49 protein-coding genes (2 of these 49 cut by a window edge) are annotated in these 57,671 nt (G+C 34.1%); 30 read left to right on the forward strand and 19 right to left on the reverse strand.

The annotated features are described in order from the left end of the window. On the forward strand, positions 1 to 134 hold the 3' end of the coding sequence (locus FA046_RS08710) for a JAB domain-containing protein (protein WP_136825991.1). 352 nt of this gene lie to the left of the window's left edge; only the last 134 of its 486 coding nucleotides appear in the window; the start codon falls outside the window, past its left edge; its stop codon occupies positions 132 to 134. A 113-nt stretch (positions 135 to 247) separates the two neighbouring features. On the opposite strand, the gene FA046_RS17495 is transcribed toward FA046_RS08710, so the two are convergent. The 6 genes from FA046_RS17495 to FA046_RS08740 form a co-directional block, all read right to left on the reverse strand. Next, the gene (locus FA046_RS17495; protein WP_225870900.1) at positions 248 to 544 is read right to left on the reverse strand and encodes a DUF6122 family protein; all 297 of its coding nucleotides are present in this window, start codon (positions 542 to 544) and stop codon (positions 248 to 250) included. Between the two features lie 203 nt (positions 545 to 747). Then, positions 748 to 3,480 carry a multicopper oxidase domain-containing protein gene (locus FA046_RS08720; protein WP_136825992.1) on the reverse strand — a complete coding sequence of 911 codons (2,733 nt, stop codon included), beginning with the start codon at positions 3,478 to 3,480 and terminating at the stop codon, positions 748 to 750. Between the two features lie 4 nt (positions 3,481 to 3,484). Further along, positions 3,485 to 3,949 (reverse strand): heme-binding domain-containing protein, encoded by a 465-nt coding sequence (locus tag FA046_RS08725; protein ID WP_136825993.1) that lies wholly within the window; start codon positions 3,947 to 3,949, stop codon positions 3,485 to 3,487. A 7-nt stretch (positions 3,950 to 3,956) separates the two neighbouring features. Continuing rightward, on the reverse strand, positions 3,957 to 4,517 hold the full coding sequence (locus tag FA046_RS08730; protein WP_136825994.1) for a DUF3347 domain-containing protein: 561 nt from the start codon (positions 4,515 to 4,517) through the stop codon (positions 3,957 to 3,959). Positions 4,518 to 4,678: 161 nt separating this feature from the next. Then, positions 4,679 to 5,164, reverse strand: a complete 486-nt coding sequence (locus FA046_RS08735) for a DUF3347 domain-containing protein (protein WP_225870901.1) — start codon at positions 5,162 to 5,164, stop codon at positions 4,679 to 4,681. Positions 5,165 to 5,239: 75 nt separating this feature from the next. After that, positions 5,240 to 5,653: a hypothetical protein gene (locus tag FA046_RS08740; RefSeq protein ID WP_136825995.1), complete on the reverse strand. Its 414-nt coding sequence runs from the start codon at positions 5,651 to 5,653 to the stop codon at positions 5,240 to 5,242. A 493-nt stretch (positions 5,654 to 6,146) separates the two neighbouring features. Between FA046_RS08740 and FA046_RS08745 the strand changes: the two genes are divergently transcribed. Continuing rightward, the gene (locus tag FA046_RS08745) at positions 6,147 to 6,695 is read left to right on the forward strand and encodes a hypothetical protein (protein ID WP_169303338.1); all 549 of its coding nucleotides are present in this window, start codon (positions 6,147 to 6,149) and stop codon (positions 6,693 to 6,695) included. 267 nt (positions 6,696 to 6,962) lie between these two features. On the opposite strand, the gene FA046_RS08750 is transcribed toward FA046_RS08745, so the two are convergent. The 5 genes from FA046_RS08750 to FA046_RS08770 form a co-directional block, all read right to left on the reverse strand. Continuing rightward, positions 6,963 to 7,499: a hypothetical protein gene (locus tag FA046_RS08750; RefSeq protein ID WP_136825997.1), complete on the reverse strand. Its 537-nt coding sequence runs from the start codon at positions 7,497 to 7,499 to the stop codon at positions 6,963 to 6,965. A gap of 80 nt (positions 7,500 to 7,579) precedes the next feature. Then, positions 7,580 to 7,819 (reverse strand): four-helix bundle copper-binding protein, encoded by a 240-nt coding sequence (locus tag FA046_RS08755; protein WP_225870902.1) that lies wholly within the window; start codon positions 7,817 to 7,819, stop codon positions 7,580 to 7,582. A 208-nt stretch (positions 7,820 to 8,027) separates the two neighbouring features. After that, positions 8,028 to 8,591, reverse strand: coding sequence for a helix-turn-helix domain-containing protein (locus tag FA046_RS08760; protein WP_136825999.1), 564 nt, complete (start codon positions 8,589 to 8,591; stop codon positions 8,028 to 8,030). Positions 8,592 to 8,763: 172 nt separating this feature from the next. Continuing rightward, the gene (locus tag FA046_RS08765) at positions 8,764 to 8,976 is read right to left on the reverse strand and encodes a heavy-metal-associated domain-containing protein (protein WP_136826000.1); all 213 of its coding nucleotides are present in this window, start codon (positions 8,974 to 8,976) and stop codon (positions 8,764 to 8,766) included. 21 nt (positions 8,977 to 8,997) lie between these two features. Further along, a complete protein-coding gene (locus tag FA046_RS08770; RefSeq protein WP_136826001.1) occupies positions 8,998 to 11,232 on the reverse strand; it encodes a heavy metal translocating P-type ATPase in 2,235 nt (744 codons plus the stop codon). Positions 11,233 to 11,648: 416 nt separating this feature from the next. Between FA046_RS08770 and FA046_RS08775 the strand changes: the two genes are divergently transcribed. The 15 genes from FA046_RS08775 (at position 11,649) to FA046_RS08845 (ending at position 34,416) form a co-directional block, all read left to right on the forward strand. Next, complete coding sequence (locus FA046_RS08775) at positions 11,649 to 12,089, forward strand: DUF305 domain-containing protein (RefSeq protein ID WP_136826002.1); 441 nt, start codon at positions 11,649 to 11,651, stop codon at positions 12,087 to 12,089. Positions 12,090 to 12,367: 278 nt separating this feature from the next. After that, positions 12,368 to 14,404 (forward strand): copper-translocating P-type ATPase, encoded by a 2,037-nt coding sequence (locus FA046_RS08780; RefSeq protein ID WP_136826003.1) that lies wholly within the window; start codon positions 12,368 to 12,370, stop codon positions 14,402 to 14,404. 452 nt (positions 14,405 to 14,856) lie between these two features. Then, positions 14,857 to 15,921 (forward strand): LacI family DNA-binding transcriptional regulator, encoded by a 1,065-nt coding sequence (locus FA046_RS08785; protein WP_136826004.1) that lies wholly within the window; start codon positions 14,857 to 14,859, stop codon positions 15,919 to 15,921. Between the two features lie 331 nt (positions 15,922 to 16,252). Beyond that, the gene (locus tag FA046_RS08790) at positions 16,253 to 19,354 is read left to right on the forward strand and encodes a SusC/RagA family TonB-linked outer membrane protein (protein ID WP_136826005.1); all 3,102 of its coding nucleotides are present in this window, start codon (positions 16,253 to 16,255) and stop codon (positions 19,352 to 19,354) included. A gap of 5 nt (positions 19,355 to 19,359) precedes the next feature. Beyond that, positions 19,360 to 20,787, forward strand: a complete 1,428-nt coding sequence (locus FA046_RS08795) for a RagB/SusD family nutrient uptake outer membrane protein (RefSeq protein WP_136826006.1) — start codon at positions 19,360 to 19,362, stop codon at positions 20,785 to 20,787. 16 nt (positions 20,788 to 20,803) lie between these two features. Next, a complete protein-coding gene (locus tag FA046_RS08800) occupies positions 20,804 to 22,291 on the forward strand; it encodes a CBM96 family carbohydrate-binding protein (protein WP_169303339.1) in 1,488 nt (495 codons plus the stop codon). Between the two features lie 3 nt (positions 22,292 to 22,294). Further along, positions 22,295 to 23,857: a right-handed parallel beta-helix repeat-containing protein gene (locus FA046_RS08805; RefSeq protein ID WP_136826008.1), complete on the forward strand. Its 1,563-nt coding sequence runs from the start codon at positions 22,295 to 22,297 to the stop codon at positions 23,855 to 23,857. A gap of 44 nt (positions 23,858 to 23,901) precedes the next feature. Continuing rightward, complete coding sequence (locus FA046_RS08810; RefSeq protein WP_136826009.1) at positions 23,902 to 24,816, forward strand: hypothetical protein; 915 nt, start codon at positions 23,902 to 23,904, stop codon at positions 24,814 to 24,816. A gap of 18 nt (positions 24,817 to 24,834) precedes the next feature. After that, entirely contained in the window at positions 24,835 to 26,274 is a 1,440-nt protein-coding gene (locus FA046_RS08815) for a T9SS type A sorting domain-containing protein (RefSeq protein WP_136826010.1), read from the forward strand. A gap of 34 nt (positions 26,275 to 26,308) precedes the next feature. Beyond that, positions 26,309 to 27,862 (forward strand): beta-N-acetylhexosaminidase, encoded by a 1,554-nt coding sequence (locus FA046_RS08820; protein ID WP_136826011.1) that lies wholly within the window; start codon positions 26,309 to 26,311, stop codon positions 27,860 to 27,862. A gap of 1 nt (position 27,863) precedes the next feature. Then, a complete protein-coding gene (locus tag FA046_RS08825; RefSeq protein ID WP_136826012.1) occupies positions 27,864 to 30,422 on the forward strand; it encodes a family 20 glycosylhydrolase in 2,559 nt (852 codons plus the stop codon). A 17-nt stretch (positions 30,423 to 30,439) separates the two neighbouring features. Then, on the forward strand, positions 30,440 to 31,768 hold the full coding sequence (locus FA046_RS08830; RefSeq protein ID WP_136826013.1) for a sugar MFS transporter: 1,329 nt from the start codon (positions 30,440 to 30,442) through the stop codon (positions 31,766 to 31,768). Positions 31,769 to 31,778: 10 nt separating this feature from the next. Beyond that, the gene (nagA, locus tag FA046_RS08835) at positions 31,779 to 32,987 is read left to right on the forward strand and encodes an N-acetylglucosamine-6-phosphate deacetylase (RefSeq protein ID WP_136826014.1); all 1,209 of its coding nucleotides are present in this window, start codon (positions 31,779 to 31,781) and stop codon (positions 32,985 to 32,987) included. Positions 32,988 to 32,996: 9 nt separating this feature from the next. Continuing rightward, positions 32,997 to 33,773 carry a 6-phosphogluconolactonase gene (locus FA046_RS08840; RefSeq protein ID WP_136826015.1) on the forward strand — a complete coding sequence of 259 codons (777 nt, stop codon included), beginning with the start codon at positions 32,997 to 32,999 and terminating at the stop codon, positions 33,771 to 33,773. Position 33,774: 1 nt separating this feature from the next. Then, positions 33,775 to 34,416 (forward strand): carbohydrate-binding family 9-like protein, encoded by a 642-nt coding sequence (locus tag FA046_RS08845; RefSeq protein ID WP_136826016.1) that lies wholly within the window; start codon positions 33,775 to 33,777, stop codon positions 34,414 to 34,416. A gap of 110 nt (positions 34,417 to 34,526) precedes the next feature. Here the strand turns inward: FA046_RS08845 and FA046_RS08850 are convergent, their stop codons facing one another. Continuing rightward, positions 34,527 to 35,378 carry an N-acetylglucosamine kinase gene (locus FA046_RS08850; RefSeq protein ID WP_136826017.1) on the reverse strand — a complete coding sequence of 284 codons (852 nt, stop codon included), beginning with the start codon at positions 35,376 to 35,378 and terminating at the stop codon, positions 34,527 to 34,529. A 412-nt stretch (positions 35,379 to 35,790) separates the two neighbouring features. Here FA046_RS08850 and FA046_RS08855 point away from each other — a divergent pair, with 412 nt between their 5' ends. The 3 genes from FA046_RS08855 (at position 35,791) to FA046_RS08865 (ending at position 40,488) form a co-directional block, all read left to right on the forward strand. Continuing rightward, complete coding sequence (locus FA046_RS08855; RefSeq protein ID WP_136826018.1) at positions 35,791 to 36,981, forward strand: ROK family protein; 1,191 nt, start codon at positions 35,791 to 35,793, stop codon at positions 36,979 to 36,981. A gap of 283 nt (positions 36,982 to 37,264) precedes the next feature. Then, positions 37,265 to 39,184 (forward strand): glucosamine-6-phosphate deaminase, encoded by a 1,920-nt coding sequence (gene nagB / locus FA046_RS08860; protein ID WP_136826019.1) that lies wholly within the window; start codon positions 37,265 to 37,267, stop codon positions 39,182 to 39,184. Between the two features lie 29 nt (positions 39,185 to 39,213). Continuing rightward, positions 39,214 to 40,488 carry a sugar MFS transporter gene (locus tag FA046_RS08865; protein ID WP_136826020.1) on the forward strand — a complete coding sequence of 425 codons (1,275 nt, stop codon included), beginning with the start codon at positions 39,214 to 39,216 and terminating at the stop codon, positions 40,486 to 40,488. Between the two features lie 43 nt (positions 40,489 to 40,531). Here FA046_RS08865 and FA046_RS08870 read toward each other — a convergent pair whose 3' ends face one another. Beyond that, positions 40,532 to 41,257 (reverse strand): IclR family transcriptional regulator domain-containing protein, encoded by a 726-nt coding sequence (locus FA046_RS08870; RefSeq protein ID WP_136826021.1) that lies wholly within the window; start codon positions 41,255 to 41,257, stop codon positions 40,532 to 40,534. 130 nt (positions 41,258 to 41,387) lie between these two features. Between FA046_RS08870 and fucP the strand changes: the two genes are divergently transcribed. From fucP to FA046_RS08915, 9 genes are all read left to right on the forward strand, one after another. After that, positions 41,388 to 42,638 carry an L-fucose:H+ symporter permease gene (fucP, locus tag FA046_RS08875; RefSeq protein WP_136826022.1) on the forward strand — a complete coding sequence of 417 codons (1,251 nt, stop codon included), beginning with the start codon at positions 41,388 to 41,390 and terminating at the stop codon, positions 42,636 to 42,638. Between the two features lie 4 nt (positions 42,639 to 42,642). Beyond that, positions 42,643 to 42,981, forward strand: coding sequence for an L-rhamnose mutarotase (locus FA046_RS08880; RefSeq protein WP_136826023.1), 339 nt, complete (start codon positions 42,643 to 42,645; stop codon positions 42,979 to 42,981). Then, entirely contained in the window at positions 42,981 to 43,214 is a 234-nt protein-coding gene (locus FA046_RS08885) for a UxaA family hydrolase (RefSeq protein ID WP_136826024.1), read from the forward strand. The genes FA046_RS08880 and FA046_RS08885 overlap by 1 nt, the downstream gene beginning before the upstream one ends. Beyond that, positions 43,207 to 43,968: an SDR family NAD(P)-dependent oxidoreductase gene (locus tag FA046_RS08890; RefSeq protein WP_136826025.1), complete on the forward strand. Its 762-nt coding sequence runs from the start codon at positions 43,207 to 43,209 to the stop codon at positions 43,966 to 43,968. Before FA046_RS08885 ends, FA046_RS08890 begins: the two co-directional genes overlap by 8 nt. Before the next feature lie 17 nt (positions 43,969 to 43,985). After that, the gene (locus FA046_RS08895; RefSeq protein ID WP_136826026.1) at positions 43,986 to 44,840 is read left to right on the forward strand and encodes a fumarylacetoacetate hydrolase family protein; all 855 of its coding nucleotides are present in this window, start codon (positions 43,986 to 43,988) and stop codon (positions 44,838 to 44,840) included. Then, a complete protein-coding gene (locus FA046_RS08900; RefSeq protein WP_136826027.1) occupies positions 44,837 to 45,664 on the forward strand; it encodes an amidohydrolase family protein in 828 nt (275 codons plus the stop codon). The genes FA046_RS08895 and FA046_RS08900 overlap by 4 nt, the downstream gene beginning before the upstream one ends. A gap of 6 nt (positions 45,665 to 45,670) precedes the next feature. Beyond that, complete coding sequence (locus FA046_RS08905; RefSeq protein WP_136826028.1) at positions 45,671 to 46,462, forward strand: L-fucose dehydrogenase; 792 nt, start codon at positions 45,671 to 45,673, stop codon at positions 46,460 to 46,462. Positions 46,463 to 46,472: 10 nt separating this feature from the next. Further along, positions 46,473 to 47,489 (forward strand): zinc-binding alcohol dehydrogenase family protein, encoded by a 1,017-nt coding sequence (locus FA046_RS08910; RefSeq protein ID WP_136826029.1) that lies wholly within the window; start codon positions 46,473 to 46,475, stop codon positions 47,487 to 47,489. Positions 47,490 to 47,753: 264 nt separating this feature from the next. Beyond that, positions 47,754 to 49,913 (forward strand): S9 family peptidase, encoded by a 2,160-nt coding sequence (locus FA046_RS08915; protein ID WP_136826030.1) that lies wholly within the window; start codon positions 47,754 to 47,756, stop codon positions 49,911 to 49,913. A 210-nt stretch (positions 49,914 to 50,123) separates the two neighbouring features. Here the strand turns inward: FA046_RS08915 and FA046_RS08920 are convergent, their stop codons facing one another. From FA046_RS08920 to FA046_RS08945, 6 genes are all read right to left on the reverse strand, one after another. Next, on the reverse strand, positions 50,124 to 50,489 hold the full coding sequence (locus tag FA046_RS08920) for a hypothetical protein (protein ID WP_136826031.1): 366 nt from the start codon (positions 50,487 to 50,489) through the stop codon (positions 50,124 to 50,126). Positions 50,490 to 50,603: 114 nt separating this feature from the next. Next, positions 50,604 to 51,542 (reverse strand): GIY-YIG nuclease family protein, encoded by a 939-nt coding sequence (locus tag FA046_RS08925; protein ID WP_136826032.1) that lies wholly within the window; start codon positions 51,540 to 51,542, stop codon positions 50,604 to 50,606. A gap of 180 nt (positions 51,543 to 51,722) precedes the next feature. Beyond that, positions 51,723 to 52,142, reverse strand: coding sequence for a hypothetical protein (locus FA046_RS08930; RefSeq protein WP_136826033.1), 420 nt, complete (start codon positions 52,140 to 52,142; stop codon positions 51,723 to 51,725). 347 nt (positions 52,143 to 52,489) lie between these two features. Continuing rightward, the gene (locus tag FA046_RS08935; RefSeq protein WP_136826034.1) at positions 52,490 to 54,454 is read right to left on the reverse strand and encodes an AAA family ATPase; all 1,965 of its coding nucleotides are present in this window, start codon (positions 54,452 to 54,454) and stop codon (positions 52,490 to 52,492) included. 214 nt (positions 54,455 to 54,668) lie between these two features. Next, a complete protein-coding gene (xylA, locus tag FA046_RS08940; RefSeq protein WP_136826035.1) occupies positions 54,669 to 55,991 on the reverse strand; it encodes a xylose isomerase in 1,323 nt (440 codons plus the stop codon). 32 nt (positions 55,992 to 56,023) lie between these two features. Continuing rightward, complete coding sequence (locus tag FA046_RS08945) at positions 56,024 to 57,505, reverse strand: xylulokinase (RefSeq protein WP_136826036.1); 1,482 nt, start codon at positions 57,503 to 57,505, stop codon at positions 56,024 to 56,026. Positions 57,506 to 57,601: 96 nt separating this feature from the next. On the opposite strand from FA046_RS08945, the gene FA046_RS08950 reads away from it, so the two are divergent. Next, positions 57,602 to 57,671, forward strand: the 5' portion of a protein-coding gene (locus tag FA046_RS08950; protein ID WP_136826037.1) for a LacI family DNA-binding transcriptional regulator. The gene runs 977 nt beyond the window's last position; 70 of the gene's 1,047 nt are visible here — the first part of the coding sequence; its start codon is at positions 57,602 to 57,604; the stop codon falls past the right edge of the window.

The following is a 57,671-nucleotide window of genomic DNA, read 5'->3' on the forward strand; positions in this document are numbered from 1 at the left end:
AACCAAGTGATGCCGATAAAAGCATGACTCGAAAAATCAAAGCTGGAGGAGAATTATTAGATATTACAGTTTTAGACCATGTAATTATTACTGCTGAAGGATATTTTTCTTTTGCAGATGAAGGGATTTTATGATCCCTTCATCGTCTTTAAAAAATATATAATACAACCAATCCATAATTTTTATAAACCTTTATATTAGGAGAATACGCTCTACGGGTTACCCGAAATCGACACCTCAATATGATTTAAAAAGTATAGCAATCAATAAAATCGAGCGCCATATGAATAATTAAGCCAATAGCCACAATACGGGCTTTGGGAAAATATAGCAGTATAAAATATATTATTATAGCTATGTAAGAATGTAGAGGATGAAACCCAATGCTACATCTATTAGGGTCATATATTGGGGTGGCAATCAAATGGTCCAAATCCACCATCATCGTCGCTATCATAATAAGCCATGCTTTTGTGGCCATGTGCCGATAAAAAAAGAAAGAAAAAAGGGCTGGTACTATAAAGTGGAGTAATATATGGATCATATTGATCTTCTCAATTTATTTTTCAGGAAATAAAAGGATATAATCTCAAAAGAAAGACATAATAACACTCAAATAATTAGGTGCTATTATGTCTTTGCTCCAATTTCATTCTATTTGTATAACCTCACATGGTTACGAACGCATACCTAACAGAATTAATTTAAATAAGACTTCCTTATTAAATGTTTACTTTTTGAATTTGGCTAATAAGTAAAAGTCAATCCTCCGCCATAACCCATATCACTATCGTAATGGGTAGATAAGGAGAAATACTTAGTCACAATGTACCTCAAACCTCCCATGTATTCCTTGTCTGTGTTTCCCATTAAATTCATTCTTAATCTGCTTGTAAGTGGTATATCTTCCCGCATCAGTTGAAAACGTACTTTGCCTTTACTATCCAACCTTGCTTCTGCGGTAACCATCATAGGTAATATATACTGGAAACCTGCAACAAATGCTTTTCTGTTAGCCTGATTGCTAAGTTGCCCAAAAAGATTTTTTTCTGTTTCATCACGTACGCTGTTATAGTGATAATCAAATCCCACAAATGGGAACAACCACTGCATTTTGCCAATATAACGCCCGAAATAAGTTTCACTTTCATTACCATGGTGGCTTTTTAAACCTAAACGCCACTCGGTAGATAATCTATAACGGGTGTTGGCGAGCATCAACTCTCCATCACTACCATTGCTTTCCAATCCAACTGAGCCCATCAGATGAAACATGCGGTCATCACTGTTTAATTTTCTCTGGGCCAATTTGGGGTTTGGTATTTCTGGATTCGGCGGAGAATTTTCATAGCTGAATACCCTGCCCATTCCGCTCATCATGTGGTAAAGAATGTGGCAATGAAAAAACCAATCGCCACTTTCTGTTGCGGCAAATTCAATGGTGTCTCGTTCCATCGGCATAATATCCAATACGTTTTTCATCGGAGCATTTTCGCCTTCGCTATTTATTACCCTAAAATCATGCCCATGCAAATGCATCGGGTGGCGCATCATACTGTTGTTGTACATAATTATGCGCAGGTTCTCCCCTTTTTTGATCAAAATTTTATCAGATTCTGAAACTGTTTTATTATCCAAAGTCCACACATAACGGTTCATGTTGCCGGTAAGGTCGAATTTTAATTCTTTCCAAGGACCTTCGGGTAAAGTAGTTTTATTGGGGTCACGCAACATGTTATAATTCAACGTTACAATATCTGGACTTTCAGGAGCCATATTCATCCCTGCCATGCTATTGGTGTTTGGCATTTGCATCCCAGACTTACTTTTTTTATGATTCATGTGCATACCAGACATGATTTTACCTTCTCCAGAGTTTTTAATTTCTTCTGCACCAGTTATTTCAGGATACATCACCGTGTTCATATCCATGATCTGGTTCTGCATTTTCATCCCTTCCATCTCTATCATATTTCCCTGCATGTCCATCATCTCGTTCATCATCTTCATCCCTGCAAAATACTTTAGCCGTGGCATTGCCCCCGCAGCCACTTTTTCGCCTGCTCCCAACCATAAAGAAGCGGATTTGGTCCGGTCTTCTGGGGTTACCAAAAACTCGTAACTTTTGTTTTCGGGAATGGTGACCACCACATCATAAGTTTCTGAAACGGCTATAATTAAACGGTCAACTTCTACGGGTTCTACATCATTACCATCTGTAGCTACAACAGTTATTTTACCGCCTGCATATTTTAGCCAAAAATAATCTGATGCGCCTGCATTGGCAATACGCAACCTAACTTTATCACCAGCTTTAAACTGTGGCTGTTCATTTTGGTTTTTTCCGTTAAGCAGGAATGCATCATAATAAACATCACTCACATCCATAGCAGTCATGCGTTTCCATTCGTTGGCCACTTTGGTTTTAAAATGCCCGCCTTTGATGGCTTCAATATAACTTTGTGTTGCCCCTTTTTGGATAGCAAACCAGTCTGTGGCAGCATGAAGGCTACGGTCAACTTCTTTTGGGTTCATATTGGTCCATTCACTAATGATAAGAGGTAGCGTAGGGATATCCCATTCTGCTCTTTTATTCATGATAAATGCACCGTACATTCCAATCTGTTCTTGTAAACCAGAATGGCTATGGTACCAATGGGTGCCATGTTGGATAATGGGAAAGTTATAAATATAGGTTTCTCCGGCTTTAATAGGCATTTGCGTAAGAAAAGGAACCCCATCTTCTTTGTTAGGTAAAAATAGCCCATGCCAGTGTAAAGATGTTTCTTCTTTTAATTTATTGTGTACATAAATCAAAGCGGTATCGCCCTCTGTAAAAGTTAGGGTGGGCATCGGGATTTGTCCATTTACAGCAATAGCCCTTTTCGACTTACCACCGAAGGTTACCGTGGTATCTGCAACATATAAATCATAGCGTACGGTACGTGGAGAAAATTTGCTGGTCTTGTATTTAATACTCCCCAGATTTGCTTTTGCTATTTTTATGTTTTCTGCATTGTTCCCGTCCATTTGCATGCCATCCATATTCATCATGCTTTTTGAATGTTCGGTTTGATCATCCATGGGCATTTTCATATCCCCTGAATGCGCTGGCATTTTAGCATCCGCTTTTTTCATAGGCATTTTCATCTTTTCTTTTGTGTCTGATGCCTTGGACTTTTGCGTTGGCATGTCCATGCCGTCCATTTTCATACCGTCCGTTTTAGGAGCCGGTTTTTTGGTTGGCATTTTTATTTTTTCCTTAGAGGTAGCAGGCTTTACCTTTGTTTTTTCAACTACCAGTTTCATCCCGCATTTTGGGCAATTGCCGGGTTTACTTGCGTGAATTTCTGGATGCATTGGGCAGGTATAGCTTACTTCCTTTTTTTGTGTTTCGGTGGGTTTGGTATTCCCATTTTGCTGTGCAAACGAGACCTGCACCATGCAGATCATCAACATCATTATAATTGTTTTTTTCATTTTTCTAGTTCCTTAATTCCAAACTGTCTTTAATAGTGTTGGCCCAATTTTTTATGCTCATTTTATCTTCTTTAGAAAGGATAGCTTCTTTATGTATCAGCGTGTAAGATGATAGTGGCATAGTACCGTTATTTATACTATTAACTATAGATTTCAACTTACTTTGTTGCCGTCTATTAGAGTAGCTAGCAAACTCATCAAAATTCAGTCCGTTTTTACCTTCCTTGATATGCGATGCCATCCACCAACTTCCAGGTTGGATATTTGCGTACCACGGATAACGAGTATTGTTGCTATGGCAATCATAACACGCAACACTCAATATCATCTGTACCTTTTTTGGCACCGAATATATTTTAGTGATAGAATTTTGATTAACCTGCCCGCTTTGGTTGCGGGCAGGTTGAATAAACTGAATAGCTATTATAATAATAAACAGGACTAATATTATAATCTTAACCCGTTTCATATTTTGTTTAGTTAAGTTCTTCTTTAACAGCACCACAAGTTTCCATCGACATTCCTAAATAAGGATTGTGGATATCCTTGGTTTCGCTTAACCAACTAGCACCTTTATTGTTGTTATACATTGGGCAATTAGAATAATATAGTTTCTCGCCCGCTCCAGTAACTTTTACTAAGTCGTAAACGTCTTTGCTAAGTGTCTCAAAATGCTCACGTTGATGTCCAATATTGCCAGCATTGCTTCCTATATGTTCCGCGTGTTCTCTTGCGTCTGTTTGTATATCAGCAAAAATTTTTGCTTGGTCTGCGGTTAAACTTGATTTATCAAAACCGTCAAAAACTTTTACCAAGCCATTTCCCGCATCTGCTGCTCCTTTGTCATCATCCTTTGCTAAAGCATTCTTCAGATTTAAATAGCCAGTTACAATACCTTTTAAAGGGTTGTCGGCTGTTGCTGCAGTTTCATTCATTGCCATATCCGTAGTTTCAGACGTTGCTTGTTTTGTGCCGTTACTGTTACAGGCTGCAAAGAATATAGTTGATAATGCGATGCTAAAAATTAAAGCTTTCATTTTGTATAATTTAAGATTTGAATTAAAAATTGTTGATTAATTATCTGCAGCATTTTTTTATAAAAAGGATTTTAAAAATCTTTTTTAATACTGCTTTTACATTTGTCATGATATTTTGGATTTCAAAAATCATTAGGGCAACAAATTTCGCCCCGATGATTTTATTTTAAGGTTTCCACTACTTTTCCGCATGTGAGCATGGCGTTACCGTAGTAAGGGTTTTTTACGGATGAACTGCTACTTAACCAGTTTGCCTTTTTCATAGGACAATACATTTGGTAAATGGGTTCAGTTGATAATTGGAAGTTCTTTGCCAAGGCTACCATAGATTCAGAAAGATCAGCGAAATTTGCTCTTTGACTTTTCAGGTCTTTACTTTCTGCTATTTTTCCGGCGTATTTTAAGAGTTCATCTCCGCTATTGCCAACTATTGCTTTTGCTTCGGGAGTATTTAACGCTGTAAGCAGTTCATTTGCTTTTGAGGAAGCAAGGTTTGCGTTGCCGCTTACCAAAGCATCTTTTATATTGTAATACAAAGGAAGTAAGGCAGTTGTCTCGGTCTTATGATTTGCGTGGTCATGTTGTGCAAACGCGGCTTGCGCCAAGGTGGTTGTAAATATAGCAACCATTAAAAATATCTTTTTCATTGTTATTGATTTAAATTGAATAATTATTTTGTCGGGTTAGAAGTTACTAAACCGAAAATAGTTAAAACAAAAAAATCAAATCTGAAAACTTTGGATGGCTATACGAATGTCTGGTATGGGAGGATGGTGTCCTAAGACAAAGAATTTATTTGTAAAAACATTTGAACCAGCATCTAATATATTAAGACTGAAGAGGCCGGTTAAAATAGCAGGAAAAAAAACTGGATTTATTTCTGTGTAGGATGTTTGTGGAGATAATTTATCTGCCTTCGCAAATTTTACGGCTTCATCTTTACAGCAACTATCTGCGTCATTTTCATGATGCTCTACTTCTTTTTCGTGATGATGATTAGAAGATTTTGAAGTTTTATTTTCATGATGGTGTATTTCCTCTTCGTGATGATGACTCGCGGAACTTGCCGTTTTTTCTTGATGATGGCTTGAATTAAACTCCATGTCCATACCCAAAGAACAAGCAAATACCACCATCGTATTCAAAAGAAACACAAATAGCAATAAGCTCGTTTTAATCTGTATGGACAATTGATTTTTCAATGTGCAATCGAAAGTTATTTAAATCAAATATATAACTTCTTTCTTTAATGTTTGTTATATAATTTGAGGAATATGTTGCAAAATTTCGTTGATTATGGATGATCATGATTACAAATTGCGTGTTTTAGGTTAAAAAAGCTTTGAAGGAGATTCATCATTCTACATTTCATAATACTGAAAGGATTGTGCCTAATTCAGTTCATGTCGGTTTTGATTGTCGGTTAAATTAATTCGCATTGTCAAATAAAATAGTTGCAAAAAATCTTTTACTTCATATTATTTAATGATTAAGTTTGATGTTTAAATAAATATGGTCTTAAAACACTTGTTGTCAGCTTGTTTTGTATTTATAACAATTGAATCTTTTGCTCAAAACAAGAACTCAACTGTTAACGAGGCCGTAAAAAAAAGAAAAAACGGATTTGCCATGACCACGGGATTAGCCGTGTTTTCACTTGCTGATGATGGTTTTAGCAGTTATTCTACCAATGCCGCAGGAGAGAATGGTTTGTATTATAGGAGAGATTTCGGCAAGAGTTGGTATTTACAGACTGAACTGAATTTTCAGCGAAAATTTACGGATGTGCCTGTGCAAAACGAGAGTAATAAAATAAGGGTAATGGAACAGTTAGTGCAATTTCCAATTTCTGTTTTTGTAGGAAACCCAACTAAATATAACGCTAGTGCTATAAATTATTCATTTGGAGTAGGTGTATATGTTAGTAAGCCCACTAAACAGGAATACAGGTATGAGGCAGATTTTTCTAACCCAAACTTATACACATCGCAAACAAATTATTACAAAGCCGGATTTTTATTTGACACAACAGTGCTATTTAATGCAACTGAAAAAGCAACGGTAAATATCGGTTTTCGGTCAACATTTGATAGTTTTGACATTAAACCATCTAGCCTTAATAACACTTATTTATTTAGATCTTATCTTATTTATATCGGTTCGGCATTTAGGTGGTAAGGTCTCATACTAAAATATACTATACTATCCCTCTAAATCGACGAACCACTCCTCTGCCTGTTTAATTCCTTCTTTCAAAGCATCCTCTCTAGAAAGACTTTTTTCCGTTAATAATTTGCCTGCAATTTCCAATGCTTTTTCTTTAACGGCTGGTTTTAGATCGCTTAATTTGAGTTTAAATTCATCAAATATTTCTTTTCATCATTCAAATATTTTTACAGCCGAAATTCCCGACTGCGAGTTTAAAAATTATTCTTTCTCGCAAAGTTACGTATAAGGATGTGGCGTTGCTATCTTAACGGCGACTATATAAATAAGCAATGGCAAAATCATGAACTGCAGAACCGGAGAAAGTCCAACATTTACAACAGAGATTATTGGCATACTTTCGGCATAGCTCCAAGTGCCAATTGATAAATGCCTAGTTTCTGCCAGGACTGCACCTATTCCGCCTGCCAGAACCAAAAAAGCAATTCTGCTTGGGTTTAAGTTTTGGATCCAAAGCGCATTTTTATAAATCATACCAAATCCAAAATAAATCAGCAATACCATTATGGCATCAGCTACCGAAGCTAATAAGCAAAAAAGAATGTGGCTCCATATATATACCCCTTCTAAATACAAAGGAATCTGCAAAATCTCCCAGACAGCATTCAGCAGAAATGCAGCTAATATTATGGTAAGCACATAGCGTTTAAAAATCTTTTTTTGAGTAGTCTTTCGCAGTAAAATAACATAAAACAGAATGCTAAGTGATATAGCTATCAAAGGAATCACGACGATTGAAAATGACGAACTCTGCATATACTGGGAGGTTTAAAGTTAGTTGGGGAACAAAAGATGATTGTCTGCAAGGAAAAAGCAGACAATCATCATCAAGCATTTTAAGCAGCTTTTGCTATTTGTTCGCAAGCCTCGGCACATCTGCGACAAGCTTCAGCGCACTCTTTACAATGTTCCATACCCATTTCGGCGTGTTTTTCGCACTCATCCGCACAGGTATTACAAGCATCGGCACAAATTTTACACAGTACTTTACTGTAGTTACTGCCCAAACTCATCAATTCGGCAGCAGAACGACATAAGGCAGCACATTCCATATCTGATTGGATGCACTTAGCCATCATTTTAACATTGTCTTCTTTTAAACATTCTGTTGCACAGTGATTACACGCCATCATACAGGCCAAACAGGCATCAATACATTCTTTGATTTTTTGATTTGTCATAATTTTACTTGTTTAAAATAGTTAAATATTTATTTATGTTATTTGAAATAACCAATTATATGCTCCGACGATAGCAGGTTGCCCTAATAATCGGAGAAAAAAATTATACTTTATCCAAAGGTTTACGTTTATTAACTTCTGTAGCCTTAAATTCTCTCGGAGATTGCCCAGTAACTGCTTTAAACTGATTAGAAAGGTGCGAATTACTACTATAGCCCATTTTCCAAGCAATTTCATTAAGGTTGAGTTCTCCGTATTGAAGCAGTTCTTTTACTTTTTCAATTTTTTGCTGGATAATAAATTTTTCTACGGTAATGCCTTCACTATCCGAAAACAGACGACTCAAATAGCTGTAGTCTTTATGCAATTGCTCGGTAAGCGCCTGGCTAAAGTTGACATGAAGTTCTGGCGATTCTGAATGATGTATAAGTTCTATAATTACATTACGCATACGCTCAATTAGCTTGTCTTTATCCTTTTCAATCAACTCAAATCCGAGTATGTTGAGAGAAGAAGCAATTTCACTTAACTTACTTTCTGAAGGATCAGGAGAAACAACTGCCGTACCCAAAGAAATTTCTGCAACTTGTAAATCCATGTGCTCTAATTGTTGCTTAACAACCAGAATGCAACGATCACAAACCATGTTTTTTATATTTAATAACATTTTATTTTAAGATAATTAGCGTAAAATAAGCAAGGATAAAAACAACCTAATCAATTTTTTATGTCGAAAACGCACCGTTCGCAAGCATAGTCTAATTTATAGGAAAATCGTTTAAACAAAGCAAACATCAAGCCGAATGCCGACCTGATGTTTGCTGGAAAAATGGGTTTAACTATAGCGTTTCTGCCGTATAGCCCGCACCTTTAAGGGTGTCAATAACCTTTTGACCTTCTAGACCAGTCCCACTCTCTACGGTCAATACCTTATCTGGATTTTGGGTGTCAACTTCCCACTTATCCACACCAGAAAGATTATTTAAGTGGGGAGTTACTGCATTGATGCATCCACCGCATTTAATGTTGGTTTTAAATTTTAATGTTTCCATGATTTTTTGTTTTATTGATTGTTAAATTAATTTGTAAAATTTTAATCGAAGACTGTTGCTTACTACAGATACAGAACTTAGCGCCATCGCCGCTCCGGCAATCATCGGGTTCAGTAAAAACCCATTTATCGGATACAAAATTCCCGCTGCAATAGGGATACCGATTAGGTTATAAATAAATGCCCAAAATAGGTTTTGCCTGATGGTACGCACTGTCAGTCGGGATAAGCGTATCGCTTTTGGCACCTGAATCAAATCTGAAGACACCAATGTGATTTTGGCTACATCAATTGCTATATCAGAACCTTTTCCCATCGCAATGGAAACATCAGCCTGTGCCAATGCTTGGCTGTCGTTAATTCCATCTCCAATCATGGCAACAACTTTTCCTTGCTTTTGTAGCTCTTGAACAAAATCAGCCTTGTCGGATGGCAAAACTTCTGCTTTGAACTCCGCAATTCCTACTTGCTTAGCAACCGCAGCTGCAGTTTGCTGATTGTCGCCGGTAAGCATATACACCGCAATGCCTTGGTGTAATAATTCTTGTACCGCTTTTGCAGAACCTTCCTTAATTTGATCTGCGATGGCAACAATGGCGATCATTTGGGTTTTATCTGTAAAATAGATAACCGTTTTAGCCTGTTGCTGTAACGCATTAACTTTGTTTTGTAGATCCTCGGGTACAATAATTTCCAGGTCTTTCAAAATTTTATGACTGCCTGCCCAATAAGTTTGGCCATCAAAAACGGCTTTCACACCTTTGCCAGTCAAACTTTCAAACTCGCTTACTTGTAGCGTAGCATTGCTTTCAGCCTTCAAATGTTTAACAATAGCTTCCGCAAGCGGATGTTCGGATTGCTGTTCCAAGCTGAAAAATATCTTTGTCAGGATTTGCTGGTTATTTTGCGAATCTCCCAACCAGATCAGTTCAGTTACTTCGGGCGTACCTTTAGTCAACGTTCCTGTTTTATCCAGTACCACTGCATTTACTTTATGTCCAGATTCTAATGCTTCCGCGTCTTTAATTAGGATTCCGTTTTCTGCACCTTTGCCAATACCCACCATAATAGCTGTGGGCGTTGCAAGTCCTAAGGCACATGGGCAGGCAATTACCAATACGGTTACCATAGCAAGCAAACCATGCGTAAAGGCATTTTCTCCACCAACCAGCACCCAAGTCAACAGTGTAAGCAAAGCAATAGCCATCACGATAGGAACAAATATCCCAGCAATTTTATCCACCAGTTTTTGTACGGGAGCTTTTGAGCCTTGCGCATCCTGCACCATTTTAATAATCTGTGCAAGCATCGTTTCTCCGCCTACTTTTTCGGCAGTAAAACGGAAGCTTCCTTTTTGATTGATGGTACCTGCAAAAACTTTGTCGCCCTTGTTTTTTGCGACAGCCACAGGCTCTCCGGAAATCATGCTTTCATCCACGTAAGAACTGCCCTGATAAACCTCTCCATCAACCGGGATTTTTTCTCCGGAGCGTACCAATAGCTGGTCGTTGATATGCACATCTGAAATGGGTATTTCTTTTTCGCCAGCTTCAGTAATTACCAGCACCGTTTTAGGTTGCAGGCCAATCAGCTTTTTTATGGCAGAAGAGGTGTTGGATTTTGCCCGCTCTTCCAATAGTTTGCCCAGCATAATAAAAACGATTACCACGGCAGCAGCTTCAAAATAAACATGTGGATGCAAACCACGGCGATGCCAAAACTCAGGGTTTAAGGTATTAAACACACTAAATAAATAGGCAATGCCCGTACTTAAGGCAACCAATGTGTCCATATTAGCCCTGCTGTGGTGGGCTTGCTTAAAAGCACCAATAAAGAAGCTTTTCCCGAATACAAACAAAACGGGTGTGGTTAAAGCCCACATATAATAGTTCCCCCATTTCATATCCATGAAAAACATACCTATGATGACTACTGGTAAAGTTAAAATCGCTGCTGCGATGATTCGCTTTTTGAGCGTCTGGTAATTGCTGCGTTGTGCTTCTTCCTGTTTTTCTTTACCGCTTTCAGCGTCAAGTATCAGATCATAACCGATAGCCTGAAGCGCCTCTTGAAAATCAGATGGCTGGATTTGGTCAGGGTAATAAGAAATTTTAACGGACTGGGTGGCGTAATTTACCGCTGCACTGTCAACTCCACTTTGTGAAGAAATCATACTTTCCACACTGGCTGCACAGGCAGCACAGGTCATCCCTAATACCGGGAGCGAAAGGGTGGCTATATTTTTTTCTTTGTTCATTTTAATCTTTTTGATAAACAAAGATAGTTGAGACGGCTGCCTGCATTCTTACAGGATTTCGATAAAAATATGTATGATTTTGTATATTATTTCCCTAACAAAGGTTTTGTTTTGGCGTAATTATTGTTTTTTTTTATCCAAACGGATATTAGGCTAAGCCATAAAATGGAAATTACATTTCGAGATTTGCACAGCCCATAATCCCATTTCCGATAGCATTCGTTTAGACGGACTTGAAACACCGATAAAGAATACCGTTTAAACACCACTTACATTTTAGGTAAAATTTGGTGTTTCTGGTAACTAGGATGGTGATTACGGTTGGGGAGCGGGTTTAAGAATTATTTATTAAATATATTATCAAACATAAAGTATAAAATCATGGAGAATAATCATTCAAACACAGAAAAAAAGGCATGGGCTACCGAAAATTTGCCTTAACCATGGGTATTTCATTTATAGTGATGTACTTTATCATGTTCATCAACATTGTGGATATCAATCATTTTTATATCAGCCTTAACCGTATTTATATGGCTCTCTTAATGGTAAGCCCAATGGCTATTATTATGCTTTTGATGATGGGTGAAATGTATCCGAATAAGAAGATGAATAAAGCCATTATTATAGGAAGTATAGTGGTTTTCGGAGTAGTGCTTACAGCTTTAAGAACCCAAACGACTGTTGGAGATGAACAGTATATGAAAGCCATGATACCTCACCATTCATCGGCTATAATGACCAGTCAAAACGCCAATATTAAAGACCCAGAAGTAAGGAAATTGGCGGATGATATCATTAAAGCACAAAAGAAAGAAATTGCGGAGATGAAAGCCATACTGGCAAGGATGAAATAAATTGACTTTAGATTAACGGTAAGAACGAAAAAAAAGTTAAAGCAAACTTAATAGACATTAATTATAATAACACATATCACTTTTAAAAGTGATATGTGTTATTATTTTTCATCTAATTTAAATCATCTTTGAAAACAGGATTTTTATTTAATGAAAGTGCTTTTTCCATTGGAATGGATAAAGTGGACGGTGACCAATAATAATGCACTAAAAATATTAAACCTTAAAGATCTTTAATTTTAACACTATAGAAAATAGTATTCATAATCAAATAAACAATGGATCACTCCAATATGGATCACAGTAAAATGGATCATTCCAAAATGGATCATGATGCCATCCCAATGGGAATGGCTGGTCATGATCATCACAAAATGATGATTGCAGACTTTAAAAAACGATTCTGGCTGACTTTGGTTCTTACAGGACCAATCCTGTTGATTTCGCCAATGATACAGGATTTTTTCAATTATAAGTTTTTGCTTCCGGGCAATCCCTACTTTCTTTTTGGTCTATCCAGCATCTTATATTTTTATGGTGGCTGGCCTTTTTTAAAAGGTTTATGGTCTGAAGTTAAAAAAGCTTCGCCGGGGATGATGACCTTAATTGCCATGGCTATTAGTGTCGCCTATTTTTATAGTTCGGCAACGGTTTTCGGTTTGCCCGGAGTAGATTTCTTTTGGGAACTGGCCACGCTGATTGCGATTATGCTTTTAGGTCATTGGATAGAAATGAAAAGTGTGCTGGGCGCTTCAAAAGCGTTGCAACTGTTAGTGAGTATGATGCCTGCGGAAGCACACCGAGTAAAGGGAGAAAGTGTAGAAGATATTAAGTTGGAAGATTTAATGAAAGATGATATCATCTTGGTAAAGCCCGGTGAAAAAGTGCCAGCTGATGGTATCATTACTGAAGGGAGTAGCTACTTAAACGAGTCTATGCTTACGGGCGAATCAAAACCAGTAAAGAAAGAGCTCAATGAAAAAGTAATTGGCGGGTCGATTAACGGTAACGGCGTATTAAGGGTCAAGGTAGAACACACTGGTAAAGACAGTTACCTTAATAAGGTAATCAAAATGGTGGAAGATGCTCAAAAAACCAAATCCAAAATGCAGAATCTTTCAGACCGGGCTGCAAAATGGCTTACGTATGTTGCCTTAGTTGTAGGTTTTGGTACACTAGCTGTCTGGCTGATATTAGGTTTCCCTTTTGTGTATGCTTTAGAACGAATGGTTACGGTTATGGTTATTGCCTGTCCTCACGCCTTAGGCTTGGCTATACCTTTGGTAGTCGCAATCTCTACCGCAGTATCTGCACAAAACGGTTTATTGATACGCAATAGAACTGCGTTTGAAGAGTCACGTAAAATTTCCGTGTTGTTGTTTGATAAAACCGGAACACTTACAAAAGGAGATTTTGGGGTAACACGAATACAATCTGTGGATAAGAGCTATTCTGATCAAGAAATCCTTCGTTTAGCCAGTGCTTTAGAGCAAAGCTCTGAGCACCCTATTGCTGTGGGGATTTTAAAGAAAGTTAAAGATGAAAAAATTACCATACCACAACTTCAAAAATTTAACGCAATTACTGGTAAAGGGGTTGAGGCCAGCGTGGAAGGGAAAGATATAAAAGTGGTAAGCCCAGGATATTTAAGAGACGAGAAAATCAGCATTCCAGAAGATGCTTTTAGTGATGCCGCAGAAACGGTTGTATTTGTTTTAGTTGAGGGAAAGCTTGCCGGATATATTGCCTTGGCAGATGAAATCAGACCTGAATCTGCGGAAGCAATTAAAATATTTAAAAAGAATAATATTAAAGTCTTGATGGCAACTGGCGACAATGAAAAAACCGCAAAGGCTGTTAGCGATAAGCTTGGATTAGATGGATATTTTGCAGAAGTGCTTCCTCACAAAAAAGTGGAGATTGTAAAAGAACTACAAAGCAAAGGAGAGTTTGTTGCGATGACTGGTGACGGCGTTAATGATGCTCCAGCATTGGCGCAGGCTAATGTTGGAATTGCTGTGGGCTCCGGAACAGATGTAGCTGCCGAAACAGCAGATATTATTTTAGTAAATAGCAACCCGCAGGACATTGCAAACCTAATTCTTTTCGGAAAAGCGACCTATCAAAAAATGATTCAGAATTTGATTTGGGCAACTGGCTACAACATAATCGCCATTCCGCTTGCAGCAGGAGCACTTTATTCTTCAGGGTTTGTTTTAGGCCCTGCGATAGGAGCAGTATTCATGAGTTTAAGCACAATTATAGTGGCTATTAATGCACAGTTATTGAAAAGAAAAATTAGTAAAAAAGCATGACATAATTGAATAATTACCGAGTACATTTTTTATGTACAGGTCGCGGTGATCATAATTTTGTAGAAGGTAGATTCAAGTAATAAATAAAGTGATTAAAAGATCATCTCAGCATCTCTTTGGTAATGAATAGTTATTAAATGTATTGTTAAATGGGATCATTAATAGTATCTTTGGAACAACAAATAGGATGAGAACCAAAAGGTTACCCGTATTTGGATTGAAGCTTTAACGAGCTGAAATAAAGATATTTAGAGATAAGGATACAAATCCTGCCATCCCGACTGACAACAGTCAAAATAGTTTAAAAACCCGAAAATCTTAAATATTTTCGGGTTTTTTGTTTTTAGTCTTACCAAGAAATGCTGCCTTTTAGAAATCAAATATGTTTCAAACTGCTTATTGCGTAAAAAAATCTAAAAGAGGATGTAAATTCTTTTTATAACTTTATTTCGATGAAAAAAAATATTGAGACTGAGCTTGTAGGAGTTAAAGAAATAGCCAGAAGGGCAGAGGTGGCTATTGCAACAGTAGATCGTGTTTTAAATAATCGAAAAGGCGTTTCTGCTAAAACGAAAGAAAAAATTCTAGGAATTATTAAAGAATTAGATTACAAGCCAAATATAATGGCTCGTAGACTTGCCTCAAATAAAACATTAAAATTTGCGGTGCTAATACCAAAGGTATCAGAAGAGACAGATTATTGGAAAGCCCCTTTAGAAGGTGTTAAAAATGCTGCAAGTGAAATAAAGGATTATGGGATTATTGTAGATATCTATTTTTTTGATCAAAATAATAAACTTACGTTTAGTACAGAAGCTGTCAAAATTCTAGAAAAGGACTATCAGGGTGTAATTTTAGCTCCAATGTTTGAAGAGGAATCAATCTCATTTATCCAAAAGTGCTACATTAAAAATATTCCGTATGTTTTTATCAATTCTGATATAGATGAACAAAATAGTTTATGTTATATAGGTCCTAATCTATATCAAAGTGGTTATTTAGCAGGGCATCTTATTAGTTATTTGATTAGTGAAAAGCAAAAAATACTTTTAGTAAATATTTCTAAAGAAATAGATCCTCACCATCACTTGCTTAGAAAAGAAGAAGGATTTAGGGCGTATTTTAATGTAAATCATAAGGAGAATGATTTGATAAAAATTGATATAAAGGAAACAGATTATCTTTCTGTTAAGCAAAAAATTGCCGAAGTACTAACTCAAACTTCTATTGATATTATTTTTGTAACTAATTCTAGGGTTTCTTCAGTAGCTAGATATTTAGAAGAAACTGGACAAAGCCATATTAAATTAATTGGCTATGATTTTTTAGAAGAAAATATCAATTATCTAAAAAAAAATGTAATCGACTTTTTGATTTGTCAGAAACCACAAGAACAGGGGTACAAAGGTATTATGGCTCTATATAATTTTCTTGTTAATTCCTCAGCTGTTGACAAGCAAAATTATATGCCAATTGATATTATTACCAAAGAAAATTATAAATTCTATAAAAACTAGAGTTATTTAGTGATAATTTAATGATTTTTATGGTATTTTGTTGTGATTTAAGGTTTTTATATTGGCGTTAGGTCTAGTTTGTTATAACATATTCTTTTCTTTGTAAAAAAAAACATGGTTTATCTGGTTTTTTGATAGATAAATCTAGTTATAATATAAAAACTCAAAAAATATTTGGTTTATAAAAAAAAGATATTTACTTTCGGTTACGTAACCGTTAAAATAGACAGAGAAGTAATCAATTTTGATACTTCGTTTTTTTTGATTTAAAGCGGTTACGTTACCGTTTATGTTTAATAGAATTTAATATTTAAAATAAAACAGATATAATATGATGATTAAAAAGAGACTAATTGTACTGCTTTCTTTAATATTGGTAACAACATTTTCTTTTAACTTGAAGGCTCAAAACGTTTCTTCAGGTATTGTTAATGGAAAAGTTGTGGACGAATTGACAGGTGAGTTGCTTCCTGGTGTGTCTGTTTCTCTTTTGTCAACTGGTAAAGGAGTAATGACAGATAAGGATGGGAAATTTAGAATTCAGATTGAGGGTAAAAATCCTGTATTGGTTTTTAATTATCTAGGGTTTAAAAAAACTTCTGTTAATATTACTGGTCAAACAGATATTGAGGTAAAATTAAGTCAGGATCTTATAAAATTAAGTGAAGTTACTGTAGTTGTGGGTTATGGTACTCAAAAAAAGAGAGAGGTAACTGGAGCTATAGGGTCTGTTTCTGGAGATCAAATGGAAACTCATCCTTTGGGTGATATTAATACAAGTTTACAAGGTAAAATAGCTGGCTTGCAAATTACGTCTAATTCAGGGGAGCCTGGTGCTGGAGCTACCGTTAGAATTAGAGGTGCTTCTTCTGTAAATGGTAGCAGTCAACCATTGTATATAGTAGATGGAGTTCCAATTAACACAGAGATATATTCTGGAGGGAGAGTAAATGATGCGTCTACTTTTAGTCCACTTGCAGATATAAATCCTTCTGATATTGAATCGGTAGAGGTTCTTAAAGATGGAACAGCGTCCATTTATGGGTCTAGGGCTTCCAACGGGGTAATTATTATTACTACAAAAACAGGTAAAAATCTTAAAAAACCAGTTTTGGCATTCTCAGCTAATACGAGTATGACGGAGCTAGGAAGAACAGTTGGTATATTAAATGCGCCACAATGGAGAAGCGCCTATATAGATGCTATTTATAATAGTACGGGTCAAATGACAACAAAAGTGTCAGTAATAGATTCTCTTCATCCCTATTATTCTAAATCAATTGATTGGCATGACATCATGTACAGACAAGCTTTACAGTATAAAGCTGATGTTAATATTAGTGGAGGATCAAAGGATAATACTATAAATTACTATTTAAGTGCCGGGTATAAAAATTTAGATCCAATTATTAGAGAAACCAAATATAAACAAGGTACTGCTACAGCTAAGGTTTATTATACTTTTAATAAAAGCATTTCAGGGAGTTCTGCTTTCAATTTATCAACTACAGATTATACTCGTATTCTTTCTGGACTTAGTGGTCAAAGTGTAGTTTATCAAGCATTAAGTACAATGCCGGTATATAATCCTTATGATCCTTTAACGGGTAATATTATTCCATTATTTGAGGGAAGTAAACCTAATCCTTTAGCAATTGCTCAATTAGCGGCTAATGGGATAAAAAGATCTCGGGTTTTTGGAAATCAAGATTTTAAAATTTGGCTTACTAAAAATTTAAGGTTTACAACAAGTTTTGGTATTGACTATGAGGTAGGTGAGATGACAAATTTCACTCCATTAAGTCTTTTGCCACAAGGACAATTAAGTCGTACATCTTTACAAAACACCAATTCAGGTTCATATATTAACGAGAATTTGTTGACATACAAGCTAACGCTTAATAAAAGCCACAATTTCAACTTTCTTTTAGGGCAATCCTATCAAAAATATAATAACAATGCTATTGAACTTGAAGGAACAGGCTTGGCAGATGCTCAGATTACTACAATAGGGGCTTCTTCTGTACTTTCTTATTACAATCAAAGTATTGCAGAGCACTCATTATTGTCTTTTTTTACCAGAGCAAATTATGATTATAAAGGAAAATACCTGATTTCATTGGTGATGAGGCAAGATGGCTCATCTCGTTTTGGTCCAGATAATAAATATGGCTATTTTCCTTCTGTTTCTGGAGGTTGGAGGTTTACAGAAGAGGAGTGGATTAAAAAATTAAACTTATTTACGGAGGGTAAATTAAGGGGAAGCTTTGGAGTTACAGGAAATCAATCTATTGGTAACTATTCTGCACAAGGAGGATTCAATAGTAACGGAACTTATCTAGGTCAATCAGCTATTATTCTTAATGGAGTTCCTAACGGATCTTTAAAATGGGAAAATACACAGCAAGGTAATATTGGTTTAGATGTTTCATTTTTAAAAGATCGTGTTTTATTTACAGCTGATGCTTATCACAAGAAAACAACTGACCTACTATTTGATGTAACTGTTCCGGAGTCAACAGGTGTTAGCACAGTTCCGGGTAATTTTGGCTCTTTACAAAATAATGGGCTGGAGTTTACTTTAAATACTGTTAATATAGTTGCTCCTTTTAAATGGGTTTCCACTTTTACTCTTGCACTAAACAAGAATAAAATTCTTGAACTCCCAGGAAATCAAGATTATAGACCAAATATATATAATATGGCTAGAGTAGGGCAGCCAGTTGGTGTGTTTTATGGGCTTAAAGCTTTGGGAATATACTCAAGAGATGAAGATAATATATTTATTAAAAATGAAACTACTGGCGAGGTTTTACCTTACAAACAAGGTTCGGCAAATGGAAAGGTTTATAAAGGAGGAGATGTAATATGGGAAGATTTAAACGGAGATGGAATTATTAATGATGATGATTTACAAATAATTGGTAATCCGAATCCTGATTTTATTGGAGGATTTCAGAATGAGGTTACGTACAAAAACTTTAGTTTAAATGCATTATTCACTTATAGCTTTGGTGCAGATGTTTTTAATGAATTAAAAAGAAATTTAGACTCTTCACCAATAGATCAAAACTTTTCAACAGATCAACTTAGAAGATGGAGAAAACAAGGAGACATTACTGATATTCCTATTCTTGTTAAAACAGATCCTATGCTAAATAATGCTGTATCAAGCAGGTTTGTAGAAGACGCATCTTTTATAAGATTGCAAAATATAGCTTTAAATTACAAATTACCTGTAGGCTTAGTATCCCGTCTTAAATTAACTGGAGCTACAATAGGCTTAAGTGCGTCAAATTTATTTACTTGGGGTGCTTACACCGGTTATGATCCAGAAGTAAGTTCTTCTGCCAATTCATTAGCTGCAGGAGTAGATAGGGGGTCATTTCCAAGATCAAAATCATACAACTTTTCATTAAACATTAAACTGTAAATAAAATGAAGTTTAACAGAACCATAAACGGCCTACTTTCATTGCTTTTGGTGTTAGGTTTTAGTGCTTGTAAAAAAGCTTTGGAATTTAATCCTACTACCGAATATTCTAATGCTAATTTTTGGAAAGAGACTTCGCAGGCTACTGCGGCATTAAACGGGGCTTATACATTATTACAATCTGCTTTAGGTCCAGAGGGTGTTTATTACGGAGAAGCTAGAGCTGATAATATTGCTTTAAATCTTATTTCATTAAACACCGAATCTCTAAATCTTTTAACAAATAATGTTAATTCCAGTTTAAGAATATCAAATTGGAATCAATTGTATGCTGTTGTTAATCAAGCTAATTTGGTAATTAAGAATACTAAAATCATGAAAGATAATGGTATTTACAGCAATAAGCTTTCAGAGTATAATCAAGTAACCGGACAAGCTTATGCATTAAGAGCCCTTTGCTATTTTAATATGACACGCTTATGGGGCGATTTACCCTTGGTAACAGAGCCTTTAAAAGATGCAACAGATGATTATTATATCCCAAGATCCGATACTTCCCAAGTTTATATTCAAATCGAGTCTGATTTAGATTCAGCATCAAATCGTTTAGTAGCAACTTATTCTCCATCAATTTATACAAAGGCGCAATTTACATTAGGGGGAGTTAATGCGATTTACACTGATCTTTACATGTGGAGACACCAATATGATAAGGCAATTGTATCCTCGCAAAAAATTATAACCAATACCGCAAATTATAGTTTAACATCTTTGACTGATGCTTCCGTTTTAGACAATACTTCTTATGCTAAAATGTTTACTACGGGAATTTCTTCTGAAAGTATTTTTGAAATAGATTATAATTTTTCTGAAAGAGGTAAGAGATCATTTTACATACAGGTATATGGCGATTTAGGTTTTCAACCTGCATTTCAAGTTAGTGAACAATTAATGACAAAATTTTCTCCTAATGATTTAAGAGCAAAAATTGCATTTGATGATAGGAGGGCAATAAATAAGTTTTTTGAGAAAACAAATTTTAATAGAAGCCAAATGGATGATAAGAATGTAATCATTTACAGACTTTCAGATATTCTACTGCTAAGAGCCGAAGCGTTAAATAAGAAAAAACGTGTTCCTGAAGCTATCGCTATCGTTAACCAGATGAAAGTAAGAGCTGGAGAAGTTGCTTTACTACCTGCCTATTATAATACACTTACAGAAAATCAAATCGAGAATTTAATCTTAGATGAACGCTCAAAAGAGTTATGTTTTGAAGGTAAAAGATGGTTTGATTTAGTAAGAACAGGAAAAGCAATAGAAGTTATGCAACCAATTAATGGTCTTAGTGATCCTCAAAATTATTTGTGGCCTATATATCTGAATGAAATCAGGCTGAATCCTTTATTAAAACAAAATTCATATTATCAATAAATATAAAGCTATGTACATGAAATTAGTTTACAGAAGTATTATTGTTGCAGCATTCCTTTTACTAAATATGAGCTGCGGTAAATTAGAGCTTTTAAAGAATGCGCAATTAGAAGCCGTAAATGCTGGAAAGGATCTAAAGAATATGACTATTTCAGATTTTCTTTCAGTAGATCATTCAAATGATTTAACGAAACTTAGCCTATATGCTGAAGCGATAAAACATGCCGGATTAATGGAGTTTTTTGATCAACCTGGCGATTACACACTATTGTTTTTATCTGATCAGGCTGTAACAATAATGGTAAATAGCCTTGGTTACAAAACAATATCTGATATTCCACCAGTAGTATTAAAAAATATTTTGTCTGATAATATTTTTAAGGGACGTTTACATTCTTTTGATTTAGCTTTAAATGAAACCAAGAAATTTGAGACTATTAATGGGAGTTTTATCTATTTTACAAGAAGCAATACTTCTTCTGATGAATATGTTTTAACCGCTAATAAATCATCAGATTTAAGTTCTCCCTCTGCGATAATAAGAACTCAGAACCTTGAATTTAGTAACGGAATTGCCCATGTTACAGACCAGTTTACATTTTACAAATTAATTGATGCAGTACCTGATGCACCATCTGGTACTGTGGGAGAAAAAACGGACACCTCTTATGTAAGTAAAGATTTATTTATACAAAATGGAACTGCTAATAGGGACAAGAATTTTAATAATACCACAAGTATTGATATGAAAAATTCTAATGGTAAAGACGTTTCTGTCGATAGAATGGGATTATTTCAGTTCCCATTGCAAGTGCCGTCTTTTGGAAATAAAATAGGTTTGGCTAAGCTTAATTTTTACGTTTATTTTACGGGTATAGCGTCTACTTTATCTGTTTATAAAGGAAGCGATGTTGATTTTAATGAAGCCTTAGTTACTTTTACAACCGCTCCGACTTATGATAGGGTAAGTATTGGAAATACTTCTTTAAAAGCTTCGTTTTCAGGTTGGGTTTCTGTAGATGTTACTTCTACGGTAAACCAACTTTATGGAAATAGTAAAAGCTTTATCAACGTTTTAATGAATCATAACACTGATAATTTTGTTAAGATTTATCCAAGAGAGTTTTCATCAGGCAAATACAAATCTTATTTAACCATAACCAGCCCGCCAAAATCTATTCTAACAATTATTAATCTAAATACAGTTAACGCAAATGGCGTAACGGGAATTACTGTTTTAAATGGTAATCAGCTAAAAATGGGGGGAACAGATGATAAAAATATCACTTACAATATCACTAAAATACCTTCTAATGGGTTTTTAGTGAAATATGGAATTCCATTGTCTTTAAATTCAAGTTTCTCACAAACAGATTTAGATAAAGGTGCAATAAAATATTTATATGCTGGAACAGGTACAGCTGATGAGTTAGAATTAGAAGCTAAAGATCAGAATGGTGGTTATTATGCAGGCTCTTTAAAACTTAATTTTAATATTCAATAATTTATGAAAAAGAAAACAGTATTGTTTCTTGTTTGCATGTTTAATTTAACGGTTTATTCTACAACATCATGCAAAAAAAGTGCTGAAACAGTAGCACAAAACAATAATAGAAAAGGAAGTAATTTTTATGTGGATTCAGAAAACGGGAACGACTCTTATTCAGGAAAAACGACGAGTAAAGCTTGGAAAACATTAAATAAAGTAAATAATTATTTGTTTACCCCCGGAGATTCTATCCTTTTAAAATCTGGAGGGATATGGAACGGACAATTAATAGCTAAAGGCTCTGGTTCATCTGGCTATCCTATTGTGGTTTCAAGCTATGGAGGAAATACTAAGCCATTATTGGATGGCAAAGGTTTGGTGGAGCAAGTTGTGAAATTAGAAGATGTAGATTATTGGGAACTACATCACTTAGAAATTACTAATAATGCCACTTCTATTGGGAAAAGATTAGGGGTATTGATAAAAGATAACGGTAAAGAAAGGAAACACTTTCATCTTAAAAACCTCTACATCCATGATATAATGGGTGATTATTCTTTTGAAATGCAAGGAAAGAATACTGGTGGAATTGGAATTATAGGTAACGCAGCAACAAAATTTGATGATATACTTATTGAAGATTGTGAAATAGCAAACGTAACAAGAGTAGGTATTTACTCTAACCTTACAGACGGAAAAGCAGCAGTAAAAGGTAATAGGCCAATTACCAATTTTGTGATCAGGAGAAATAAAATTCACCATTGTGCAGGTGATGGAGTAATAGTTAGGTATGCATACCAACCTTTAATAGAATACAATGAAGTTTGGGAAAACCATAATGCTTCAGAAGATTTGGTTAAATATGGCGTGGCGTTATGGTGTAGAAGTACAGATGAGGCAACTTTTCAATATAATGAAGTTTATAATACCAGGGGCGGTAAAGACGGGCAAGCTTTTGATGCTGATGAAGACGCTTACCGAACAATTATTCAAAACAACTATTCTCATGATAATGAAGGTGGTTTTGTACTTATCACCAGTACATCCGAAGACGCAATTGTTCGTAATAATATTAGCGTAAACGATGGGATTAAAGGATTACATATTTTTGATTTTCCAGTTTGGGCAAACCATATTAGAGGAACCGGAATTTTTCATAATAACACAATAGTATTAGGCAAAAGTCATGAAACAGTTGTGGTGGTAGATGAAGCTCTTAATACAGCTAAATTTTATAATAACATCTTCTATCATGCAGGAGAAGGAGAGCTTTATATAAAATCAGGAGGGATGACCGCTATCTTTAATAGTAATTCTTATTTCGGATATGATCCATTTGTGATTAACGATGTAAAATCAATTGTTGCAAACCCGATGCTTTTAGATCCATTGAATTATAAAATTGGAAAAAATTTCACAAATGGATTTAAGATTAATGCTTTAAGCCCAGTTAAAGGCAAAGGGATTAACATATTGCAAATGGAAGGTAATTATTGGCTTCCAAATCTTGGCTTGAAAGATTTCTTTGGAAATTCATTCAATAGCCAAAACATTTCTTTAGGAGCTAATCAAATAAATTAATTTTTTAATAAAAAAAGGTAACGTACCCATTAATAAAAAAAAACATGAAAAGAAATTTTACTATTACAGGAGTACTTTTATTGTTGTTTACAACCGTAAATGCTCAAAAAAATTATTGGACAGATGCAGGAGTATGGGAAGGCAAGGAGAATTATTGGAATTATAGTCTTTTAAAAAAAACCGGTGATGCCGGTGATAAATTTGAAAGTAAGGAAACGGCAGTAACCTCTATTTCATCTACATCTACTCCAGGTTTTCTTCCTTATCCTTCTTCAGGATTTGCAATGGTTTCATCGGCAGCAGCAGCTGGCGGAGCGTTTAAAATAGAACGTAAAGAAGATAATGCAACATTAATATTAGATGCTTCTGTAGCTGGCGGAGCTAATAAATTTACTGTTTATGACATTGCAAAAGCGTCGGCAGTATCCAGTATGTTTTTTTCTATGTCATTTAATGAAAACAATCCAACAAATGGATCTATAGTGATGGCGCTAGGAAGTGTTAGAGGAAATAATATTTTTAAAAATGCCGTTACATTAACCGGAGCAGATGCTTCAGGTATATTTGCCGGGTTAAGATGGGAATTTAGTACAAACAATTCCGTCTTTTTATCTTATCGTACACTTGTAGATGGTTCGTATGGCTATAAGGGTATTAATAATAGTTCTTTTACTAAAACCGGGCAGCATCAGGTAGAATTATACTCCAATAATGCTACTATTGAGAAGAAATATATCAGAGGAGGTCAAACTTACTCTATTCAACCCTCAACATTTAATATATGGGTTAATGGGAAATTATTATCTAACAATACTGGATCGGCTTTCTCTTCATCAGGTGAATTAGCACCTGAGTCTTTAATTAATAGTTTCTTATTTCAAGGCTATCACAGTAAAGCACCGTTTCCAAATGCTTTATCTGTCACGTTATCAAATCTTCAGGTTAATTCTATTAAATAATATTTTAAAGCTTTTTATATGAAAACTAAATACTTATCAATTATCATCCTTTTATTCACCATTAATAATGTAATGGCTCAAGGAACATGGACAGGTGAAAGTAATTTACCTTTTAATTATGATTTTAATGCAGGTACAGGAAGTGGAACAACATATACCGCCGGAGCTTCTTCAAAGTCTTCTGTATCTTCACAATCTACGCCTGGTTTCTTGTCTTATCCAGCGTCGGGGTTTGCAAGGGTATATACGGCAGCTACTGGTGGCGGTGGTTTTAGTGTAGGTTCTAGTCCTGCATCTTTAACAATAACGGCTAGTAATGCTGCGGCAGGAAATAAATTTTCTATTTATAATGTTGCAAGTTTATCTGCTGTAACCAGTACTTTTTTTAATTTGTCTTTTAATAATACTGATGCAACTACCGGAGCTCTGATTTACGTTTTTGGAAACAGCGCTACTAGTACAGAAGGAGATAATATATTTAATAACGGCACTTCTTTAGGCAGTTCTACCACTGCAGGTATTTTTAATTTTTTAAGGTGGGATTTGAGTGCTACGAATGGGATAACCTTATCTTATCGTAATACTGGTGGCACAGCTTTTACAACAATTAATAGCAGTACGTTTACAAAAACTGGAGGTACATATGCTGTAGAGTTGTATGCTAATAACTCTGCAAATAGTCAAATTTATACTCGTAATGCTGTTGAATATACCCTCCCTTCAGGAACTTTTAATATATGGGTAAATAGCGCCAGAATCACAGGATCAGCTTCTTTAGTGAATTTTCCGGCAACTGGAGAACTGGCAATTGGGCAACTTCTTAACAGTGCTATGATGCAAGCTTCAAGAAGTACTACAGGCACACTTTTACCAGCAACTATTGGTAATATTTCTATGAAATATATTAGTCAAAGTACTCTTCCAATAAGTTTAAGTTCTTTTAACGTAAAATCAAATGAGATGTCAGCTTTGTTGAGTTGGACAACCGCTTCAGAGAAAGATAATGCTTATTTTGACATTATGAGAGCTACAGGAAAGAGCGCTGATTTCACAAAAATAGGTCGTGTTAGCGGGAATGGAACTAGCCAAAAATTAAATTACTATTCATTTACAGATTTTAATCCACTTGCCGGAACAAATTATTATATGTTAAAACAAATGGATGTTGACGGCAAATCTTCTGATAGTGATGTTAGATATGTAACTATTACAGGTAATGAGGTTTTTAGCATTTTAAAATTAGATGGAAAGCTTAACTTATCAGTTTCATCTGAAAAAGAAGAAATTGGGAAAATTGTAATTATGGACTTATCAGGCAAAAAGGTGCTAGATAGAAGTTTAAGCCTTAATGTTGGTATAAATACATTTGATTATGACAGCTCAAACTTAAAAGAAGGAATTTATTTAGCATTTGTAACTAGAAACGGAGCAACAAAAAGTATGAAGTTTATTTATTAAACACTAAACTTTAATAACGTAATAACAATTATAAATGAGGTATAAATATTTTATAAGAACAATATTCTTATTGCTGTTTGTTGTAAATAGCCTGAAAGCGCAAGATTTAGTAGTAGAAGATCCAATAAAGATTAGAGGCTTTCATCTTGATCTTAGAATTCAGGTAATGAAAATGCCAGCCCTTAAAGATTTCGCTTTAAAGCTTAGTCAGAATGGTATTAATACTTTGGTAATGGAGTGGGAAGGAACATATCCTTTCAAAAATCAACCTTTAATTCCTAATAGGTTTGCTTATTCAAGGGAAGAGATCAAGTCTTTTATATCTTATTGCAATTCTTTAAATATTGATGTTATTCCTTTACAGCAAAGCTTTGGGCATGTAGAGTATATTCTTAGGCATTATCGCTATAAAGATTTAAGAGAAGATCAAAAAGATTATTCACAAGTAAATCCGTTAAAAGAGAGCTTAAATAAAGAGCTATTTACTGATTTATATAAAGATTTAATTTCTACTCACACGTCAGAATATATACATATTGGAGGTGATGAAACCTATTTATTAGGGCATTCAGAAGAATCTAAGCAGAAAGTGTTAAAAGTAGGCAAAGGTCGTCTTTATGGGGATTATATTAAATTACTTTGTGATATTGTTATAGGTTTAGGTAAAAAGCCGGTTTTATGGGCAGATATAGCCTTAAAATACCCCGAAGTATTAACGCTTTTACCTAAAGAAACCATTTTTATTGATTGGAATTATGGTTGGGACATTAATATGTTTGGTGATCATAAAAAATTGATGGAGAGTGGTTTTAATATTTGGGGATCTCCATCAATTAGAAGTCATCCAGACAATTATTTTCTCAGCCAATGGGAAAAACACTTCCAAAATATTCAGAGTTTCATTCCAACTGCTAGGGATTTAGGATATAAAGGAATTGTAATGACTTCATGGTCTACTTCTGGTCTTTATTCTCCCGTTTTTGAAACTACTAAAGACATTGTTGATTTATATGCAATTAGAAGAGTTTATCCAATAACAGGCTTCAATATGCTTATAGAAGCCTATTTTGAGAGCTTAAAATCTTCTAAACCTTTAGCAACAGCAGATTTTGTTTCACGCTATAGTCAAAAAAAATACGGTTTTAACAAAACACAGTCAAGTGTTTTTTGGAATGCTTTAAAAGCAGCTCCTTATGAAATTAATCAGGGAAAAATTAGTAATCCATCTGTAAATATAAATCAGCTTTTAGATAGTGCAAAAACAAGTGCTAAAGTTTTAAAGGAGCTAAAGCCACTTAGTAATAAGGCTGAATTTGAACATTATAGATTAATGGCTGATATAAGGACACAATACCTAACCTATATGTTGCTGGAGATGAAAACTAACTCGCCTTCTTTTACTCAGGATATGATTCCAGAGGTTCTTCATTCTTTAAAAGCATTAAACACCAAAAAAATCGACAAAAAATTCATTAAGCTTAATAAAAGTGCGCTTTATAAAGCAGAGCTAGAGCAAGAGAATGAGTTAAGAAACAGCAAAATAAATTTACTGTACAAAAGATTGTCGGGTAATAAAAACTCCAATTAATATGAAATCTTTAATAAGTGCTTTAATTTTATTGTTCGTTGTAAACAGTGGGATTTGCCAAAATAAAAGAGTTACTAATAACTCACAATTAAGTATCAGTTGGCAACCTATAGAAAACAATTATCTTGGAAAAGAACAGGCACTTTCTGTTTTTGAAATAACAAATAATGGAAATACTGTTTTACCTGCAAACGGATGGAAACTATATTTCAATTTTGTTAGAATAATAACGCCTAAAACAGAAGGAGATAAGTTAAATGTAAAACATTTAAATGGTGATCTTTTTTTTATCAGCCCAGCTAAAAACTTTACTTTTTTAAAACCAGGGGAGAGTATTCGCTTTGAAATAATCTCTAATTCTTGGTTGGTTAATCAATCAGATGCGCCACAAGGTTTTTATGTGGTGTGGGATAATCCAGAAAAAAATATAGAACTGGTTAATCAGGTTAAAATATTACCTCCACTAGATCAAAGAAAATTTTACAGGTTTGGTGGCGATAAAGAAACTACGCCTGAGATGTTATATGATCAGAATAAAATGATTATTGATATTCCAGAATCTAAATTGACTAAAATTTTTCCCTCACCGTCTGTTTATAAAGAATTACAAGGTCTTTTTATTATTAATTCAAAAACAAATATTGTTTATGATGAAGAATTTGAAAAAGAGGCAATGTTACTTGGTTCTACTCTTTTTGAGTTAACAGGTAGAGAATTAATCTTAAAAAAAGCAGTTGGAGATATAAAATTCGCAATAAATTTAAAGAAAGATAACCTTACAGGCGAAGCATATAAATTGAATGTTTCTTCAACTGGTATTTCAATAGAAGCAGGTACCACCGCAGGTGTTTTTTATGCTATACAATCTTTAAAAACGTTAATTAACCCTTCTGTTTATTCAAAGAAGAATAATAGTACAATTGAAATTCCATGTGTGGATGTAGAAGATTATCCAAGATTTGGATATCGGGCAGTTATGCTTGATGTGGCCAGAAATTTTCAGCCAAAAGCTCAAATTCTCAAAATTTTGGATTTAATGGCTCTCTACAAATTAAATACTTTGCATTTCCATTTAAATGATGATGAAGGTTGGCGAATAGAAATACCAGCTTTACCAGAACTCACAGAAGTATCAAGCAAAAGAGCTCATTTAAATGAGGGAGAAAATCCCACACTTCCTCCTTCTTATGGTTCAGGTCCTTTAGAAAATAAATCATCAGGTAGTGGGTACTACAGCAAAGCCGATTTTATAGAAATTTTACGTTACGCCGCAGCAAGGCATATTCAAGTTATTCCAGAAATTGAAACTCCAGGACATGCAAGATCGGCCATAAAAGCTATGGATGCTCGTTATGGCCGATTTTTAAAGGAAGGCAAAACAGAAGAAGCTAAAAAATACCTTTTACATGATTTTAATGATGAGTCTGTTTACCGCTCTGTACAAAAATGGGATGATAATGTGATGGATGTTTCCATGCCTTCGGTCTATAGTTTTTTGGAATTGGTTACAGATGAAGTAATTGCCATTTACAAAGAAGCAGGCGTTTCTTTAAAGACCATTCATTTTGGTGGAGATGAAGTTCCTAATGGCGTTTGGGAAAAATCTCCTTCTTATGTCAGTTTAAAAACTAATGAAAAAGGTATTAAAGAAACTCAAGATTTGTGGTTTTATTTTTTCGATAAGTTGGATGTAATGTTGAAGGAAAGAGGGCTTTACTTATCAGGTTGGGAAGAAGTTGCACTGCGTAAAACAATGCTTGACGGAAAAAAGAGATGGCTTCCAAATCCTACTTTTAGCCAACGTAATTTCCATGTAAATGTATGGAATAACCTTTTGGGTAATGAAGATTTGGCCTATAGGCTGGCAAATTCTGGTTATAAAGTTATCCTGTCTTTTGTAACCAATTTTTATTTTGACTTGGCGTATCATAAAAATTTTAACGAGAAAGGTTTTTATTGGGGAGGATTTACAGAATTAGATAAACCATACAGCTTTATTCCTTTTGATTATTTGAAAAACCAACGAAATAATTATTTAGGCAGACCATTAAGCCAAAAAACATTATTAAGTGCTGAAAGACTAACAGATTATGGAAAAGATAATATTGTTGGAATACAGGGATTGTTATGGTCAGAAACGATTAAAAATGCAGATCAAATGGAGTATTTATTACTGCCAAGATTATTGAGTTTGGCTGAACAGGCTTGGGCTAAAAGTCCTGCTTGGGCAGAAGAAACAGATTCTGTAAAGGCTGCGCAAACGTACAATAAAGAATTAGCTGGATTTTTTAATCTTCTTGGTAAAAGAGAACTTAAAAGGTTAGATTATTATGCTGGAGGCTTTAATTATCGTATTCCAACGCCTGGGATAAATAATTTAGATGGTATCATTAGCGCTAATGTGCAATTGCCAGGTTTAGTAATCAGGTACACAACAGATGGAAGTATACCTACCCTAAAGAGTTTGATTTATGAGACTCCTCTTAAAGCCAATAAAAATCTTGTTTTCAGAACTTTTAATAATGAAGGAAGAGGAAGTGCTGTTTCAAAAGTTCAATAGTTGTAGTAAAAAGATAAATGAAAGAAAAGCAAATAGGAGTTCAGGTATCATCATTAAGTAAGAAAGACACAACAATATCTATATTAATTATAGGCTTGCTGTTTTTTATTTTTGGCTTTGTAACCTGGATAAACGCTATTCTAATTCCTTACTTTAAAATTGCTTGCGAGCTAAATAATTTCCAATCTTATTTGGTAACATTCGCTTTTTACATTGCCTATTTGGTGATGTCACTGCCGGCAGCTCAACTACTTAAAAAAGTAGGATTTAAAAAGGGAATGATGATTGGCTTTTGGGTAATGGCCGTTGGTGCAATGATATTTGTTCCGGCCGGTTTAACAAGAACTTATGGTGTTTTTCTTACCGGTTTATTCACTATAGGAATGGGCCTTGCAATATTACAAACGGCAGCTAATCCTTACATCACCATACTGGGAGCAAAAAATAGGGCAGCGCAACGCTTCAGTATCATGGGGATATGTAATAAGTTAGCCGGAATTATTGCGCCATTATTATTTGCCGCAGTAATTTTAAGATCTACAGATAATGACTTGTTTAAAGAAATAGGGCAATTACAAGGTTTAGCAAAGGAAATTGCACTTGATGAACTTATAAAAAGAGTAGTAATTCCTTATGCAGTTGTAGCTTTGGCCTTAACCGCACTTGGTTTTTTTGTTAGATATTCTCCTTTGCCAGAAATAGATACAGAAACAGAAAGTGAAGAAGTATCTGCTTCCAATTCAAATAAAAAAAGCATTCTAGATTTTCCTCACCTTATTTTAGGTGCAATAGCTATTTTCTTTCATGTAGGTTCACAAGTAATTGCTGTTGATAGTATTATCAATTATGCATCAAGCAATGGAATGCCCTTTTTAGAAGCAAAAGTATTTCCATCTTATACGCTTACAGCAACTATTGTAGGTTATTTATTGGGCATTACTTTTATACCAAAATTCCTGTCTCAGCTTACCGCATTAAAAATTTGTACTGTACTTGGGGCTTTCCTAAGCTGCATGGTAATATACACCCATGGCGAAGTCAATATCCTTGGCCACAAAACAGATGTTTCCGTATGGTTTGTGGTGCTTTTAGGGTTTGCCAACTCCATGATTTGGGCTGGCGTATGGCCTCTTGCACTTGATAACTTAGGTCGCTTTATAAAAACGGGTGCTTCGCTACTTATAATGGGTTTATGTGGTAATGCCATAATGCCTTTAATTTATGGTCATTTAGCCGATAATCATAGTTTGAGAGAAGGATATTGGATATTGTTGCCATGTTATGGCTATCTAATTTTTTATGCTTTTCGTGGCTATAGATTAAAAACCTGGAGTTTTAAGAATTAACAAAAAACTTATGAATTATATAAAAATATACAACGGTACTATTATCACGCCACACCGTACCATTAAAAATGGATGTATTATTATTGGTGACGGAAAAATTTTAGAAGTAACTGATAAAAATAGGCAAGTGGCTGGGGCGCTAGAAATAAATGCTCAAGGAAAATACATTGCTCCTGGATTTATAGATATGCATGTGCATGGTGGTGGAGGGCATGATTTTATGGACAATACCTTAGATGCTTTTCTTGGAATAGCTAAAGCACATGCTTCTTATGGTACAACAGCATTAATGCCAACCACTTTAAGCTGCGAAAAGCAGGATTTGCTAGATACTTTGGCTTTATATGATGAAGCTGATGGATTGAATGATGTTGGTGCCCAATTTATAGGATTACATATAGAAGGGCCTTATTTTTCAATGACACAAAAAGGAGCTCAAGATCCTCGTTATATCCGTAATCCTGATCCTAAAGAATACAAAGAAATATTGTCTGCATCATCCTCCATAAAAAGATGGAGTGCAGCTCCTGAATTACCCGGAGCTTTAGCGTTTGGTGAATATTTAATGAGTAAGAATATTTTGCCAGCCATTGCTCATACAGATGCTATTTATGAAGAAGTGTTAGAAGCCTATGAAAAAGGCTTTACACATGCTACTCATTTTTATTCATGTATGTCAGGCGTATCAAGAAGAAATGCTTACAGATATGCAGGAGTTATAGAAAGTGCCTACTTAATAGACGCAATGACAGTAGAAATAATTGCCGATGGCGTTCATTTGCCTCCATCTTTATTGAAACTAGTATACAAAATTAAAGGTCCAGATAGAATTGCCTTAATAACCGACGCCATGAGAGCATCAGGTATGCCTGAAGGCGATAGTATTTTGGGTAGTCTTAAAGATGGGATTAAAGTTTTGGTTGAAAATGGTGTTGCTAAACTACCAGATCGCTCTGCATTTGCTGGTAGTGTTGCTACCGCAAACAGTTTGGTGCGTAACATGGTGAATCTTGCAGATATCCCGCTTCAAGATGCCGTTAGAATGATTAGTGAAACACCTGCCTCCATCCTAAAAATACAAGATAAGAAAGGGTCACTCATAAAAGGAAAAGATGCAGATATCGTAATTTTTGATAATCAAATAAATATAGACACCACTATAGTTAAAGGCAATGTTGTGTACAAGGCTAAAGACTTATCAAGCATATTTTATTCATAAAAATAGTAGATGATACAAGAATTTAAAGTTCAAGAATTAACAGTAAAAGTTTATAAAGACCGAAAAGAAATGGGGGAAGCTGCTGCCGAAATTGCGGCAGCAATTATCCGTAGGTTATTAGCGCACAAAGAAGAAATTAATATCGTTTTTGCGGCGGCGCCATCTCAAAATGAATTTCTTGATAGTTTGAAAACAAAGCAAGGTATTGGCTGGGATAAAATAAATGCATTTCATATGGATGAATATATCAATTTGGATATTGCAGCTCCACAAGGTTTTGGTAATTTTCTTAAACAAAGAATTTTTGATTCATTACCATTTCTATCTGTGAATTACCTAAATGGCAATGCTAAAGATGCAGATTTGGAATGTAATAGGTATAGTAGCCTACTGGAAAAACACCCTGCTGATATTGTATTTATGGGTATTGGAGAGAATGGACATTTGGCTTTTAATGATCCTCCGGTGGCCGACTTTAATGATCAGCAAAAAGTGAAAATTGTTGAGCTTGATGAAATTTGCAGGCAACAACAAGTTAACGATGGATGCTTTATCAGCTTATCAGAAGTGCCAACTCATGCCTTAACGTTAACAATACCTGTTTTAGTTGGGGCTACTTACATTTGCTGTATGGTGCCAGGTTTTTCAAAAGCAAACGCTGTTAAGGATACCATTACTCAAGAAATAAAAGAACAATTTCCTGCTACCATCTTGCGAAGGCAAAATGAAGCCATTTTATTTCTAGATGCGCATAGCAGCAGTTTGCTAGATAATCAAACCATATAATATGGAAAAACTGCAAATTCCATTTATAGAAATAGCTGGTATTCCTTCATCAAATGATGTTGCTTTATGTCTAAATCAATTGCATCCGATAGAAATAGGTCATAATCCATGGCCTCAATTTTCTAATTCGGTTAAAGCAAATTATACAATTGCCCATAACGGAAATGCCATATTTCTTAAGTATCAAATTGAAGAAGGCTATGTTTTAGCAAATGCAACTACTAATCAGAATGTACATAATGATAGCTGTGTAGAATTTTTTATTGCTTTTGGAGAGGATGAAAACTACTATAATCTTGAATTTAATTGTTTAGGTTGGAGCAAAATAGGATATGGATTTAATCGTAAAAACAGGTATTTATTGCCTTCCTGTATAGTAGAAACTATATCCTCTTTTACAAGAATAGAAGCAGCGGCAGTAAATGCGGTGAAATTATTTGACTGGGAAATAACAGTTGTAATTCCGCTTTCTGTTTTTAGCTTTCATAATTTTAATTCATTTAAATCTTTGAAAGCAAGAGGTAATTTTTATAAATGCGGTACTAAAATGCCCGAACCTCATTATTTAACTTGGAATTTGGTTAAATCTTTAGAGCCAGATTTTCATAGAAAAGAAGACTTTGCATTAATGGAGTTTTCTTAATTATAAACTGTTTTTATTAATATAAGGGTGGCACTAATTTGAAATATCAATCACAAGAATACTAATTAAAGCAAGTAATAAAAGAAGATTATAATTTTTAAAGAAATGTTCTAATCTTCTTTTACGGTTAAATTATGGTATTTAACCAATCCTTCAATAGGGCTTTTTATAATATTGCCAATTTTCATATCAAATTCTTGAGCCACCTCATTTAATAAGGGTAAAAAATTAAAGGCTATTGAACCTATGCAGTTAAAAGTATACTTGCTGTAATCAGGATAATAAGTTACAATATTTTTAAAAAAGTCTCTAAAAGAAGCTTTTACAAGCTCTATGATAAATGGATGATTAACATGGTTATTAATGAATTTGCAAAAGCCAGCACAAAATCTATTAGGCATTCTTGAAGTATAAATTTCACTTATAATGTCACTTGGAGTCAATTCATAGGTTTTCCAAAAACTTCTTTTTAAATCTTCGGGAAGAAACCCTCTAGAATAGGCAATTAATAATTGTTTCCCCAAATAAGCACCACTACCTTCATCTCCAATGATAAAGCCAAGAGAATCTATTTGGTGGGTTATCTTTTTGCCATCATATAAGCAACTATTTGTTCCTGTCCCCAAAATGCCAACAAATCCAGAACTATGGCCTAATACTGACCTTGCTGCCGCTAATAAATCTAACTCGACACTAATAGTTGCTTTGGGAAAAATATTTCTGAGCGCTTCTTCTACAATAACAACTTTATCTTCGCTGCAACCAGCCCCATAAAAATTAACTTCTGATATGAGTTCTTTCTGAATATGATTAGGTAATGAGGACGTAATGGATTGGACTATATAACTGCTATCTAAATAATAAGGATTATATCCTTCTGTATCAAAGTAAATATCATTATTATTTGAGCTTTTTAAACACCAACTTGTCTTGGTTGAGCCACTATCAGCCACAAGAATCATAAATTTCAAAAATTAAAACTGCTTTTAAATATTAAAATACTTAGAAAGTGTATCTTTGAATCAAAAATAGAAAAAGAAATTAAAACTTTTATAAATAATTAAAAAGATTTTCATGAATCCTTATTTCAGTTTTATTGAAGGAATCAACCTCAGTTTTAATTAAAATAGCAAAGAAAAAATATTTTTCAAAGGCAATTTTAACCTGCAAATTATAATTATGATATGTTTTTTAAATGAAAAAATTATATTGTTATGCTTTTTAACTTAGTGAATGCTTAAACGGCTATTTTTTATTATGAGAATATGAATAGGCCAATCATTTCTGTTGATTATACATAGTTTAAATAATTTATTTCTACCCAATGAACAAAGCTTTTAACTAACCTAAAAACATATTTTAATAGACACCTATATGTTTAGTGCAAACAAAAAAAATTCAACGCTTTATTTTGAAATAATTAAGCAACTCTACTATGGAAAATCTTTGTCTTGTGCAGATTTAAGCATAAAAATAGATAAAAGTATTCCATTGGTTACCAAAGCAATCAATTACCTTATTGAAAAAGGTTTTGTTATTGAACAAGGCTATGCTGCATCTACAGGAGGCAGAAGGCCATTAACATATTCTATGAAGGAGGCTAAAATTAATATTTTAGCCGTTGCTATGGATCAGTTATCTACTCGAATTGTTATAGTAGATATGTTTAATAATTATGTAACGCCAATAGAAATTGTTGGATTAAAGTTGCAGAATAATCCACATTCTTTAGAAGAACTAACCGCCTTAATATCAGCTTACATTCATAAGTCGGGGATAAAAAAAGATAAACTTATTGGGATTGGAATTGGGATGCCTGGATTTGTAAATACTCATGAAGGCATTAATTATACCTATTTAAAATCTGATAAAAAAAGCTTGACTAAGCATATTTCTGACGAATTAAATTTGCCCGTTTTTATAGATAATGACTCAAGTTTAATTGCACTTTCAGAATTAAAATTTGGGATTGCTAAGACTATTAAAGATGTAATGGTTATTAATTTAAGCTGGGGAATTGGTCTTGGAATGATTCTTAACGGACAACTTTTTAGAGGGCATAGTGGATTTGCAGGAGAATTTAGTCATATTCCAATTTCTGAAGAAGGAGTATTATGTGCATGTGGTAAGCAAGGGTGTTTAGAGGCCGAAGCTTCTTTATTAGCTGTTGCAGAGAAAGCAATTGATGGGATTGAAGCCGGCAGAAAAACAAGCCTGCAATATAATTCTGAAACTTCTAAATTAGCTATTGGAGATGCTTTAATGGAGGTTGCAAATAAGGGAGATCAGTTTGCGATAGAGCTTCTTTCTGAGGCTGCCTATAAAATAGGAAGAGGCTTATCTATTCTTATTCATATAATTAATCCTAAAGCTATCATTTTAAGTGGAAGAGGAGTTAAAGTTGGGAGATTGCTTCTTGCGCCTATTCAGCAAGCTTTAAATAAGTATTGCATTCCACGGTTGGCGGTTGAAACCCAAATATATATATCTGAAATTGGTTTTGATGCAGAGCTAATTGGAGCTGCAATATTAGTGATGGAAAATTTCAACAAAGGTAAAGAATAGCCAATCATTCTATCCAACAAAACAAAGTGTGGGCATGCTAAATCTGGTTTTTTTTCTTTCTTTTTCTGTTTGATTGAAGCGTATCTAGCTTCTTTTGTCTTCCAACATCATATTATTGAATAATGTAATGTCCTTTAGGGTAAAAATCTAATGGCTTACATCTTTTATTGCTAAAATAAATATTCATTAAAACTTAATAATTTTTTTAAAAAGATTTTAATATTTAAGTAAAATTTAATTAAGTTTGGATAGTGAATGTCAATCTTTAATTAAAATATACAATATGTCGCGTTTAAACCTTTTAGAAGAAACCCGTTTTGAGAAATTACCTGTAAAAGTATATCCAAATCAGGATATAGCGTCAAAAAAAGTAGCTGAAAGAATAGCCACTCTAATTAAAGCAAAGCAAAAGCTAGGAGAAAAAACAATATTGGGTCTTGCTACCGGAGCAACTCCGGTTGGTGTTTATAAAGAGTTAATAAGATTTCATAAAGAAGAAGGATTAAGTTTTGAAAACGTAATTACCTTTAATTTGGATGAATATTACCCAATGAAACCTAATGCCGCTCAAAGTTATGTTGCCTTTATGAATGAACAATTGTTTAATCATATCAACATAAAAAGAGAGAATATCAATATCCCAAATGGTACATTAAGAGAGAATGAAGTTGCTGATTTCTGTTTAGAATATGAACGTAAAATTAGTTTATATGGAGGATTAGACCTTCAAATTTTAGGAATAGGAAGAACAGGGCACATTGGTTTTAACGAACCAGGTTCGGCACCAAACTCCGGCACAAGATTAGTAACGCTTGATGATTTAACAAGAAGAGATGCTTCTAGAGATTTTGGCGGGAAAGAAAATGTGCCAACCAAGGCAATTACAATGGGAGTAGGGACCATTTTTAAAGCTCGTGAAATTATTCTAATGGCTTGGAATCAGAAGAAAGCTGCAATTGTAAAAAAAGCAGTGGAAGGAGAAATATCTTCTAGCGTTCCGGCAACTTTCCTCCAATTATCTGATCATGTAGAATTTATATTAGATGAAGATGCCGCTTCAGAGCTCACACGTTTTGATACGCCATGGTTAGTTAGAGACTGTTTATGGAGCCCCAAGATTATTAAAAAAGCAGTGATTTGGCTAGCCGAAAAATGCGATAAACCCATTTTAAAACTTACTGAAGAAGATTACAATAATAATGGGATGGCACAACTTGCCACAGAAAAAGGACCAGTATATAATTTGAACATTGATGTTTTTAACAAACTTCAGCACACCATTACTGGATGGCCAGGCGGTAAACCCAATTCCGACGATAGCCAAAGGCCTGAAAGGGCAAATCCTTCTAAAAAAAGTTCTATTATATTTTCTCCACATCCAGATGATGATGTAATTTCTATGGGAGGTACTTTTATTAGATTGGCAGATCAAGGCCATGATGTACATGTAGCTTACCAAACTTCTGGAAATACGGCTGTTTGGGACGAAGAAGCATTACGTTTTATGGAGTTTAACATAGATTTTGCAAAAGCGCTACAGCAAGATTCTTCTAAATTAGAAGCAACTTATGAGCAAATGAAAAAATTTCTGCAAACTAAATCTCCAAATCAACCAGATATTCCAGAATTACTAACTGTAAAAGGACTCATAAGAAAAGGAGAGGCCACCGCAGGAGCAAGATTTGCCGGTTTAGACGATAAAAATATCCATTTTATGGCTTTACCTTTTTACGATAGGTTAAAATTGAGTAGTAAAGTTGAATTTGAAGATGATATAGTTCAAACTATGGAATTGCTACAAAAGGTAAAACCTCATCAGGTATTTGCAGCTGGAGATTTTGAAGACCCTCATGGTACACATAAAGTATGTTTCAATATTATTTTAAATGCTTTACAGAGATTAAAAGAAACAGAAGAATGGGTAAAAGATTGTTGGTTATGGTTATACAGAGGCGCTTGGCATGAATTTGAAATTCATGAAATACAAATGGCCGTTCCGCTTTCTCCACAAGAAGTAAAAAGAAAACGATTGGCAATATTTAAACACCAATCTCAAAAAGATCTACCAGTTTTTCCTGGTGATGATGCTAGAGAGTTTTGGGTTAGAGCAGAAGAAAGAACAAGTGAAACAGCAAGAGCTTATGATAAACTAGGTTTGGCAGAGTATGAGGCCATGGAAGCATTTGTGAGATGGGAATTTTAATCAAGTAATTTTAACCAAACCAAAAACAAATGATTTCATCAATATCCTCAAAAGAGGTTGTTCCTACAAAATCAGGTTTAAATCCTATCATAATTATTGGAGCACTATTTTTCATCTTTGGTTTTGTAACCTGGATGAATTCTGTACTCATACCATATTTAAAAATAGCTTGCGAACTCAATAATTTAGAATCTTATTTAGTTGCATTTTCATTTTATATCTCCTATTTGGTAATGGCTATACCTTCTTCTGTAATTCTTAAAAAAACAGGTTTTAAAAATGGGATGGCATTAGGGCTCGTTATCATGTCAATAGGGGCTTTGTTATTTATTCCAGCTGCAATAGGTAGAACGTATTTGTTGTTTTTAATTGGTTTGTTTATTCAAGGAACAGGTTTAGCTGTGTTACAAACAGCTGCAAATCCCTACATCACCATTTTAGGTCCTCCAGAAAGCGCAGCCAAGAGAATTAGTATCATGGGAATTTGCAATAAAGTGGCAGGAGCAATAGCTCCTATTATTTTAGGGGCTATTGCGTTAAAAAACGTAGATGAAATAAATGATAAATTGATCAATATAGATTTTGTTCAAAAAGCTATTGAATTAGATAAGTTGGCTTCTAGGGTAATTATTCCTTATATCGTTATCATTATTGTATTGTTAATATTAGCATTTCTGGTCTACATATCTAGCTTACCAGAAATAGATACTGATACTGAAGATGAGGCTTTGGCGGTTGCTAATACCAACAAAAAAAGTATTTTTCAATTTACACATTTGTTAATTGGCGTGTTTACTATGTTTATTTATGTAGGTGTAGAAGTTATTGCAGGAGATACCATTATTCTGTATGGTTCCTCACAGGGAATTGCACTTTCAACCGCTAAATTTTTCACAACCTTTACCTTAATGGGTATGATAATAGGCTATATTATTGGTATAATATGCATCCCTAAGTATTTTAGCCAAAATAAGGCCTTAAAAGTTTCGGCTGTTTTAGGAGTATTTTTATCTATATCTGCTATTTATACTGATGGATATATTTCTGTTTTATCTATTGCCTTATTAGGGTTTGCAAATTCACTGATGTGGCCAGCCTTATGGCCTTTGGCTCTGGCTGGTTTGGGTAGATTCACTAAAATTGGATCTTCATTTTTGATTATGGGTATCTCAGGAGGAGCAATACTTCCATTAATTTACGGGAGTATGGCCGATAAATTTAATCCTCAACAAGCTTATTGGCTTTTAGTCCCTTGCTACTTTATAATATGGTTTTATGCTGTTAAGGGAAATAAGATCAGGTAAATTATTATTTGAGTAAAAAATTACTTGAAATATAATGAGTAGCCTATTCTGAAATTTTATTAGCCACATCTATTGCGGTGTTAATCATGTTTTCTTTAAGTTTTTCATTATATCTAAATGAAGGCATATAAATACTAAAACTAGCTATTACTTTGTCTTTTTTATAAATAGGGCAAGCAATTCCAACAATTTGACCGGTGTCTTCAATTAAAGCGTAGCCTTGTTTTTTTATTAATGAAATTTGCTCTAAAAATTTTGTTTGATTATCTGCCCCAGGCCATACATTTTTAGAAGGAAAGCCATATCTTTTAATATATAATTGTAAATCCTTATCAGGCAGCAAAGCAATTAATAGTCTTCCGGTAGAAGAATCATAAGCATTTTTTTCATCCGCAGTAAGGGCTTGTACCATTTGAGTCGAATTTTTTCTTTGTAAAACAATTCTTTGGTTCTTTTTTAAAATAGCAATTAGGTTGTTTTCATTTAAAACATGTAAAGCTTTTTCCATTTCATTTGTGGCCTTATTTAAAAGATCTTTAAAGCCAAAAGAGCCATTCGCTATTTCTGTAAGTCCATTATCTAAAACATATCCTTTTTCATGGTCGGCTTTTTTTATCAAACCTCTATTCACTAGGGTTTTCATAATATTTGCACAAGTAGCAGTATTTAAGTTTAAATCTATAGCAATATGTCCCATTAATTTTGGACGTTCCACATCGTTAGAAATGTACTCTAAAATATCTATAGCTCTATTAATAACTTGAATCATGTTATGAAAATTTAAAACAAATGTCCAAAAAAAATATCAATTTGTTTTATAATATAAAATTTTAATTTTATATAGATATAATTATCTATTTTCACATTATAATTCAACCAGATTATATCTTAAACTAAAAATGAGTACTAACAAAACTTCAACGAGGTTCGCTTTTATTATGATTACTTCCCTTTTTTTTCTTTGGGGATTTGTGCATAATCTAGATCCTATTCTAATTCCACATCTAAAGAAAGCATTCAGTTTAACCACTTTGCAAGCTTCATTAGTAGACTCGGCTGTTTTTATAGCCTATTTTGTAATGGCATTACCGGCTGGTTTTTTAATGAAAAAATATGGTTATAAAGCGGGTATTATCTTAGGTCTTTTGTTGTTTGCAATAGGTTCTTATTTATTTATTCCATCTGCAAATACTCAATCTTATGTATTTTTCTTAGTTGCTTTATTTGTTATTGCTTGCGGCTTAACCATATTAGAAACAGCCGCAAATCCCTATGCATCTTTATTAGGTCCGCCAGAAAAGGCAACTCAAAGACTAAATCTGGCGCAATCATTTAATGGCTTAGCGGCAACTTTAGCACCCATTATTGGGGCTAAAATTATCTTAACCGAAGGTTACACCACAGAGGCTTTAGATAAGATGACACCAGTAGCCAAAGAAATAGCTTTAGCAGCAGAGGCCTCTACGGTAAAAGCACCTTATTTTATATTGGGAAGCGTGATTTTAATCATTGCCGTTATATTTTTCTTTATGAAACTGCCAGAGATTCAAGAGCCTGAAGCCGAGTCAGAAAAATCAAGTGTATTTCATGCTTTTAAGCACCGTCATTTATCATGGGCAATTGCAGCACAGTTTTTTTATGTAGGAGCTCAAGTTTGTGTATTTAGTTTCTTCATTTTGTATGCTACCAAATCAGCCGGAATATCAGAAATGCAAGCTGCTCAATATGCTGGTTTTGGCGTTGGAATGGCTTTTATGGTGGGGCGTTTTGTAGGTACTTTCTTTATGAAATATATAGAGCCGGTGAAGTTGCTAGCGTTATATGCAGCTATTTGTACGCTATTGTGCATTGTAGCTATATTTTCTGCCGGAATGATTACAATTTATACAATTATAGGTATTGCCTTTTTTATGTCTATCATGTTTCCAACCATTTTCTCATTAGGAATTAAAGAATTAGGCAGCGATACCAAATTTGGCAGCAGTTTAATTATTATGTCTATTGTTGGTGGGGCAATTCTTCCACCTTTGTTTGGATACATAGCTGATACTTATGATAACATTCAGTTTGGATACGTAGTTCCAATGGGAAGCTTTTTGGTTATTTTAGGTTTTGCACTCAATGGTCATAAAATAAGTACAACAAAATAAGAAAATGATAAGATATTGCTTAACACTTGATTTAATAGATGATGCTACGCTTATTGCAGAATATGAAAAATGGCATTTAAAAGTATGGCCGGCAGTTACCCATAGTATTGTTTCTTCGGGGATTAAAAACATGGAAATCTACAGGGTAAGCAATCGCTTATTTATGATGATGGAAGTAAATAATTCATTCTCTTTTGAAAATAAAGCTAAAGCAGATGCAGCTAATGTGAAAGTACAAGAATGGGAAGAATTGATGTGGAAATTCCAACAACCTTTATCCTTTGCAAAACCAGGAGAAAAGTGGGTTATAATGGACAAAATTTTTGATTTAAATAATTTGTAATGGCATTAGATAATAATTTTTTACAGTTGGATATTCATGACAATGTTTTAGTTGCCTTACAAGATTTGCCTCAAGGAACAGAGATAAATTTTTCCGAAAAAACCATAATACTCCAAAATAAGGTAAAAGCAAAGCACAAATTTTTTATCAATGATATGGAATCTGGTGATGAAGTAAAAATGTATGGCGTTTTGGTAGGAAAAAGACGAATTATAATTAATAAAGATGTTTAGTTTAAAAGATAAAACAGCAGTAATAACAGGCGGCGGCAGCGGTATTGGGAAAGCTATATCGCTTTTATTTGCCAAACAAGGTGCCACCGTTCACATTATAGAATTGAATGAAGAATCTGCAGCACAAACCGTAGCAGAAATTAATACTTACGGAACCGCCTTTTCTTACGCCTGTGATGTAAGCCAGCAGCAGCAAGTGTTAGCTGTATTTCAAAAGATTAAAAAAATTGATATTCTGGTAAATAACGCCGGTATTGCACACATAGGAAAAGCTCATACCACAGAAGAAACAGATTTTGACAGCGTTTATCAAGTAAATGTTAAGGGGGCGTATAATTGTTTGTATGCTGCATTACCTTTAATGCAAGCCAACGGAGGCGGAGCAATTCTAAATACTGCATCTATTGCGTCTTTAGTAGGTATTTCAGATCGTTTTGCTTATTCAATGAGTAAGGGCGCTATTTTTTCGATGAGCATGTCTGTAGCCCGAGATTATATCGGAGATCATATTCGTTGTAATAGCATTTCTCCAGCCAGAATTCATACACCATTTGTAGATGGATTTATAGCTAAAAACTATCCTGACAACCAAGAGGAAATTTTTGATAAACTTTCTAAAAGTCAGCCCATTGGCAGAATGGGGAAACCCGAAGAAGTAGCTGCCTTAGCACTTTACCTTTGCTCAGATGAAGCTGGCTTTATTACCGGTTGCGATTATCCAATAGACGGAGGATTTATTAAATTAAACAACTAATCATCAATAGATAAAAAATGAAATTAATAAGATACGGCAGTTTTGGTAAAGAAAAAACAGGGGTAATCATTAATGATGTTAAATATGATACATCGGCTTTTGGCCAGGATTATAACGAAGCTTTTTTTGAAAATAATGGTTTAGAAAAATTGGCTGCATTTATTGCAATAAACGAAGGAACTTTACCCCTTATTGATGCTTCAGAAAGGTTAGGATCACCAGTGGCTAGGCCTTCTAAAATTGTTTGCATAGGTTTAAACTACGCAAAACATGCAAAAGAAACCAATGCACCAATTCCGGTTGAGCCTATCATATTCTTTAAATCTACTACCGCTTTGGTTGGTCCAAATGATGATATCACGATTCCAAAAAACTCTGTTAAAACAGATTGGGAAGTAGAATTAGCCTTTGTTATTGGCAAAAAAGCAAGCTATGTTTCTGAAGAAGAAGCGTTAGATTATGTAGCCGGTTACTGTTTACATAATGATGTAAGTGAGCGTGAGTTTCAGTTAGAAAGAGGGGGCACTTGGGATAAAGGAAAAGGTTGCGATACTTTTGCGCCAATAGGTCCATGGTTGGCTACAGCCGATGAAATTACCGATGTCAATAATCTCCGTTTGTGGCTAAAAGTGAACGATAAAATGATGCAAGATGGTAATACTGATGACCTTATTTTTGGTATCCCAAAATTAGTGAGTTACATCAGTCAGTTTATGACCTTGTTGCCAGGCGATATCATTTCTACAGGTACACCACAAGGTGTTGGGTTAGGTTTTAAACCTCCAATTTATTTAAAAGACGGCGATGTAGTGGAGCTAGGTATTGATGGATTGGGATCATCAAAACAAAAAGTTAAAAATTATTCAAAATGATTGATGCACACCAGCATTTTTGGAAGTTTAATAGCTTAAAACAAGCCTGGATTACTGATGAAATGGCGGCCTTAAAAACCGATTCTCTGCCTCATCATTTGATGCCTTTATTAAAAGAACAAGGTATAAAAGGCTGTGTTGCTGTACAAGCGGATGAAAGTGAAGAAGAAAATGAGTTTTTATTAAACTTAGCACAAGAAAATTCTTTTATAAAAGGAGTGGTGGGTTGGCTTGATTTTTTGAGTGAAGATATTAGCGATAGATTGGATTATTATAGCCAATTTAAATTGATGAAAGGCTTTAGATACATCCTTCAAGGGCAACAGCAAAGAGATATCATGCTAAGTGATGCTTTTAAAAATAATATTCAATTGCTGAGTAAGCATCAATTTACTTATGATATTTTAATTTTTCCTGATCAGCTAAAATATGTAACAAAGCTGGTTGCAGCATTTCCAAACCAGCCTTTTATATTAGATCATATTGCAAAGCCTTTTATTAAATCAGGTGAGATTAATGAATGGAAAAATGATATTTCTGAATTAGTTAAACATGAAAATGTATATTGTAAAGTATCAGGATTAATAACCGAAGCCGATTGGCAAAATTGGAAATACGAAGATTTTTTACCCTACCTTGATATCGTATTTGAGGTATTTGGAGCCAATAGACTACTTTTTGGGTCAGATTGGCCGGTATGCAATGTAGCAGGTGCTTACCAAAAAATGATCAGTATTGTTCAGCAATACACCTCTTCTTTAACAAAAGCAGAACAAGCTGCTTTTTGGGGAGATAACGCAGTAAAATTCTATCATTTAGCATAAAATAAAATGAATTTAAATTTAAAAGACAAAGTAATTATTGTTACCGGCGGCGCAAAAGGAATAGGGCTAGGCATTGTAGAAGTATTAGCCGCTGAAGGAGCTATCCCGGTAATTATAGGTCGAAAAAAAGAAGATAATCAACTAGCAGTTGCACAGGTTGTAGCAGCAGGTTATCAGGCTTTTGGTGTAGAAGCCGAATTAAATTTACCTGACCAATGCGAGCAGGCCATCCAAAAAGTAATCCATCAATTTGGAAGGATAGATGGTTTGGTAAATAATGCTGGTTTAAATGATGGCGTGGGTTTAGAAAACGGTAGTTATGATGGTTTTATGCAAAGCCTGCATCGTAATTTAGTTCATTATTATTTAATGGCGCATTATGCCTTACCTGAGCTTAAAAAATCAAAAGGAGCCATTGTAAATATATCTTCAAAAACAGCCGAAACTGGTCAGGGAAATACCTCTGGTTATGCAGCCGCAAACGGAGGTAGAAATGCCTTAACCAGAGAATGGGCCGTAGAAATGTTGAAATATGGGATAAGGGTAAATGCTGTTATTGTTGCCGAGTGTTGGACTCCACAATACGCTAATTGGATTAAAACCTTGACTAATCCAGAAGAAAAACTAGCAGAGATCACAGCTTTTATTCCTTTAGAAAACAGAATGACCACCGCAGAAGAAATAGGCAATAATGTTGCTTTTTTACTGAGTGATAAATCTAGCCACACCACCGGTCAAATTTTACATGTTGATGGTGGTTATGTGCATTTAGACAGGGCTTTAGCAAACGCTTATTAAGGGTTGCGATATGAAAATTTTATACTGTAACCAACCCGGAGCGTTCTCTTACGCAGAAAAAGCTTTGCCAGAAATTAAACCAGGTGAGGCTTTAATAAAAATAAAGCGAATAGGAATTTGTGGAACAGATTATCATGCTTTTGGTGGTTCTCAACCTTTTTTTACCTATCCACGTGTTTTAGGGCATGAATTAGCTGGAGAATTGATCGATTTTTCTGATGCTCCAGGTTTTAAAAAAGGAGAAGCAGTTACCATTATTCCATATTTTAATTGCAAAACTTGTATCGCTTGTCGTACTGGAAAACCAAATTGTTGCCAAAAAATTAATGTTTTTGGAGTACATATAGATGGTGGCATGGCCGAGTATGTGGTGGTTCCTTCTTACAGTTTGGTGCATAGCCAAGGCTTAAGTTTTGATGATTTAGCTTTGGTAGAGCCATTAGCCATTGGTGCTCATGGAATTAAAAGGGCTCAGGTTCAAGCTGGTGAATTTATCTTGGTTATTGGCGCTGGTCCTATTGGTTTAGGGACTATGGAATTTGCAAAAGTGGCAGGTGCAAAGGTAATTGCTATGGATACCAATACGATGCGTTTAGATTTTTGCAAACACCAATTAGGAGTAGAGTTTACGGTGAATCCGGCAACAGAAAATGCCATAGAAAAATTACTAAATATTACCAATGGAGATATGCCTACTGCTATTTTTGATGCTACAGGTAATTTAAAAGCCATTAATAATGGGATTAATTATTTAGCCCATGGTGGTAGGTATGTATTAATAGGGTTACAAAAAGAAGCATTTTCTTTTAGTCATCCCGAGTTTCACAAAAGAGAAAGCACTTTAATGAGTAGCCGCAATGCCACCAGAGAAGATTTTGAACATGTTATTTCTTCCATAAAAAAAGGGTTGGTAAATTCTAAAACCTATATCACTCATCGTTTAAGTTTTGACGAAGTAAAAGATCAATTTGAAATGTTGCTAAAGCCAGAAAGTGGTGTAATTAAAGCAATGATCAACTTTTTTTAAATAAATACAAAGCCTTCAAAATTTATTAAACCCATTTTTGGGTTTAATAAATTGATATTTTAGACGTTTTTATTCTGATAAAATTGGGATGGCTAAGCTGTAGATATATTTTTATTTAAAGTTTTTTCAACCCCTTTTTTCAACTCCTTTTGCCTACTTCCCAGAGCGCTGATAAATTTAAAAGACAAAAAAATAAAATCAATCGGTTTAAATATCATCCATTTTATTTTTAAAAATATTAAATTAGAAATCTAATATTTCAATATGAAACTAAAAACTAGCTTTTTCTTATTCTTTATTGCATTTGCTCAATTTGTTATTGCGCAAAGTAAAAGTAATCTCATTCAGGTAACAGATATGCTCCAAATAAAGCAAATAGGCGCTACAACCTTGTCTCCTGATGGAAAATTAGTAGCATTTACAGTAAATAGTATTCTTAATGATGATGAAATTAAAGACGAATATCAATACAGGTCGCAAATTTATTTAGCCAATACAGAAGGCGAACCAAATCCTCGTCAATTAACAACCGCAATAGCAGGCGCAAGTCAGCCCGCTTGGTCTCCTGATGGAAAATCAATTTCATTTGTGAGAGCTGTAAAAGGGCGTACACAAATATTTGTATTGTCATTAAATGGAGGGGAGCCGCTTCAAATCACCGATTTTAAGTACGCTGTTTCTTCTCCAAAATGGTCTCCAGATGGGCAAAAGATTTTATTTTCTGCGGCTATTTCTTTTAGTGAATTGCTTAAGGATTCCCTGCTAAACCCAGAATTCACAAAACCTGTTTGGCCATTAGAAAAACCTGGGTTCATGAATAATGCACAACTAAAAAATGCACAAAAGGCAAATCCTAATGGAAATCTTGATCAAATAAGGGCTTATCTCAGTAAAAATGAAGTTGATAAAAAGGCTAAAGTGTTTACCAGACTTAATTTTCAGGGAGAAGCAGCCACAAACCCCGAGTTTAGTTTTAACCATTATTTTATGGTAGATGCGGTTGTAAAAGCAACGCCCAAACCTTTAACTCATGGGTTTTATTCTTTTAGCAATGCAGATTTTTTTAAGGATGGTAAAACACTCATCATCACCTCAACTATAGATAGTTTACAATTATTAGATCGTAATGATGGTAGTGAAATTTATACGCTATCCCTATTAAACGGTGTATTGACTAAAATTTTATCTCAACCAAAAACCGATTTTAATAGTCCTGTTGTTTCTCCATCAGGTAAATTTTTGGCTTATCAGGTTTCTCCTGTAGATGGTATTAATATTCCGCAGTTGGCTATACTTAATCTTCAAAATCCATCAGCGCAGCCAATAATAATTCCATTTGATAGAAATAAAAGTCAGGTAACTTGGTCATTTGATGAACGTTATTTGTATTTCACTTCTCCGTCTAACGGAGGAACACCTGTTTACAAAGCAAATATCAAAACTCAAAATGTAGTGCAATTGAGCGACTTTACTGCCGGAATTAGCGGTTTAAGTGTTGGAAAAGATAAGCTAGTTTATGTAAAAACTGAGGTAGCCAATCCTTATGAATTGTATGTTTCTGATCTTTCAAATAAAGACATAAAAGCACTAAGCACCTTTAACAGTAGCTGGCTCAGCAATAAAACTTTATCCTATCCCGAAAAGAAAATTTATACCAACAGTAAAGGCGTTAAGGTAGAATATTGGATTATAAAACCCACAAATTTTAGTCCTGATAAAAAATACCCCATCATGTTGCAAATTCATGGCGGTCCAACTGCTATGTGGGGGCCTGGAGAGGCTAGTATGTGGCATGAATTTCAATTTTTTGCAGCCAATGGTTATGGCGTAGTTTACGCTAACCCAAGAGGATCTGGTGGTTACGGACAAGATTTTTTAAGAGAAAATTATCAAGATTGGGGAACTGGCCCAACAGAAGATGTATTAGGTGCTTTAGATGGTGCCATATCACAAGGGTGGGTTGATACAAAAAAGCAAGTAGTTACCGGCGGCTCTTATGCAGGTTATTTAACAGCTTGGATAATTGCGCATGATAAGCGTTTTTCTGCGGCTTCGGCACAGCGTGGGGTGTATGATTTACCTACGTTTTTTGGGGAAGGAAACGCTTGGCGATTGGTGCCTAATTATTTTGGCGGCTATCCTTGGGATGATAAAATTGAACCTATTTTAAAACGAGAATCTCCGTTTAATTATGTAGATAAAATTACTACGCCATTTTTAATTTTTCATGGCGAGAGTGATTTAAGAACCGGGGTAATACAAAGCGAAATGATGTACAAGGCTTTAAAAGTTTTAAACCGACCAGTAGAATATGTGAGACATCCGGGTGGTACACATGAACTTTCTCGTTCTGGTAATGTGCGCCAGCGTTTAGATCAAATGCTTCGTATTTACGAGTTCTTTGAAAGGTATAACGTGAAGTAAGTATTAAATTTTAATGAGTCTTAGCATTTTTTTATGATTTGAAGACTTGTGCCAATTTTGGAATAATAAATTTGGTAGGGGAGTTAGATTTGAAGAAAGGTCGCTTATAGGTTAGAATATAACGTTCCGCCGCTTGGCGAGGTTGCGAACTTCGTAACCGAGTTCTTTCGGCTAAGATAATATTTCTTGCGAAACGTAGACTTGAATTTACTACAAAATTCGCAATCTTGCCAAACGCCTGTTAGGTGCTGACGTTCTATTTTTTTGTGGATAAAACAAATCTAACCACTTATTTCTATATGAAGCATCGTGAGCAGCAGAAGAGCCTTTCCGAAATTGATTCTTGTTTTTATATTTTTTTGCTTCTAATTCGCAAAGCTCGTATGTCCAATAACCATTTGGCTTTTTAATTTCTTTAAAATTTTCTTGTATAAGTTTTAGCCAACTATTTTTTAAAGCAGCACCATATGCCGAAGAAGATTTTTTTTGAAATTCTATGTACGTAGAATATTGTTTTGCTTCATCAAGACACATTTCTAAATTCCAAAAGTTATTTGGCTTTTTTATTTCTACCATATGACCACAAATTTCATTTAACCAATTGTTTTTTTCTGCTTTACTATAAGCAGCAGATGAATGATTTCTAAAATCTACTTTTGAATTGTATTTATTTGCTTCCTCAATACATCTTTATTTCGACCAAAAACCGTGTGGTTTTTTTGGTTGAAACATATAAGCACAAATCTCATTTAACCAGCCTTTTTTGTGAGCCGTTGAATAGCTTAAAGATTTTTGATATTCGCCTCTTGTTTTATATTCTAAGGCCTCAATTTTACATTTTTCTTTTGTCCACTTTAGTGTTGAACCGCCAATTCCACCACCTTTATCAATATTTAAAACTTTATATCCTTTATCAATGTGTTCTTTTATTAATTTTATTTCGATTTTTTGTGCCATTTCTGTCGGCACTAAATTAGGCGTTATTAATTTAAATTGAGGCTCTTCATTAGTGATTTGAACATGTTTGTAAACCTTACTTGATATGTCAGTTTTATGGTCAATAATTCTTCTTTTGTAATCATTTGTTAATCCAAAATAAATGCTACCATCGGAAAAAGTAAATGAGTAAACATATCTAAGCATTTCACTTCCTTGAAATGTCATATGATTACATATTTCGTCTAACCAATTATTTTTTTGAGCTGAGCCATAAGCACTATTAGAAAGATTAGAAAAATCATTACGATGTTTGTATTTTAAAGCTTCATTGGCACATCTTTCTTTTGTCCAATATTTATGTGGTTTTTTGACTTCTGTCATATGACAGCAAATCTGTTCCAACCAGTTATTCTTCGATGCTATTTGAAAAGCAATATTAGAGTTTGATAGAAACTCTTTTTTTAGCGAATATTTTTTTGCTTCTTTTTCACATTCTTCAAATGTCCATTTATAGTTGTATGGCTTAGGCTTAGCCATATGCCCACAAATTTCATCTAACCAACCATATCTATATGCTGCTTTATACGCAGGTGAATTTTTTTGAAATGCAGTTCGATAAGAATACTTTAATGCTTCTTCTCTACATATCTTTAAAGTCCATTTGGTTTTGCTATTAGAAGATTCAATCATTGGATTGGTTAAGAATGAATTTAATGTTTTGAAGATTTCGTTTTTTTACGCTTGCACCTAACGTTTGGCGAATTTGTGTTGTAATGGCTTAGAAAGCACAATCTTGTCTGCCAATATAAATTTAGTTAATTGCGATGAAGTAACGTAAAGCAGTTCAGCCATTATAATACAAATTTGTGGTTAGCAGACGTTATTTTTAGTAATTAATAAATTCAGATTAAGTCCATGAAAATCTTCAAGGTCGAGCTTTATTTTTAAAAATTTGTCACTCCAAACAATTTCATTTTGATTGTCTTGAATGGGTAAACCAAATGATTTTGTAAAATATTCTTTTAAAATCTCAAACTCCCTTTTTGCCTTGGATCGGCTTGAAATACTATATTCCAGTTCTTTAAAGGTCGAGGTAGAATTAATAAAAAATGTTCTTAAATTAATTTCGGAGTCTTTGATAAGTGTGTCTTCGCCCAAATAGGAATAAAAACCAATTTGGCTTTTTTCTACAACAAGATTATTTTCAGATGTAAAACTTTCAATTTTATCATCCCATTTCAGCATTAAGTCAGAATTTTCAAAATAGATTCCTTCAGGAGTTGCTTTCATTTAAGTAGTCATTTATAATGCCTGCTAACTAGTTGCTATACGCTACATATAGCGTATATATTTCATATATATTAGTTGATTTTAGATAAATATTAATAGATTTCTAAACATAGTGAAAATAAATTAAGCTACACTAAATAAATTATTTCATTTTGCACAAAAAAAAGAGCGATAGAAAAATATCCATCGCTCTTTTTAGCTCTAAAAAAACGTTTAGCGGCTTTAAGAAGTTGGGGATTTGTAAGCCCGAAACTTTCGATTAAGTACCGAACTTTAAAAATACAAAACAAACTTTAAATTAAGACCGAAAACCCAATCTCTTAAAACCGCTGGTGTAGGTAGTTTTTCTATTTATTAAAAAAGTCCTCAATTTTATTAATCCATTCAGGTTTTGGTATTCCGTCAATTCTACAGTAATTTTTGCAAATTTCTTTTTTATACTTGTCAATAAATTCAACGATTTTATCTTTTTCTTTTGATGGATTACCTTCAAAAAAAGCTGTAGTGTCTGGATAAATAATTGAATTATCACCTTTAATAAAACTATTTAATGACTCATCATCATATTTAAATTTATTAAATATTTCTTTAATGGAATCATTATCAGAATCTTCAATTGTCATTTTTAATGATTCATAAAATGCTTTTGAATTTAAAGCTTCTTCTATTTCGGTTGGATATTTAATATCAGTGTCTATTTTATGTAATTCAATTTTTGAATTTTCCATAATTTGTAATCTACGCATTTTTAGTAAACCATTATTATGGTCATCTAAAAAATCTTTAGTCCCAACACCTTGAAAATCAGTATCTATTAAGCAAAATATTTTGCCATTTAGCTCTTTTTTCTCGGATTTTTGTGAAATTGGTGTGTAAAGATAGTTATATAATAGTTTCACTATTGCACAACCGCCAACAGGAAGTATTTTTAAGCTTTTTTCTAATGAAATGTGTTTAAGAATATAATTTTTATCTTCTTCGCTTTCTACAATTAACCAGTTGGTTTCCTGAATTCTTAGAGAACTAATTACTGCTGAAGCTAAATCAAAAAAACTTTTGAATTGTATATCACTAGGATTATTTCCTGATTCTTCAAAATAGTTTCTAAATGAGTATTGATTTATTTTTATTTCTTCATCCTCCGAATCAATATGATATAAATTGCCTCTGTCAATAATTGGCAAAGAACCGTACCAATGTGAAGTTACAAGTAATTGAATATTAAATTTAGAAGACAATTCTTCTAATCTGCTGAATTGGTCATAACACATCGAAATATGTAATGAAGACTCCGGTTCATCTATTGCAAGGATTATTTGACGATCTTTGTTCTTTTCTTGAATTAAAAAAGAATAAGCTATATCAATTAATGCTTTTTTCCTTTCACCTGCTGAAAGATACTTTATTTGTTTTCCGTTCTTTTTTAATTTTCTTTTTGAAAAGAAAGTTTCAATCATAACATCTGATAAATGATTTGCCGTAAGGTTTGTTTTAGCTTTAAATTCTTTATCAAAATCATATTCTTTATCAATTTCTTGTATTGTGCTTTCAACTTCTTTAACAAAATCTTCTAAATCATTATTAATAATTTCAAGAATACTTTTTTTTTGTGTTCTTCCTTCTTTTATTGGTAGTTTTTCATTTAATGTTTTTTCAATTCTTTTTTTTACGTCTTCACTCATTAGGTCTTGCATACCTTTAGACTCCAATCTAAGAAAATCATCGATTGATGTTTCAACAGGAATATATAAAAATGAATAATTTTTAATGATGTCACTTTTAAATTTCAAGATAGCTGAATAATAATTTTTATCATCACTAAAATCATCAATCTCTTGAATTTTCTTTTTAATAATATTATCAAAAGTTATAAAATATTGATTGCTATTATCAGTTTGTGGCCAAAAAGCGTTCGTGAAAATATAGTGAGTATCTTTTATTTCTTTTAAAAATTTTTGTTGTTCAAAAAAACTTTCATAAGGCTTAAAATTTGTTGATGACGTAAATGACAGGTTTAATAAAACATCCGAAATTATGGGAATAATTTGTTGAACCTTTTTATCATAATTACTTAAATCTTCTTTTTTAATTAAAAAAAGCGGTGAAACGAATGCTTCGGATCTCTTTTCATTAGAATGATAAATAAATTCAGAATTATTAAAATAACAATTTAAAGCTTCAAGAATTGAACTCTTACCAGCACCATTTTGACCAATAAAGAGATTAAACATTTCTTTTTGGTTTGTACCAAAAGGAATATATTTTGCTCCTTTATATATTTTGAAATGCCTTTGAAATAGTCCAATTATCATTTTTACGTTTTTTTTAAAATTACCTACAACTAGTTGCAACACGCTACCTATAGCGTATATATTTCCTATATATTAGTTGATTTTAGATAAATAGTAATAGAATATCTAAACATAGTGAAAATAAATTAAGCTACACTAAATAAATTATTTCATTTTACACAAAAAAAGAGTGATAGAAAATTCCATCACTCTTTTTTTAGCATTAAAAAACTGCTTAAATATATCTATTTATTAAGTTTTCTAAATATTCTTGCTTTCCGCTAATGGTTTTAGGTTCTCCGTTTGCAATGGCAAAAGCTCTTAAATCTTCTAAACTTAATTGGCCATTTTCAAACTCTTTTCCTTTGCCACCATCAAAAGAAGCATATCTTTCGGCTCTTATTTTTTTGTATTCAGATTTGTTCAAGATTTTATCAGCAGTGATAAAAGCTCTGGCAAATAAATCCATTCCACCTATGTGGGCATAAAATAAATCGGCAGCATCGGTAGAGTTTCTTCTAATTTTAGCATCAAAATTAATTCCACCGCCTTTTAAACCATTAGCTTCCTGTATAATTAACATAGATTCTACCAGCTCATTAATATCGTTTGGAAACTGATCCGTATCCCATCCGTTTTGGTAATCGCCTCTGTTGGCATCAATAGAACCTAACATTCCGGCATCAGCGGCCACTTGTAATTCATGTTGAAAAGTATGACCAGCTAAAGTAGCGTGGTTAACCTCTAAATTCAGTTTAAAGTCGCCCAGCAAATCATATTTCTGCAAAAAGCCTAACACCGTTGCTGCATCATAATCATACTGGTGTTTGGTAGGTTCGCAAGGTTTTGGTTCAATAAAAAATGTTCCTTTAAAGCCATTGCTTCGGGCGTAATCTTTTGCGGTGTGTAAAAAGCGAGCCAAGTGTTCTTGTTCTCTTTTCATGTTGGTGTTTAGTAAAGACATATAACCTTCTCTGCCTCCCCAAAACACATAATTTTCTCCACCTAATTCAATAGTAGCGTCTAAAGCCGCTTTTACTTGTGCTGCACCATGCGCCAGCACATGAAAATCAGGATTGGTTGATGCGCCATTCATGTACCTTTTATGAGAGAAAAGATTAGCCGTTCCCCAAAGTAATTTTACGCCGGTTGCTGCTTGTTTTGCTTTAGCATAATCAACCATAGTTTGCAATCTTTTATCGTTATCTAACACGTCGTCTCCATAATCCACTATATCAACATCGTGAAAACAATAGTAAGGAAGCTTAAGTTTAACTAAAAATTCAAACGCAGCATCCATTTTATCTTTTGCTCTGGCTATTGGATCTGATTTTGTTGCCCATGGAAATAGGTGAGTAGGCTCGCCAAAAGGATCAGCACCGTTACCGCAGAATGAATGCCAGTAAGCACCAGCAAATCTGAGGTGATCTTTTAAGGTTTTACCTGCAATTACTAATTCTGGATTGTACCATCTAAATGCTAATGGATTATCACTTTCTGGACCTTCATAATTAATGGTCCCTATTTCTTTGAAAAATTCCTTATCAGAAGCTGACATGTTGTATGGGTTTATTTAAAATTTTAAATTTTTTATAATGTGCTCAATTGTTGAGCTAATAATTCTTTCCAGCTATGGTAAGGCTGTTCTAAGCTTTGCCCATCAGGCTCAATCAATTTTAAAGGTTTTTTATTAATGAAAGCATCATTGGCCGAGCTGTAAATTTTTGCGCCAATACCAGCACCAATGGCAGCACCATAGCTTCCATCACTCTCATAAAGCTCAACTGCAACACCCGTAATGTTTACAAAACTTTGAGTAAAAACATCACTCAAAAACAGATTTGATTCACCGGCTCTAATAATATTAGGTTGCATTCCGTTTTCCTTTAAAATATCAAAGCCGTACCTAAATGCAAAAGCTATACCTTCTTGTACAGCCCTAAATAAATGAGCTTGGGTATGTAAATTAAGATCAATTCCGTTGAAATTTGCACTTAGCATTTTATTATTGAGCATTCTTTCGGCACCGTTTCCAAAAGGTAAAACCAATAATCCATCACTACCTGGAGCTATTTTTTGAGCAGATTGATTCATGGATTTGTAATCTATAGCTGTACCAAAAATATTTTTTGTCCAGCGGTTCATGCTGCCAGTACCGTTAATGCATAGTAAAACTCCTAAACTTTGATTTTGTAAAGTATGATTTACGTGGGCAAAAGTATTTACTCTTGATTGTTGATCATATAATAAATGATTGGTAACCCCGTAAATTACGCCAGACGTTCCAGCTGTAGCGGCAACTTCACCGGGTTGGGTTACATTTAAAGATAAAGCGTTATTGGGTTGGTCGCCTGCCTTATATGTTACCGGAATACCTACTTTTAAACCTAATTTTTGAGCAACGGCATGGGTAAGATAACCGTGATCAGAAAATACTGGTTTTATTTCAGGAATAAGACTATGTTCAAATCCAAAATAAGTCATAATTTCTTCAGAAATACATTGGTTTTCAAAATCCCAAAAAATGCCCTCTGATAAAGCCGAAATAGAAGTGGTAATTTGTTGGGTAAACTTCATGGCAATATAATCTCCAGGAAGCATAATATGAGCTATTTTAGCATATACTTCAGGCTCATTTTGTTTTACCCAAGCTAATTTAGATGCAGTAAAATTCCCAGGCGAATTTAAAAGATGACTTAAGCAATAATCAGCACCTATAGTTTCAAAGGCTTTATCTCCAATTTCTACCGCTCGGCTATCGCACCAAATAATACTGTTTCTTAAGCTATTTTGCTGTTCATCTACCAATACCAAACCATGCATTTGGTAAGCTATGCCTATAGCTCCAATATCTTGTGGATTATATTTTTGTTGTTGGTTGCAAAGTAAAATAGCTTTTTGAACATGCTCCCACCACATATCTGCAGATTGCTCTGCCCATCCATATTTTGGAGAAATAATTTCCGACTCTGAATCTGGGTATTGCTTGTTGGCAATGATATTACCAGACTGTGCGTCAATAACAGAAACTTTTACAGATGATGTGCCTACATCAATACCTAATAATAACATGTTAAAATTTAAGTGAATTGGATACACGAAAATAATCAAATATTTTATTTTAGCAATCGATTGCTTTAAAAATATTTTACAATATTTACTCAGTGTATGAAAACTCCAAAAAGGACCACCATTTATGATATTGCTAAAAAGCTGAACCTTAACGCTTCATCTGTTT

Origin of the sequence: Pedobacter cryophilus, from assembly GCF_005116455.1 — a bacterium.
Taxonomy (GTDB): domain Bacteria; phylum Bacteroidota; class Bacteroidia; order Sphingobacteriales; family Sphingobacteriaceae; genus Pseudopedobacter; species Pseudopedobacter cryophilum.

Bases quoted from the DNA above. Each gene is read 5' to 3' on its own strand.
- FA046_RS08905 (WP_136826028.1), top strand. From the start codon at position 45,671: ATGAATTTAAATTTAAAAGACAAAGTAATTATTGTTACCGGCGGCGCA.
- FA046_RS08930 (WP_136826033.1), bottom strand. From the start codon at position 52,142: ATGAAAGCAACTCCTGAAGGAATCTATTTTGAAAATTCTGACTTAATG.
- FA046_RS08830 (WP_136826013.1), top strand. From the start codon at position 30,440: ATGAAAGAAAAGCAAATAGGAGTTCAGGTATCATCATTAAGTAAGAAA.
- FA046_RS08865 (WP_136826020.1), top strand. From the start codon at position 39,214: ATGATTTCATCAATATCCTCAAAAGAGGTTGTTCCTACAAAATCAGGT.
- FA046_RS08935 (WP_136826034.1), bottom strand. From the start codon at position 54,454: ATGATAATTGGACTATTTCAAAGGCATTTCAAAATATATAAAGGAGCA.
- FA046_RS08745 (WP_169303338.1), top strand. From the start codon at position 6,147: ATGACCACGGGATTAGCCGTGTTTTCACTTGCTGATGATGGTTTTAGC.
- FA046_RS08885 (WP_136826024.1), top strand. From the start codon at position 42,981: ATGGCATTAGATAATAATTTTTTACAGTTGGATATTCATGACAATGTT.
- nagA (WP_136826014.1), top strand. From the start codon at position 31,779: ATGAATTATATAAAAATATACAACGGTACTATTATCACGCCACACCGT.
- FA046_RS08750 (WP_136825997.1), bottom strand. From the start codon at position 7,499: ATGCAGAGTTCGTCATTTTCAATCGTCGTGATTCCTTTGATAGCTATA.
- FA046_RS08815 (WP_136826010.1), top strand. From the start codon at position 24,835: ATGAAAACTAAATACTTATCAATTATCATCCTTTTATTCACCATTAAT.
- FA046_RS08825 (WP_136826012.1), top strand. From the start codon at position 27,864: ATGAAATCTTTAATAAGTGCTTTAATTTTATTGTTCGTTGTAAACAGT.
- FA046_RS08770 (WP_136826001.1), bottom strand. From the start codon at position 11,232: ATGAACAAAGAAAAAAATATAGCCACCCTTTCGCTCCCGGTATTAGGG.
- FA046_RS08765 (WP_136826000.1), bottom strand. From the start codon at position 8,976: ATGGAAACATTAAAATTTAAAACCAACATTAAATGCGGTGGATGCATC.
- nagB (WP_136826019.1), top strand. From the start codon at position 37,265: ATGTCGCGTTTAAACCTTTTAGAAGAAACCCGTTTTGAGAAATTACCT.
- FA046_RS08755 (WP_225870902.1), bottom strand. From the start codon at position 7,819: ATGGCTAAGTGCATCCAATCAGATATGGAATGTGCTGCCTTATGTCGT.
- FA046_RS08820 (WP_136826011.1), top strand. From the start codon at position 26,309: ATGAGGTATAAATATTTTATAAGAACAATATTCTTATTGCTGTTTGTT.
- FA046_RS08855 (WP_136826018.1), top strand. From the start codon at position 35,791: ATGTTTAGTGCAAACAAAAAAAATTCAACGCTTTATTTTGAAATAATT.
- FA046_RS08925 (WP_136826032.1), bottom strand. From the start codon at position 51,542: ATGATTGAATCTTCTAATAGCAAAACCAAATGGACTTTAAAGATATGT.
- FA046_RS08740 (WP_136825995.1), bottom strand. From the start codon at position 5,653: ATGGTGGTATTTGCTTGTTCTTTGGGTATGGACATGGAGTTTAATTCA.
- fucP (WP_136826022.1), top strand. From the start codon at position 41,388: ATGAGTACTAACAAAACTTCAACGAGGTTCGCTTTTATTATGATTACT.
- FA046_RS08720 (WP_136825992.1), bottom strand. From the start codon at position 3,480: ATGAAAAAAACAATTATAATGATGTTGATGATCTGCATGGTGCAGGTC.
- FA046_RS08880 (WP_136826023.1), top strand. From the start codon at position 42,643: ATGATAAGATATTGCTTAACACTTGATTTAATAGATGATGCTACGCTT.
- FA046_RS08775 (WP_136826002.1), top strand. From the start codon at position 11,649: ATGGGCTACCGAAAATTTGCCTTAACCATGGGTATTTCATTTATAGTG.
- FA046_RS08810 (WP_136826009.1), top strand. From the start codon at position 23,902: ATGAAAAGAAATTTTACTATTACAGGAGTACTTTTATTGTTGTTTACA.
- FA046_RS08895 (WP_136826026.1), top strand. From the start codon at position 43,986: ATGAAATTAATAAGATACGGCAGTTTTGGTAAAGAAAAAACAGGGGTA.
- FA046_RS08915 (WP_136826030.1), top strand. From the start codon at position 47,754: ATGAAACTAAAAACTAGCTTTTTCTTATTCTTTATTGCATTTGCTCAA.
- FA046_RS08730 (WP_136825994.1), bottom strand. From the start codon at position 4,517: ATGAAAGCTTTAATTTTTAGCATCGCATTATCAACTATATTCTTTGCA.
- FA046_RS08735 (WP_225870901.1), bottom strand. From the start codon at position 5,164: ATGAAAAAGATATTTTTAATGGTTGCTATATTTACAACCACCTTGGCG.
- FA046_RS08845 (WP_136826016.1), top strand. From the start codon at position 33,775: ATGGAAAAACTGCAAATTCCATTTATAGAAATAGCTGGTATTCCTTCA.
- FA046_RS17495 (WP_225870900.1), bottom strand. From the start codon at position 544: ATGATCCATATATTACTCCACTTTATAGTACCAGCCCTTTTTTCTTTC.
- FA046_RS08760 (WP_136825999.1), bottom strand. From the start codon at position 8,591: ATGTTATTAAATATAAAAAACATGGTTTGTGATCGTTGCATTCTGGTT.
- FA046_RS08920 (WP_136826031.1), bottom strand. From the start codon at position 50,489: ATGGTAGAAATAAAAAAGCCAAATAACTTTTGGAATTTAGAAATGTGT.
- FA046_RS08800 (WP_169303339.1), top strand. From the start codon at position 20,804: ATGAAATTAGTTTACAGAAGTATTATTGTTGCAGCATTCCTTTTACTA.
- FA046_RS08795 (WP_136826006.1), top strand. From the start codon at position 19,360: ATGAAGTTTAACAGAACCATAAACGGCCTACTTTCATTGCTTTTGGTG.
- FA046_RS08850 (WP_136826017.1), bottom strand. From the start codon at position 35,378: ATGATTCTTGTGGCTGATAGTGGCTCAACCAAGACAAGTTGGTGTTTA.
- FA046_RS08780 (WP_136826003.1), top strand. From the start codon at position 12,368: ATGGATCACTCCAATATGGATCACAGTAAAATGGATCATTCCAAAATG.
- FA046_RS08785 (WP_136826004.1), top strand. From the start codon at position 14,857: ATGAAAAAAAATATTGAGACTGAGCTTGTAGGAGTTAAAGAAATAGCC.
- FA046_RS08870 (WP_136826021.1), bottom strand. From the start codon at position 41,257: ATGATTCAAGTTATTAATAGAGCTATAGATATTTTAGAGTACATTTCT.
- FA046_RS08805 (WP_136826008.1), top strand. From the start codon at position 22,295: ATGAAAAAGAAAACAGTATTGTTTCTTGTTTGCATGTTTAATTTAACG.
- FA046_RS08725 (WP_136825993.1), bottom strand. From the start codon at position 3,949: ATGAAACGGGTTAAGATTATAATATTAGTCCTGTTTATTATTATAATA.
- FA046_RS08790 (WP_136826005.1), top strand. From the start codon at position 16,253: ATGATGATTAAAAAGAGACTAATTGTACTGCTTTCTTTAATATTGGTA.
- xylA (WP_136826035.1), bottom strand. From the start codon at position 55,991: ATGTCAGCTTCTGATAAGGAATTTTTCAAAGAAATAGGGACCATTAAT.
- FA046_RS08840 (WP_136826015.1), top strand. From the start codon at position 32,997: ATGATACAAGAATTTAAAGTTCAAGAATTAACAGTAAAAGTTTATAAA.
- FA046_RS08890 (WP_136826025.1), top strand. From the start codon at position 43,207: ATGTTTAGTTTAAAAGATAAAACAGCAGTAATAACAGGCGGCGGCAGC.
- FA046_RS08945 (WP_136826036.1), bottom strand. From the start codon at position 57,505: ATGTTATTATTAGGTATTGATGTAGGCACATCATCTGTAAAAGTTTCT.
- FA046_RS08900 (WP_136826027.1), top strand. From the start codon at position 44,837: ATGATTGATGCACACCAGCATTTTTGGAAGTTTAATAGCTTAAAACAA.
- FA046_RS08910 (WP_136826029.1), top strand. From the start codon at position 46,473: ATGAAAATTTTATACTGTAACCAACCCGGAGCGTTCTCTTACGCAGAA.